The sequence below is a fragment of the Exiguobacterium sp. Leaf196 genome (genome assembly GCF_001423965.1).
Lineage (GTDB): Bacteria > Bacillota > Bacilli > Exiguobacteriales > Exiguobacteriaceae > Exiguobacterium_A.
The window spans coordinates 1-54,483 of record NZ_LMPV01000013.1; the positions used below are offsets into that span (position 1 = coordinate 1).

Here is a 54,483-nt window from a genome sequence, read left to right on the forward strand (position 1 = left end):
GAAGTGTTTGACTTGCTCGTTGTGTGACCGAAGTCACGATTGACGAAGCTTGCGCTTCATTCGTTTTTGTATTCCGTAGAATACGATTTTTGCCTCATCGTTCAGTTTTCAAAGTCCAATATGTCATTTGACGACTTTTAAATCTTACAGTAAAGTAATATGTGATGTCAATTACTTTTTTGAAGTTTTTTTCGTCTGTGACGCTCGCGTTTGGCGTGTGCCTCAGCGACATGTATTAATATATCAACTCTTGTTTTTTTCGTCAACTGTTTTTCTAAAAAAACTTTAGAAAAAAGATAGACCCGCTTGAACCGGTAAAACACTACCCGTTCGCGGGTCTTTTTCGTTACGCCTGTTTTTGAGATCGTCCTTGAGAAGCGGGCTTTTCTTGCAAGCGATGCAGCATTAGAATCTGATACGCATTACAGATTAAAAGTGTCGCAAGCGCCGCCCATAACATCCGCTTATCTTGTGTTGCCTGCAAAGCAGGTACCCATTCGATCAACGTGATGACTGTCATGAGGAACAATGTCGGAATGAACGCTGTAAAGTTCGTTTCCCGTGCTTTCGTCCGCGCGACTAAGAATGCAATTAAAAGCAAGACGACCATCTCACCAATATAAAGGCTCGTCTTATCAAAGCCGTATGCTAATCCGCGTAGATAGACACCATCAAATAGTGCAAATGCGATCAAGACGATTTGGACACGGTTCCAAAGCTTTGCGCCGCGGAATAAATCGAGTCCGACGCGATGTAAGATCAAGTACGAGAAGAATCCCATCAAACTGATGGCAGTCCACGTACTACTGTAGGAGAGAGCCGTCACATATCCGCTAATCGATTGATTTCGGATATATCCAGGTTCCGCTACCAAGTTAAACACGAAGCCGGCGAGCGTTCCGATTAGGAGCGTCATCCAAAACAGCTTCAAAAATCCTTTAATCTTCATTCTTATCCCTCTACTTTTTCGATGACACGCGTGGCGAGTTCATTATAGTACGTCTCAAATGGATGTTCATCGCGATAGATCGATGGGGCGAAGTCCGCATCATTCGCATATGGTTGTCCAAGTGGAATCTTAGCTAGAATATCGGTTTTTAACGCTTCTGACAACCTCTCTCCGCCACCACTACCGAAGACATACTCTTTTTCGCCTGTCACTTTGCTTTCAAAGTACGCCATGTTCTCGACGATACCGAGTAGACGGTGGTTCGTTTTGATTGCCATTGCCCCTGCTCGTGCTGCAACGAAAGCGGCTGTTGCGTGAGGTGTCGTGACGATGACTTCTTGACAACTCGGGAGCATCGAATGAATATCGAGTGCAACATCTCCTGTACCCGGTGGAAGATCAAGCAACAAGTAATCGAGATCGCCCCATTCGACGTCTGCGAAGAAGTTGTTGAGCATCTTCCCGAGCATTGGTCCCCGCCAGATGACTGGTGCATTATCTTCGACGAAGAAGCCCATTGAGATGACTTTGACGCCAAAGCGTTCTGGTGGAACGATTCGGTCGTTCACGACAGTCGGACGTGTTTCGATTCCCATCATGTCTGGAACACTAAAGCCGTAGATATCGGCATCAATCAAACCGACCTTCTTCCCTGCTCGTGCGAGGGCGACTGCTAAGTTAACGGAAACCGTCGATTTCCCGACGCCCCCTTTACCGGAGGCGATCGCGATGAACGTCGTACCGGATTCTGGTTTAAGGATCGACGGTGTCGTCGCTGCTTGGATCCCGTGATCACCGAGTGCCTCAAAACGGAGTCCCACCGTCTTGAATCCTTTTTCTTTCAGTTCCTTGACGATTTGCTGTTGGAGCACGAGTTGCTCCCCAGAACCGGATTGTGCTAAAGCGATTTTCAGACTGACATAATCACCTTTAATCCGGACGTCACGAATGCCGTTCGTATCTGCAAGCGGGCGGTCAATCGTCGGATCGACGAGCGTTCCGACTACCTCGCGAATTTCTTGTTCATTCAACATAGTGCCTTCCCCCTGAAAACGTTCGATTTAATCCTTATTAGTATAACAAAAATAAGAGAGCGCTTGCACATTTCGACACCGGAAAGGATGACTTTTCCATGTCCAGTGTCAGTTTTCATCATTTTACTCGATCATTCGCTCGTTTTAGAACATTCGGTTCCATGTACGAGGACCCACGACACCATCAACGTCAAGTCCTTGACGTGTTTGATAGGCACGCACCTTCTGAGCCGTCTCTGCATCAAAGCGCCGAGTCACGGTTGCTTTGACTGCACGCTGAATTCGTTCGATATCCCGTGGATTCATATTGGCTGCCCCTTGATACAACGGACGACCTGGATACGGAACGATCGCACGAGAGCGATTCGGCGTTTCTTCAGACATTCCTAGTAATTCAAAGTGTGGATAATCCTTAAAGCTCGTCCAGTCCCCACCCCAAGAAAAGCCACGTCGTTTCATCGCAGCAACAATCTTTTGAAAGCTTTGGTCATTTCGAAATAGCGCTTGTGTACCGTCTTGGGAATATTGAAAGAGGTCGACGGCAATTCCACGGTTATGATTCGATTGTCCCCCGCGTGCATTCGTTACGATTGGTCCCGGTAGTGTCCGTCCCTGTGCGTACAACCGATTCTGTTCTGCGATCGATCGGTACCCTTGGGCGACACCGACATAAATCCCTTGTGCATGCATCTCCCGGATGACCTCTTGCGTCCGTTTGGCGACTTCTCGTGACAGTCCCGAAGCATTCAACTTCCGATTCGCTCGCTCGAGTAACCAGCTGATTGATAATGCCATCTATGCTCACTCCCTTTGTCTCCTGTTCCCGAAAACAAAATCCGCTATACTTATGGAATGCAGAATGATTTTAACTCATATCAAAAGGAGCATCATATGAAAAAACGCATCATTTGGACACTTGGCGTCACCTGTCTCTTACATCTTAGCTTCGTCCTGTATCTGACGCTGCAACCGACCGTAGCTACCAAGACGGAGTTACCGGACAATGCAACCGTCTTGAGTGAAGAAACCTCTTTTACGGGACATGTCGGTCAAGCGACGACACATACACCTATCGCATTCATACAATCTGTCTTTGTTTGGAGCATCCCGCTGACGATCGTCATCCTCTATATTCTTCTGACGATATTGCACCGATTACGCTCCACTCCGTCGTCTTGACTTTAATCGCTGTTCTGACACTTCGTCAGGAGAGCGGTTTTTTAGTGCACAAAAAAACCTCCCACCACAAGGGTGAGAGGGATTCGAAAAGAATTAACGTTTCGAGAATTGTGGTGCACGACGAGCTGCTTTAAGACCGTATTTTTTACGCTCTTTCATACGAGCATCACGAGTCAAGAAGCCTTTCGCTTTGAGTGCGCCGCGGAATTCTGGATCCGCTTGAAGAAGAGCACGTGAGATACCGTGACGGATAGCGCCTGCTTGACCAGTGAAGCCGCCGCCTTTGACCGTTACGATTACATCGTACTTGCCTTCTGTTTCTGTGATTACGAGTGGTTCTTTTGCAGTCATGATCAATGTCTCATAACCGAAGTATTCGCTGATATCGCGACCGTTAACTGTGACTTTACCGTCTCCAGCAACGAGGAAAACGCGCGCTGCCGCGTGTTTCCGGCGACCAGTGCCGTAGTAACGTACATCTGCCATCGTGTAGTTCCTCCTAAATTCGTATTAACCGCGAAGTTCGTAAACTTCTGGTTGTTGTGCTTCGTGCTTGTGTGCAGCTCCAGCGTAGACGTGGAGTTTGTTGAACATTTGACGACCGAGGCTACCTTTTGGAAGCATCCCTTTGATCGCGAGTTCAAGCATGCGCTCAGGTTTGTTAGCAAGCATATCGCGTGCAACAGTCTGCTTTAAGCCGCCTGGATGACCAGAGTGACGGTAGTAGACTTTTTTGTCGAGTTTGTTACCAGTTAAAACGATTTTCTCAACGTTGATGAGGATAACGTTATCCCCACAGTCAACGTGTGGTGTGAACGTAGGCTTGTGCTTACCACGGAGAAGTGATGAAACTTCGCTCGCAAGGCGACCGAGTGTTTTACCTTCAGCGTCGATAAGGAGCCATTTGCGTTCTACATCAGTAGCTTTCGCCATGAAAGTTGTGCGCATGTAAAATACCTCCTAAGGAATTAAAAGTTCTGTTTTTGATTTTTCATTTATTCACTAGGTGAATCTATCATAATCTTAGGTGTACGGGGCTAAGATTGTGGTTTCATAATAAATGAAATGCCAATAAACATTGTATGTTTTTTAATAGCCAATGTCAATTGCCTTTTTTCACTCCGGATAGAAAACTTCCCATAGATAGAGTCCATGAGGAGGCGCCGTCACGCCTGCAACGTTCCGGTCCTTTGCCAGCAACATTTTTTTAATGTCCTCTGGTGCAAAACGACCGCGTCCGACGTCAAGTAACGTCCCGACCATGATCCGGATTTGATTATAGAGAAAACCACTGCCCTGGAACCGAAAGACGAGTTCGTCACCGATCGTCATCAACTCTGCCTCGTAAATCGTCCGGACCCGGTTATCCGTTTCCGTCTTCGCGACACAGAACGAACTGAAGTCGTGCGTCCCGACGAGATGCGCCATCCCTTGGCGTATCCGCTCAAGATCAATCGGATACGGAACATGAACCGACAGATTCCGACGAAACGCATTTTCTTCGCGGCGGACGAAATAGCGGTATTCCTTCCCTACGACATCGTAACGTGCTTCAAAGGTCGATTCGACCTCCTCGCAGCTCCGGACACGGATATCCGCTGGTAAGAGCGTATTAAGTGCCTTAACGACGTTCTCCGGGGGAATCGCTAGTTCCGTATCAAAATGAATGACTTGTCCGTAGGCATGCACTCTCGCATCCGTCCGTCCCGACCCGATGACCTTGACGGGATGTTTGTGCATCCGCGCAAGCGTCGTTTCAATCACTTCTTGAATCGTCAATCCGTTTGGTTGCACCTGATACCCGGCGTAGCCGGTTCCATCATATTGAATCGTACATTTTAAACGACGCATTACCCGATCCCTCGCAATCCTACTAAACTGATCGTCAGGAGGACGAGCAAGATCATCAGACCCGTATCCCGCATCGTCCACTTGGACTCACGTAGACGTGTCCGTCCCTCTCCTCCACGGTACCCCCGCGCTTCCATCGCTGTCGCAAGATCCTCTGCCCGCTTAAAGGCGGAGATGAACAAGGGAATCAATAACGGAATGATCGCCCGTAAACGTTCCTTAATCGGTCCTGCTGACAAATCGACACCACGTGCTTGCTGTGCCTTCATGATTTTCTCCGTCTCCTCCGCTAAGGTTGGTAAGAACCGAAGTGAGATCGATAACATTAAGGCGATCTCATGCGTTGGAACACGAACGACCTTGAACGGCTTTAACAACAACTCAATCGCATCTGTCAATTCGATCGGTGAGGTCGTCAGCGTGACGAGTGTCGTGATCGAGACAAGATAGAAGAAACGTAATGAGACGATGATCGCAAGTCGCAGTCCTTCTTCATAGATCCGAAGCCAGCCGAACTCAAAGAGGACAGCCCCTTCACGTGTGAAGAACAGCTGGATGACGAACGTAAAGACGATCAGGAAAAGAATCGGTCGCAGTCCTTTTAGAACATACCGAAGCGGTAAGCGACTACTCATGAGTGCTAAGAACGTAAAGACAAGTAAAAAGATGTTCGTTGCTGCATTGTTTGCAAGAAAGACGAGCGGAATGAAACAGAAAGCAAAGATGATCTTCGCAAGTGCCGACGACCGATGCAAGTACGACTGACCGGGAATATGTTGTCCGACGATCATTCGCTCACCCCTTTCGTCATCAACCACTCGATCAATTCGGTTTCCGTCCGGATCTCCGGTCGTTGCAATCCACGCCGATCAGCGACTTGCCAGGCAAGCGATAGGACGTGCGGGAGATCGAGATGGAATTGCTCGAGCAATGTCTCTTCTTTAAACAGATCAAGCGGTAGCCCGTCAAACGCCACCTGGGCGTCTTCCATGACGATCACACGCTCAGCATACTCAAGCACCTGATCCATGTCGTGCGTGATCAGGAGCAACGTCATACCGGTTTCTGCATGGAGCCGGGCAAACAGACTCAGCATATGCTTGCGTCCTTGCGGATCGAGTCCTGCCGTCGGCTCATCGACGATCAACACGTCTGGTTGACTAGCGAGTACGCCGGCAATTGCAACACGCCTCATTTGCCCACCAGACAGGTCAAACGGCGAACGACTCCAAAAGACTTCATCGAGTCCGACAGTCCGTAATGCCTCTTTTGCTAATTGCTCAGCCGTCGCACCATCATGACCGAAGTTCATCGGACCGAACATGACATCTTTTAAAACCGTCTCTTCGAACAATTGATATTCCGGATATTGAAAAACAAGCCCGACGCGACGTCTTAATGGCTTGAGGTCCTGTTTTTTCTTCGGTTCGACGATGATGTCATCGACTTGTACCTTCCCCGCTGTCGGCTTGAGCAATCCATTGATGTGCTGCACGAGCGTCGATTTTCCGGATCCGGTGTGCCCTACAAACGCAACAAGCGCCCCTGACGGAATCTCAAGATTCACATCACGTAGCGCGACTCGTTCGAACGGACTATTGAGTTGATACGTATAATTTAATTCCTGGATTAAGATTGGCATAAACGGTTCACCAATTCTCTTTCATCTAGTATCGTCTCCTCGAGTGAGAGACCTTGCGCCCGTAAACGTTCTTGTACCCGAACAACGAATGGAACATCGAGTCCGATGTCTTCTAAGAACGATGCATGACGAAAGACTTCCTGAGGGGATCCTTCTAATACGATTTTCCCGGCATCCATAACGATGACACGACTAGCTCGTAATACTTCGTCTAATTCGTGTGTAATCGCGATGACCGCCATTGGGTGAGTCGCATGGAGTTCTTGAACGGTCGACATGACCTCTTGTCGTGCTAATGGATCAAGCATCGATGTAGCTTCATCGAGCACGAGAACATCAGGGCGCATCGCAAGCGCCGAAGCGATTGCGACACGCTGCTTCTGTCCGCCGGATAATTGATGGGGTTCCCGATCAACAAAATCCGTAAGGCCAACGCGCGCTAGACTGTCGTCGATACGACGAACCATTTCCTCGCGTGGCACACCCCAGTTTTCTAGAGCAAATGCCACGTCGTCGCGCACGGTCGTGCCAACGAATTGATTATCTGGATTTTGGAAGACGATGCCGATCGCTCGGCGCATCTCCCACAGTTGCTCCGGATTTGCACTTGAAAAGCGCTCAGCAACCGTAACGGTCCCTGTCTCCGGTAACAACAATCCATTAAACAATTTCGTCAGCGTTGATTTTCCAGAGCCGTTGTGACCAACGATAGCAACCCATTCACCTGAACGAATCGTCAGAGAGACCTCGTGTAAGGCTGCTTGTTCCTGTTCCGGATACCGATAGGTGACCTGTTCCAGTTCAATCAGCTTGTCCATGATCTCTCCTCCTTCATCAAATCAATACTTTCATTTTGTAACAAAAGGGCAGAAGCGGGATACGCACTGCCCTTTTATGGCGAATCATTTAATGAGGATTAAACGAGTTCGATGATGACCATTTCTGCGCCGTCACCACGACGTGGTCCCATTTTCATGATGCGTGTGTAACCACCTTGACGCTCAGCAAAACGTGGAGCCACATCAGCGAATAATTTTTGGATCGCGTCTTGTGCTTTGCCCTCTGCGTTTTGACCAGCAGCTTCACGGCGAACGAACGATGCAACTTGACGACGAGCGTGGAGATCACCGCGTTTACCTAAAGTGATGAGTTTCTCTACGACTGGACGAAGTTCCTTCGCTTTTTGTTCTGTAGTTTGGATACGCTCATTGATGATGAGATCAGTCGCAAGGTCACGCAAAAGTGCCTTACGTTGTGAGCTTGTACGGCCTAATTTCGAGTATGCCATGGATGGATTCCCTCCTTCGTGCAATTAATAGTATTAGTCTTCTTTGCGCAAGCCTAGTCCGAGTTCGTCGAGTTTCGCTTGAACTTCCTCGAGTGATTTACGTCCGAGGTTACGGACTTTCATCATCTCGTCTTCGCTCTTGTTCGCGAGTTCTTGAACCGTGTTGATACCAGCGCGTTTCAAACAGTTGTACGAACGAACTGAGAGATCGAGTTCTTCGATCGTCATTTCGAGTACTTTTTCTTTTTGATCTTCTTCCTTTTCGACCATGATTTCAGCATGGAGCGCTTCGTCTGTAAGACCAACAAAGATGTTTAAGTGTTCTGTCATGATTTTCGCACCGAGTGACACTGCTTCTTCAGGGCGGATTGAACCGTCCGTCCAAACATCAAGCGTCAATTTATCGAAGCTCGCATCTTGACCAACACGTGTTTTTTCAACTTGATAATTTACACGTTGAATTGGCGTGTAAATTGAGTCGATTGGGATGACACCAATTGGCATATCGTCCCGTTTGTTATCTTCAGCCTGAACATACCCACGACCACGGCGTGCTGTAAGACGCATATGAAGTGATGCACCTTCTGCAAGCGTTGCAATGTGAAGTTCTGGGTTGAGGATTTCGACGTCACTGTCATGCGTAATGTTCGCGGCAGTGACAACACCAGCGCCTTGAATATCGATCTCAAGCGTTTTCTCTTCTTCCGAGTACACTTTGAGGGCGAGTTTCTTAAGGTTCAAGATGATTTGGGTAACGTCTTCTACAACGCCATCAATCGTCGAGAACTCATGAAGAACGCCATCGATTTGGACTGCAGTAACTGCAGCACCCGGAAGTGAAGACAATAGGATACGACGCAATGAGTTACCAAGCGTTGTACCGAATCCACGCTCAAGCGGCTCAACTACGAATTTACCAAACGTAGCGTTCTCGCTTAACTCGATCGTTTCAATCTTCGGTTTTTCGATTTCGATCATCTGAACCCCTCCTTGAATATCGTCATGTTGGCCATCGCGTTCAATCGCCAACCGCCTTGTGTACGTTTCTACTGCCTTGCTTGGTCAAACGATCAACAAAAGTCTACTCGAATCCCCGCTCTGCAGTACAAGACGGGTTACACGCGACGACGTTTTGGAGGGCGGCAACCGTTGTGTGGTACTGGAGTAACGTCACGGATTGCAGTGACTTCGAGACCGATTGCTTGAAGAGCACGGATAGCTGCTTCACGACCTGCACCAGGACCTTTAACGTTAACTTCTACAGTACGCATACCGTTATCCATTGCTGTTTTAGCAGCTGTTTCAGATGCCATTTGTGCAGCGAAAGGAGTCGATTTACGTGAGCCTTTGAAGCCCATGTTACCTGCAGTTGCCCAAGAGATTGCATTCCCTTGCATATCAGTGATCGTAACGATCGTGTTGTTGAATGTTGAACGGATATGCACGATACCAGATTCAATATTCTTTTTGACTTTACGTTTACTACGAACGTTCTGTTTGCGTTTTGCCATCTTAGTTTACCCTCCCTTACTTCTTCTTGTTCGCTACTGTACGGCGTGGGCCTTTACGAGTACGCGAGTTGTTTTTAGTGTTTTGACCACGAACTGGAAGACCACGACGGTGACGAACACCACGGTAGCAACCGATTTCGATCAAACGTTTGATGTTGAGTGAGATTTCACGACGAAGGTCACCCTCAACTTTGATTTTGTCTAAACCATCACGAAGTTGGTTCAATTGTTCCTCAGTCAAGTCGCGAGTACGAGTATCTTCAGAGATACCAGTTTCTTTCAAGACTTTTTGAGCAGTCGTTTTACCAACACCATAGATGTAAGTGAGTGAGATGACGATGCGTTTCTCACGTGGAATATCTACACCAGCAATACGTGCCATGTGTGCACCTCCTTGTTTAATTACCCTTGTTTTTGTTTATGCTTAGGGTTTTCGCAAATAACCATTACTTTGCCTTTACGGCGGATAACTTTACATTTTTCACAGATCGGTTTAACCGAAGGTCTTACTTTCATTGTGAATACCTCCTCCTGAAAAAATCGGAGTTTTTATTTGAAACGGTATGTGATCCGTCCGCGAGTCAAGTCGTATGGTGACAACTCAACCGTTACTTTATCTCCTGGCAAGATCCGAATGAAGTGCATCCGAATTTTTCCTGAGACGTGCGCGAGGACCGTGTGGCCGTTTTCTAACTCCACCTTAAACATCGCGTTTGGAAGCGGCTCGATAACCGTACCTTCCACTTCGATTACATCTTGTTTCGCCATCAATTATACCCCTTTCTCTATAAAGTTGATTGGGAGCCCAGACGATTTGTAGCGCTAGGGGCTTTCTACAAGAGCCATTGAGAGATCATCGGTCACAAACACGAGTGGATACTGGCTTATAGAAAGGTGACACCAATAACGCGCACAGCTCACTCTGCATCGACCGTTAAGATCTCGTAGCCGTCGTCTGTGATGGCGATGGTGTGCTCAAAGTGGGCGCACATGCTACCGTCCACCGTCACTACCGTCCAATTGTCGGATAGTGTGCGAACATAGCGTTTCCCGACGTTGACCATTGGCTCAATTGCCAGTGTCATGCCGGTTTTCAGGCGCGGCCCTTTCCCCGGTGGTCCATAATGTGGAATTTGCGGATCTTCATGCAAATTTTGTCCCACGCCGTGGCCCACATATTCGCGGACTACAGAAAAATTCGCTGCTTCAACATGTGACTGAATCGCATGCGAAATATCTGTCAGGTGCACGCCAGCTTTGGCGCGCTCCAATCCTTTATACAGAGATTCTTCAGTTACGTCAAGTAACCGCTTCGTCTCTTCAGAGATTGTACCTACCGGATATGTCCAGGCTGAATCTCCGTGATACCCATTGTACTCTGCTCCGATGTCAATCGAGATGATGTCACCGTCCTGAAGTACACGATCTCCCGGAATACCATGGACAAGCTCTTCGTTCACGGAAGCACAGATGCTACCCGTGAAACCATTATACCCTTTAAACGATGGTGTTGCCCCTTGACTTCGAATATAGCGTTCAGCGATCGCGTCGAGTTGCCCCGTCGTGATACCTGGGCGAATATGAGCTTGAAGCTCCTTATGCGTCCGGGCGACGATTTGTCCTGCTTTACGCATGATGTCGATTTCACGCGGCGCTTTCGTGATGATCATTACTGATCACCAAGGAGTGCCTGAACATCGGAATATACATCGTTGATTGGACGATCACCGTCCAAATTACGAAGATACCCTTTTTCTGCGTAAAAGTCAATCAAAGGTTGCGCTTGAGCGACGTTGACTTCCAAGCGACGACGTACTGTCTCCTCTTGGTCATCTTCACGTTGTACAAGTGCTGATCCGTCGATATCACAGATTCCCTCCACTTTTGGTGGGTTGTAGAGAACATGATACGTTGCTCCGCAAGTTGGGCAAATCCGGCGACCTGTCAAACGAGGGACAAGTTTCTCCGGGTCTACACCGATGTGGATGACGTGATCAATTTGTTTGCCCAGATCTTCAAGTAATGCTTCAAGAGCATCTGCTTGTTTCACTGTGCGTGGGAAACCGTCAAGGAGAAAACCATTTGCACAGTCTTCTTTGGCGAGACGCTCACGTACGATGCCGATTGTGACTTCGTCCGGAACGAGTTCCCCTTTATCCATGTATGATTTCGCTTCTTGTCCGAGTGGCGTTGAATCTTTGATCGCCGCGCGGAACATGTCGCCTGTCGAGATGTGGGGGATCGCATAGTCTTCGATGATTTTCGCAGCCTGCGTTCCTTTACCAGCACCCGGCAAACCCATCAATACTAGATTCATGTCGGTAGCCTCCACTTCTATAGCTCTATAGACACAACAGAAAGGAAAGGGATGGTCCCCTTCCTCCCGCCTTATCGGATAAAGCCTTTGTAGTGTCGTTTAACCAATTGACTTTCAATCTGTTTCATCGTCTCTAGTCCTACACCGATGACGATCAGCAAGCTCGTACCACCAATCTGCACCGAGTTCGGTAAGCCAGCAAACTTAATGAAGAATGTCGGCGTCACCGCGATGACAGCGAGGAAGAGTGAACCGAAGAATGTCAGACGGTATAGAATCTTCGTGATGTACTGCTCCGTTTGCTTACCAGGACGAATACCAGGAATGTATCCGCCTTGTTTTTGAAGGTTCTCTGCCATTTGTTCCGGGTTAACCTGAACGAATGTGTAGAAGTACGAGAACGCGATGATCAGTGCCACATAGATCGACATACCGATTGGACTCGTATAGTCGAAGATGTCACGGATCTTCGTTGCCGTCTCCGGACTTGCAAAGAAACTCGCAATCGTTGGTGGCGTCACCATGAACGACACCGCGAAGATGACTGGAATAACACCGGCAGCGTTCAATTTGATCGGCAAGTGTGCCGATTGACCGCCAACTGGTGTCCGGTTCACCGTACGCTTAGCGTACTGAATCGGAATCTTACGTGCAGCTTGCTGGACGTAGATGACTCCGACGATGACCGCGATGATGATTAAAAGCAAGAGTACGATATAAAGCACGTTTACAAACAAAGCATCCCCTGCATTTTGGAGCTTCGTTTCGTAAATCTGGCGGAATGCATTCGGGAAGCCCGCGACGATCCCAGCGAAGATGATCATTGATATCCCGTTACCAATGCCCTTCTCCGTGATGAGTTCACCGATGAACATCAAGAATGCTGTTCCCGCTGTCAATACGAGTGCAATCATAACGTATGTCCAGGTGCCGAACTGTTCGTCGACAAGACCTGGGTAGATACGGTTAAATCCAAGCGCGATTCCAAACGCTTGGACTAAGCCGAGTACGATCGTTCCATAGCGCGTTACCGTTGCTAACTTCTTACGGCCCGCCTCTCCTTGTTTTGCCCATTCGGCAAACTTTGGAACAACGTCCATCTGTAAGAGTTGGACAACGATCGAGGCCGTGATATACGGCATGATTCCCATCGCAAAGAGTGAGAAATTCTGCAAAGCATTCCCACCGAACGAGTTCAAGAAACCAAGAATACCATTCTGGTCGATCTTGAACACTTCCGTGTTTACCATCGGCACCGGGATATGTGCTCCGATACGGAACACGATGACCAAGGCCAAGGTAAAGAGAATGCGCCGACGAATGTCAGCTACGCGCCACATATTGGAGATCGCTTGAAACATTAGATCACCTCAACCGTACCGCCGGCAGCTTCGATTGCTTGCTTCGCAGCGTCGGAGAACTTATGAGCTTTAACTGTTAGTTTCTTTTCGATCTTACCGTTAGAAAGAATTTTCACGCCGTCTTTCATGCCTTTGACTGCACGAGTCTCGACAAGAAGTTCTGGAGTGACTTCAGTTCCTTCTTCAAAACGGTTGAGTGTGTCAAGGTTAATGACCGCGAACTCTTTACGAGTTGGGTTGTTGAAGCCGCGTTTTGGTAAACGACGGTAAAGTGGGTTTTGTCCACCTTCGAAACCTGGACGAACACCACCGCCTGAACGAGCTTTTTGACCTTTGTGACCACGGCCAGAAGTCTTACCGTTACCAGAAGACATACCGCGACCTACACGGTTGCGTTCTGAACGTGAACCAGCAGCTGGTTTCAATTCATGGAGTTTCATAGTGGGGCACCTCCTCATAAAATTATATCGAACTATTACTCTTGAATTTCTTTTACTGTCACTAAGTGTGACACGTGGTTAATCATCCCACGCATAGCAGCGTTGTCAGGTACGACAACAGTCTGGTGCATCTTACGGAGACCAAGCGTACGAGTAGTAACGCGTTGGTTCTCCGGACGACCGATCATGCTGCGTGTGAGGGTAACTGCGAGTTTCGCCATCTGTTTTCCCTCCCTTTCTTAACCGCGAAGTTCTTCGACGGTTTTACCGCGGAGTTTCGCAACTTCTTCAGCACGTTTGAGTGATGTGAGACCTTCGACAGTCGCACGAACCATGTTGATTGGAGTGCTTGATCCAAGTGATTTTGAAAGAATGTCGTTGATTCCCGCTAATTCGAGAACCGCACGAACTGGACCACCAGCGATGACTCCAGTACCTTCAGAAGCAGGCTTCAAGAAGACGTGACCTGCACCGAATACACCGTTGACTTCGTGTGGAATTGTTGTGTTAACGATTGGAACGTTAACCATGTTTTTCTTAGCATCTTCGATTGCTTTACGGATCGCTTCAGGCACTTCCTGAGCTTTACCCGTACCGAAACCTACGTGACCATTCTTGTCACCAACGACGACGAGGGCAGCAAAACGGAAGCGACGGCCACCTTTTACTACTTTCGCGACGCGGTTTACGGTAACAACGCGTTCTTCGAGTTGATCCATGTTAATTTCTAACTGGCGCATGTAGAGGTTCCCTCCTTTTCTATTAGAATTTGAGACCAGCTTCACGAGCTGCTTCAGCTACAGCTTTGATACGTCCATGATAGAGATATCCTCCACGGTCGAAAACGACTGTTTCGATACCTTTTTCAAGAGCGCGCTCAGCTGCGAGCTTACCAACTGCTGCCGCAGCGTCAGTCGTGTTGCCTTTTTCAAGGTCGAGTGATGATGCAGATGCGAGTGTTGCATGTGTTGCATCGTCAATGACTTGTACGTAAATGTTCTTGTTCGAACGGAATACGTTCATACGTGGACGTGTTGCAGTCCCGATGATTGTACGACGGACACGACCATGACGTTTTTTACGCGTAGCGTTTTTATCTGCCTTTGAGATCATTTATGCCACTCCTTTCCGGTCAATTCGCATGTGCGAATTACTTACCTGTTTTACCTTCTTTACGACGAACGACTTCATCACTGTAACGAATACCTTTACCTTTGTACGGCTCAGGTTGACGGTACGAACGGATCAATGCAGCGACGTGACCAACACGTTCTTTGCTGATTCCGCGAACGATGAGTTGCGTATTCGTAGGAACTTCGACTTCGATGCCTTGTTCCGGAGTGTACTCGATTGGGTGTGAGTAACCGAGGTTGAGTACGATTTTGTTACCTTGCTTTTGTGCACGGTAACCAACACCTTGGATATCGAGTGTCTTAGCGAAACCGTTGCTTACACCTTCGACCATGTTCGCGATAAGCGCACGAGTCGTTCCGTGGATCGTACGGCTTGCTTTCTCGTCGTTCGGACGAGTGACAGTCAATTCATTACCTTCTACGTTGATCGCCATAGCTGGGCTGAACTCGCGTGAGAGTTCCCCTTTAGGACCTTTTACCGTAACCGTGTTGTTTTCAACTGTTACTGTAACGCCTGCTGGGATGACGACTGGCTTTTTACCAATACGTGACATTTAAGACACCTCCGTTCTTTTTATGCGTGTATTACCAGATGTATGCGATCACTTCGCCGCCGACTTTTTGTTGGCGAGCTTCTTTGTCAGTCATTACACCTTTAGATGTTGAAACGATAGCGATTCCGAGACCACCGAGTACTTTCGGGATTTCATCAGCTTTCGCGTAAACGCGAAGACCTGGTTTCGAGATACGTTTGAGTCCAGTGATAACGCGCTCGTTGCTTGCGCCGTATTTAAGGAATACGCGGAGCGTACCTTGTTTGCTGTCCTCGAGATATTCAACATCGCGGATGAAACCTTCACGTTTGAGGATTTCAGCGACTTCACGTTTGATTGTAGAAGCTGGCATTTCCAACTTCTCATGGCGAACCATGTTTGCATTACGAATGCGTGTAAGCATATCTGCAATCGGATCTGTCATAACCATGCGATGTACCTCCTTTCACAACTTTAATGAATTACCAGCTTGCTTTTTTAACACCAGGGATTTGACCTTTATGAGCAAGATCACGGAACTTAATACGGCTGATACCGAATTTACCAATGTAACCGTGTGGACGGCCAGTGATACTACAACGGTTGTGTAAACGAACCGCTGAAGAGTTACGTGGGAGTTTGCTCAAGCCGATGTAGTCGCCTTGTGCTTTCAATTCTGCGCGTTTTTCAGCGTAGCGCTCAACGAGTGCTTGACGTTTTACTTCACGTGCGATCATTGATTTCTTAGCCATGTTGTCGACCTCCCTTATTTTTGGAATGGCATGCCGAGTGCTGTGAGAAGCTCACGTGACTCTTCATCCGTGTTAGCAGTAGTTACGATAACGATGTCCATACCACGGACTTTCGATACGCGATCGTAGTCGATCTCTGGGAAGATCAATTGTTCCTTCACGCCTAGCGTGTAGTTACCACGGCCATCGAAAGATTTTTTCGATACGCCACGGAAGTCACGTACACGTGGAAGTGACACGTTGATCAACTTGTCGAGGAATTCGTACATGCGCTCGCCACGAAGTGTAACCTTCGCACCGATTGGCATACCTTCACGAAGTTTGAAACCAGCGATTGATTTCTTAGCTTTCGTGATGAGTGGCTTCTGACCAGTGAGGAGCTGAAGCTCTTCGACTGCCATGTCAAGTGCCTTAGAGTTCGTAACAGCGTCACCAACACCCATGTTGATTACGATTTTATCGACTTTCGGCGCTTGCATTACAGAACTGTAGTTGAATTTCTCCATCATTACTTTGACGATTTCGTCTTGGTATTTCGCTTTTAAACGGTTCATCAGAAAGTGGACCTCCTTTCTTTAAATCTTCTTATTTATCTAAAGCTTCGCCCGATTTTTTAGCGATACGTACTTTCTTGCCGTCAACCACAGTGAAACCAACGCGTGTTGGGTTACCTGTCTTAGGGTCGATGAGCATAACGTTCGATACGTGAATCGGTGCTTCTTTCTCGACAATTCCGCCTTGCGGGTTGAGTTGAGAAGGCTTTGAGTGTTTTTTGATCATGTTAACGCCTTCGACGATTACGCGATCTTTTTTAGGCATAGCTGTAAGGACAACGCCTTGTTTGCCTTTGTCTTTACCAGTCATAACCTGAACTTTATCACCTTTTTTGACATGCATCGTTAGAGCACCTCCTTGTAGGAATTCTTTGGAATTAAAGTACTTCCGGTGCCAACGAGACGATCTTCATGAAGTCTTTTTCACGAAGTTCGCGTGCGACTGGTCCGAAGATACGTGTGCCACGTGGGCTTTTGTCATCTTTGATGATGACTGCTGCGTTTTCGTCAAAACGGATGTACGAACCGTCTTTACGACGAACGCCACGTTTAGTACGAACGACTACTGCGCGTACAACTTCACCTTTTTTGACAACGCCACCTGGTGTTGCTTGTTTTACTGTACAAACAATAACGTCACCGATGTTAGCAGTTTTACGACCAGAACCACCGAGGACTTTGATCGTCAAGACTTCACGAGCTCCTGAGTTGTCTGCTACTTTTAAGCGAGATTCTTGTTGAATCATACGATTGTACCTCCCTCCGGATGTTTATTCACCCGAACTAATTAGAGTTTAGATGATTACTGCTTCTTCAATGACTTCTACGAGACGGAAACGTTTGTCCTTAGATAATGGACGTGTTTCTTGAATGCGTACAACATCACCGATTTTAGCTGTGTTGTTTTCATCATGCGCTTTGTACTTTTTAGAGTAGTTTACGCGTTTGCCGTAAAGCTTGTGCTTTACTTTTGTTTCAACTGTAACTACGATCGTTTTGTCCATTTTGTCAGAAACGACGCGTCCAGTTAACACTTTGCGGTTGTTAGTGCGTTCCATTGAGTGTTCCTCCTCTCAGAATCCGAGTGAATTATGCGTTGTTGATGCCGAGTTCGCGTTCACGAAGAACGGTTTTCGCGCGTGCAATCGACTTGCGCACTTCACGGATACGAGCAGGGTTCTCAAGCTGACCAGTCGCGAGTTGGAAACGAAGGTTGAACAACTCTTCTTTCCACGAACCGACTTTACCGTTAAGCTCTTCAGTTGTTTGCTGACGGAGATCAGTTGCTTTCATTCGTATCACCACCATTTTCTTCACGTTTTACGAACTTACATTTTACTGGAAGTTTGTGTGATGCAAGACGGAGAGCTTCGCGTGCGATCTCTTCCGATACTCCTGCGATTTCGAACATTACTTTACCCGGTTTGACGACTGCTACCCAGCCCTCCGGAGCACCTTTACCTGAACCCATTCGGACTTCAAGAGGTTTTTTAGTGTATGGCTTGTGTGGGAAGATCTTGATCCACACTTTACCACCACGTTTCATATAACGAGTCATCGCGATACGCGCTGATTCGATTTGACGGCTAGTGATCCAGCTAGCTTCTTGAGCTTGGATACCGAACTCGCCGAAGTGTACTGTAGTACCACGTTTCGCTTTACCACGCATGTTGCCGCGGTGAACACGACGATATTTTACACGTTTTGGTAACAACATGTTGTGTTGCCTCCTTCCCTAGACGGATGTGGATTATTCTTCGTTTGCTGCTGCTTTTTTCGTAGGAAGCACTTCACCGTGGTGGAGCCATACTTTTACGCCAATTTTGCCGTAAGTTGTATCAGCTTCTGCAGTACCGTAATCGATGTCTGCACGGAGTGTATGAAGTGGAACTGTTCCTTCCGAATACTTCTCAGAACGAGCGATATCAGCGCCACCAAGACGACCAGAAACTTCAGTCTTGATTCCTTTGATACCAGAACGCATTGAGCGTTGGATTGATTGCTTCATAGCACGACGGAACGATACGCGACCTTCAAGTTGGCGAGCGATGTTCTCAGCGACGAGCTTAGCAACTGCATCCGGGTTTTTCACTTCAACGACGTTAACGTGAACGCGTTTGCCTTTTGCAAGGTTAGTGATGTCTTTACGAAGTGTTTCGATTTCAGAACCGCCTTTACCGATAACCATACCAGGCTTAGCAGTGTGAAGTGAGATGTTCAAGCGGTTAGCTGCGCGCTCGATTTCTACTTTAGAGACACTAGCGTCTTTAAGACGTTTTTCGATATATTCACGAACTACGTAGTCTTCATGAAGGAGATCAGCATAGTCTTTATCTGCGAACCAACGTGATTCCCAGTCTTTGATGATACCTACGCGAAGACCAGTTGGGTTAATCTTCTGACCCACGGTAATCCCTCCTTATTTTTCAGATACCACGATGTGAACGTGGCTCGTACGTTTGTTGATGCGGCTTGCGCGACCCATTGCACGTGGGCGGAAACGTTTGAGCGTTGGACCTTCGTTTACGTAAGCCTCAGTGACTACGAGGTTTTCGATGTTCATGTCGAAGTTGTGCTCAGCGTTCGCGATTGCCGATTTCAATACTTTCTCAACGATTGGCGTTGCTGCCTTGTTCGTGTAAGCAAGAATCGAAAGTGCTTCGCCGATTTGCTTCCCGCGGATTAAGTCTACTACGAGACGTGCCTTACGAGGAGCAATGCGAACCATATTAGCCGATGCTTTTGATTGCATAATGAGTACCTCCCCTCAGATTAACGTTTCGTTTTCTTATCGTTTCCAGCATGTCCTTTGTAAGAACGTGTTGGAGCGAATTCACCAAGTTTGTGACCGACCATATCTTCTGTCACGTAAACCGGTACGTGTTTACGACCATCGTAGACAGCGATCGTGTGACCGATGAACTCTGGGAAGATTGTCGAGCGGCGTGACCAAGTTTTGATGACATGTTTGTCACCAGCTTCGTTGGCTTTATCAACCTTAGCGAGCAGATGGTGATCTGCGAATGGACCTTTTTTCAAGCTGCGACCCATAGTTGTACCTCCCTTTGGCATGATTCAGGAACGGTTCCTACGAACCGTCCAGAAATCATGTAATTATTTTTTAGAACGACGGACGATATATTTATCGCTCGCTTTGTTTTTCTTACGAGTTTTGTATCCGAGTGCCGGTTTACCCCAAGGAGTAAGTGGGCCCGAACGACCGATTGGAGCACGTCCTTCACCACCACCGTGTGGGTGATCGACTGGGTTCATGACAGAACCACGAACTGTAGGACGTTTTCCGAGCCAGCGTGAACGACCAGCTTTACCGATATTGACGAGCTCGTGCTCTTCATTACCGACAGCGCCGACTGTTGCACGGCAAGTAGCAAGGATCATACGAGTTTCGCCTGATTGAAGACGAACGATCGCGTATTTACCATCTTTACCGAGAAGCTGAGCAGAAGTACCAGCTGCGCGAACGAGCTGACCACCTTTACCTGGCTTAAGTTCGATGTTGTGGATCAACGTACCGACTGGGATGTTTGAAAGTGGAAGAGCATTACCGACTTTAATGTCAGCTTCTGGTCCAGCCATGACTTGCATGTCTACTTTCAAGCCTTTCGGTGCGAGGATGTAGCGTTTTTCACCATCGATGTAGTGGATCAATGCGATGTTAGCAGAGCGGTTTGGATCGTACTCAATTGTAGCGACACGACCAGCGATGCCATCCTTGTTCCGTTTGAAGTCGATGATACGATATTTACGTTTGTGTCCGCCACCTTGGTGACGTACTGTCAAGCGACCTTGGTTGTTACGTCCGCCCTTTTTCGAAAGCTTTTCAGTTAACGATTTTTCAGGACGTGAAGCCGTAATCTCAGCAAAGTCAAGTGCAGTCATATTACGACGACCGTTAGTGGTCGGTTTAAACTTTTTAATTCCCATCGAGAGTTCCCTCCTTTTCTACAGAGTTCCGATTAACCGAGGTAATCGAGTTCTTTGCTATCTGCAGTAAGCGTGACGACCGCTTTTTTGCGGCGTGCTGTGTAACCAGCGTGACGACCTACGCGTTTTGCTTTTGGTTTTGAGATCAATGTGTTGACTTTGTCAACTTTCACTCCGAAGATCGCTTCGACTGCATCTTTGATTTGAGTCTTAGATGCCTTCACGTCTACTTCGAATGTGTACTTTTTCTCAGCCATTTGGTTTACTGAACGTTCAGTAATGACAGGACGTTTGATAATGTCGTGTGTGTGTGCCATTATGCAAGCACCTCCTCTACTCTCGCAACAGCGTCCTTCGTAATGATGACTTTGTCATGAGCGACAAGATCAAGGACGTTTACACCTGCAGCGTCAACGACTGTGACACCCGGGATGTTGCGTGTTGAAAGAACGACTGACTCGTTGTAATCAGCAGTAACGACGAGAACTTTACGTTCGATTGAAAGAGCAGCGAATACTGCGATCATGTCCTTAGTTTTAGGAGCATCGATTGTCAATCCTTCAAGAACGATGAACTCGTTGTTAGCGACTTTCGAAGAAAGTGCTGAACGAAGTGCGAGACGACGAACCTTTTTAGGAAGTTTGTAAGCGTACGAACGTGGTGTTGGACCGAAGACTGTTCCACCGCCAACCCATTGTGGCGAACGGATCGAACCTTGGCGTGCACGACCAGTACCTTTTTGTTTCCATGGTTTACGGCCGCCACCGCGAACTTCCGAGCGACCTTTTGTATCATGTGTACCTTGGCGACGTGAAGCTTGTTGCATGACGATTGCATCGTATACGACTGCTTCATTTGGCTCGATTCCGAAAACGGCATCTGCGAGCTCGATGTCTCCAACTTGTGTACCTGTTTGGTTAAGCAAAGCTACTTTAGGCATTCGTTATTCCTCCTTTCCTTGCAAACGGATTAGTTGCCTTTAACCGCAGTTTTGATGACAACTTGGCTCTTACGTGCGCCTGGGATAGCACCCTTGACGAGGAGTAAGCCGCGTTCTGCATCAACTTTTACGATTTCAAGGTTTTGAACAGTGATTTGCTCTCCACCCATGCGTCCAGGGAGCAATTTCCCTTTGAATACACGGTTAGGAGCAACAGGACCCATTGAACCTGGGCGACGGTGGTAACGCGAACCGTGAGCCATTGGACCACGTGATTGGTTGTGACGCTTGATTGCACCAGCGAAACCTTTACCTTTCGACGTACCTGTTACATCAACCATTTCGCCTGCAGCGAAAGTATCTGCTTTAATCTCTTGACCGATTTCGAAATCTGCTACTGATGTACGGATTTCTTTAATGAAGCGCTTAGGTGTCGCGTTTGCTTTCGCAGCGTGACCTTTTTGCGGTTTGTTTTGACGACCTTCTTTGATATCACCAAAGCCGAGTTGAACTGCTTCGTAACCGTCAACTTCCGTTGTTTTCAATTGAAGAACAACGTTACCTTCGACTGAAACGACAGTAACAGGGACGACTTCGCCTGACTCGTTGAAGATTTGTGTCATACCGAGTTTAGTTCCTAAGATTCCTTTAGCCATGAGATACACCTCCTAATATTGAATGATTTTGATCTTCTGGCTAGTATCAACTATCTATAGAAGAAAAATTAAAGTTTGATTTCGATGTCAACGCCCGATGGAAGTTCGAGACGCATAAGCGCATCAACAGTTTTCGGTGTTGGGTTAACGATGTCGATCAAACGTTTGTGTGTACGCATTTCGAACTGCTCACGAGCATCTTTGTACTTGTGAACGGCACGAAGTACTGTGTAGACCGCTTTCTCCGTTGGGAGTGGGATCGGACCAGATACAGTAGCACCTGAACGTTTTGCTGTGTCGACAATCTTCTCAGCCGATTGATCAAGCACGCGGTGATCGTATGCTTTCAAACGGATCCGAATTTTTTCATTTGCCATGTTATTTCCCTCCTTTTCGCCTATTTCGTAAATAGACATTCTCCGCGGAAATTTCCACACTAGCCATGGCAATGCCGCCTGGTGTGTCATAACCTCCCGCTTCATCGCGTTGTGTTTGTGACCAACATATTCTATCATACTGAATCACCAGCAAGAATGCAAGCACTAATAAAAATAGAATATGTATTCAAGTCTCTCACCACTCGCACAAACACTTTCCTCAGTATATAAGATGTCAGACCATGTTGCAAGACTGTTTTCAAAGAAATGAAAAAAGGTCTTCCGCCACGGGAGACGGAAGACCTTTGTCTTAAAAATTACTCAACGATTTCTGTAACTGATCCAGCGCCTACTGTACGGCCACCTTCACGGATTGAGAAACGAGTTTCTTTTTCAAGAGCGATTGGTGCGATGAGTTCAACAGTCATTTCGATGTTGTCCCCAGGCATAACCATTTCAGTACCTTCTGGAAGTTGAACCATACCAGTTACGTCAGTTGTACGGAAGTAGAACTGCGGGCGGTAGTTCGCGAAGAATGGCGTGTGACGGCCACCCTCTTCTTTAGAAAGAACGTAAACTTGCGCTTTGAACTTTTTGTGTGGTGTGATTGTGTTTGGTTTCGCGAGAACTTGTCCACGCTCGATGTCGTCACGTGATACACCACGGAGAAGAGCACCGATGTTGTCGCCAGCTTCAGCATAGTCAAGAAGCTTACGGAACATCTCTACACCAGTACATACTGATTTTTTAGTTTCTTCGTGAAGACCAACGATTTCGATTTCGTCGTTGACTTTAAGAACTCCACGCTCAACGCGGCCAGTAGCAACTGTACCACGACCAGTGATTGAGAAGACATCCTCAACTGGCATCATGAAGTCTTTTTCAGTGTCACGAGTTGGTTCTGGGATGTACTCATCGACAGCTGCCATGAGTTCCATGATTTTTTCTTCCCATTTAGCTTCGCCGTTAAGCGCGCCAAGAGCAGAACCTTGGATAACTGGGAGGTCATCACCTGGGAAGTCATACTCAGAAAGAAGTTCACGGATTTCCATTTCGACGAGCTCAAGAAGCTCTTCGTCGTCAACCATGTCAACTTTGTTCATGAATACTACGATGAAAGGAACACCTACTTGACGTGAAAGCAAGATGTGCTCACGTGTTTGTGGCATTGGACCATCTGTTGCAGAAACAACGAGGATCGCGCCGTCCATTTGTGCAGCACCAGTGATCATGTTTTTAACATAGTCAGCGTGACCTGGGCAGTCAACGTGTGCATAGTGGCGTTTGTCTGTTTCGTACTCGATGTGAGCTGTTGCGATTGTGATACCGCGCTCGCGCTCTTCTGGAGCACCATCGATTTGGTCAAACTTAGTTGCAGCTTTACCTTGTGATTTTGCAAGTACAGCTGAGATAGCTGCTGTCAAAGTTGTTTTACCGTGGTCGACGTGGCCGATTGTACCAACGTTAACGTGCGGTTTAGAACGGTCGAATTTTTCCTTACCCATTCTGAATTCCTCCTCTATGTGTCTAATAATTTTTTATAACTAGGAAGGTGAGTCGTAAGATAACGTACACCTTCCTTAGCTTACACTAATCATAAAAGCGTGACAACCTGTGAAGGATTAGCCGTTTGCTTTTTTGATGATTTCTTCTGCAACTGATTTCGGTACTTCTTCGTAGTGATCGAAGTGCATCGAGTACGTTCCGCGACCTTGTGTGCGTGAACGAAGACCAGTAGCGTATCCGAACATTTCAGAAAGTGGAATCATTGAACGGACAACTTGAGCGTTACCGCGTGCTTCCATACCTTCTACGCGACCACGGCGTGATGTAACATCACCCATGATGTCTCCCATGTATTCGTCTGGGATGACGATTTCAACTTTCATCATTGGCTCAAGGATAACAGCGCCGCTCTTATCTTTAAGTTGTTTGACTGCCATTGAAGCCGCAACTTTAAATGCCATCTCGTTTGAGTCGACATCGTGGTACGATCCGAAGACGAGTGAAGCTTTTACGTCAACGACCGGGTAACCAGCAAGGATACCGTTTTGAAGTGCTTCTTCGATTCCGTTCTCAACCGCTGGGATGTATTCACGTGGAACAACACCACCGACGATTTTGTTGTTGAACTCGAAGCCAGCGCCTTCTTCGTTCGGCTCGAATTCTACGACGACGTGACCATACTGACCACGACCACCAGATTGACGAGCGAACTTCGAATCGATCTTCGCCGCTTGGCGGATCGTTTCACGGTAAGCTACTTGTGGAGCACCAACGTTTGCTTCGACTTTGAACTCGCGACGCATACGGTCAACGATGATGTCGAGGTGAAGCTCACCCATACCTGAGATGATCGTTTGACCAGTCTCTGGGTTTGTTTCAGTGCGGAACGTTGGATCCTCTTCAGCAAGCTTAGCGAGGGCTTGACCCATTTTATCTTGGTCAGCTTTCGTTTTTGGTTCGATAGCGACCGAGATAACTGGTTCTGGGAATGTCATTGATTCGAGAACGACGTTGTCTTTCTCTGCACAAAGCGTATCTCCAGTAGTCGTATCTTTCAAACCTACAGCTGCAGCGATGTCACCCGCGTATACCATCGGGATCTCTTCACGGCTGTTTGCGTGCATTTGAAGGATACGTCCAAGACGCTCACGTTTGCCTTTTGTTGAGTTTTTAACGTACGATCCTGCCGAAGCTGTACCAGAGTACACACGGAAGAATGTCAATTTACCGACGTAAGGGTCAGTCATGACTTTGAACGCGAGTGCAGAGAATGGTGCTTCGTCCGAAGACTCACGCACGATTTCTTCATCCGTATCCATGTCGATACCTGAGATCGCTTTTACGTCGATTGGTGATGGGAGGTAATCGAGAACTGCGTCAAGCATAAGCTGAACACCTTTGTTCTTGAATGCCGAACCTACGAGTACAGGATAGAAGTCAACTGTCAGAGTTGCTTTACGGATAGCCGCTTTCAACTCGTCGATTGTGATTTCTTCACCCTCGAGGTATTTCATCATCAATTCTTCTTCGTAATCCGCAACTGCTTCGATCAATGATCCACGGAGTTCTTCAGCTTGATCAGCGAGATCAGCTGGGAAACCGTCAGTCACTTCGATGTCAGTTCCAAGATCGTTACCGTACATGTATGTTTTCTGTTCGACGAGGTCGATGATTCCTTTGAATTCATCTTCCGCACCGATTGGAATTTGGATCGCGTGTGCGTTCGCTTGGAGGCGTTCGCGAAGCGTTCCGACCGAGTACAAGAAGTCTGCACCGATTTTATCCATTTTGTTAACGAAAACGATACGTGGTACGCCGTAAGTTGTAGCTTGGCGCCATACTGTCTCAGTTTGTGGCTCAACACCAGACTGAGCGTCAAGTACTGCTACCGCACCATCAAGTACGCGAAGTGAACGTTCAACCTCAACTGTGAAGTCTACGTGTCCAGGTGTATCGATGATGTTTACGCGGTTACCTTTCCATTGAGCAGTTGTTGCTGCCGATGTAATCGTGATCCCACGCTCTTGCTCTTGCTCCATCCAGTCCATTTGTGAAGCACCTTCGTGCGTTTCACCAATCTTGTGGATACGACCCGTGTAATACAGGATACGCTCAGTCGTTGTTGTTTTACCAGCATCGATGTGAGCCATGATCCCGATGTTACGAGTGTTCTTAAGGGAGAATTCTCTTGCCATCTTTAAACATTCTCCTTTCGCATTTTAGTTTAGTGGTCGTGTGTTGCCACACGTCATGACTATACCCGAAAGCCACCTCATAATTCCATTAAAAATGGCATGCATGAGGTGGTGATTTTCGGAATTACCAGCGGTAGTGAGCAAACGCTTTGTTCGCTTCCGCCATTTTGTGCATATCTTCGCGCTTCTTAACAGAAGCACCAGTGTTGTTTGCAGCGTCCATGATTTCGTTAGCAAGGCGCGCATCCATAGTTTTTTCGTTACGGAGACGTGAGTAGTTCACGAGGTAACGAAGTGCGAGTGTCGTACGACGCTCTGGGCGAACTTCGACAGGAACTTGATAGTTAGCTCCACCTACACGGCGTGCTTTAACTTCAAGAACTGGCATGATGTTGTTCATCGCTTCTTCAAAGACTTCCATTGCATCGCGACCTGAACGTTCAGCGATAGTTTCGAAAGCTTTGTATAAGATTTGTTGAGCAGTACCTTTTTTACCATCTAACATAAGACGGTTGATAAGGCGGGTAACGAGTTTAGAGTTGTAGATCGGATCAGCCATTACATCACGACGTTCTGCTTGACCTTTACGTGGCATTCCGAGTCCCTCCTTTCATATAGTGAGGTGATATCTTAAGATATCTAGATTATTTTTTAACTTTAGGACGTTTAGTACCGTATTTCGAACGACCTTGCATACGGCCGTCAACACCAGCTGTATCAAGCGCACCACGAACGATGTGGTAACGTACCCCTGGTAAGTCTTTTACGCGGCCGCCGCGGATAAGAACAACACTGTGCTCTTGAAGGTTGTGGCCGATACCTGGGATGTAAGCTGTTACTTCCATTGTGTTCGTCAAACGTACACGTGCATATTTACGAAGAGCCGAGTTCGGTTTCTTCGGAGTCATTGTACCTACACGAGTACAAACACCACGTTTTTGTGGTGAGCTGATGTCAGTACGAGCTTTAATGAAGCTGTTGTACCCTTTGTTCAGCGCTGGCGAATCTGATTTCACAACTTTTGATTGACGTCCTTTACGGACTAATTGGTTGATAGTAGGCATCTTTGAGATCCTCCCTTCCTGAATTCATGACAAATTTCAAAACCACCGAGCCGGGTGGTTCATCGAAAGTCATAATGAAACGTTTTGCGTGGCTCAGGCATTCCATCGCCACACAAAACGCATTATCAAACTTTCTTAATGGCAACAGCAGTTGCTGCGACATCGATTCCACAAGCTTTTCCAAGCTCTTGCTTAGAAGGAACATTCACGACTGGAACGTTAGCTTGTTTCGCCGCTTCGAGCAATGCTTGTTTTACGTGTTCATCTGCGTCATCCGCAATGATCACTTCCGACGCCTTGCCAGATCGCAATGCTTTGAGCGTTTGCTTTTGACCGACAAACTTCAAATCTGCGCCGACTACTTTTTTGTAAGACATGAAGATATCCTCCAAAATAACACAGCCGGTTGGCAACACTATATCATAGTAGCACCGCCATACCGGCGTGTCAAGGCGTTTTATTCTACCGGAGAATCGGCTTCTACAGGTGCTTCGCCAGCTACTTCGAGATCGATCTGACGGTAACGTGACATCCCAGTACCAGCTGGAACCAACTTACCGATGATGACGTTCTCTTTCAAGCCGCGAAGGTAGTCGCTCTTCCCTTTAATCGCTGCATCCGTAAGGACACGAGTCGTTTCTTGGAACGACGCAGCCGATAGGAATGAATCTGTTTCAAGTGACGCTTTCGTGATACCGAGAAGAACTGGTTTCGCCGAAGCGAGAGCTTTCCCGTTACGGAGCGCTTCTTTACAAGCTTCCTTGAACGTGCTGATATCGACGAGCGAACCTGGTAAGAGTGAAGTCTCACCAGACTCGATGACACGTACGCGACGGATCATTTGGCGAACCATGACCTCGACGTGTTTGTCACCGATCTCAACCCCTTGCATCCGGTATACTTTTTGAACTTCTTGAAGCAAGTAGTTCTGAACGCCGGATACACCTTTAACGTTCAAGAGTTCTTTCGGATCGATCGAACCTTCCGTGAAGACTTGACCGGCTTTGACGTCGTCCCCAAGCTGAACACGTAGACGCGAACCGAATGGGATCGTGTATGTGCGTGTTTCGCTGAGTCCTTGGACCGTCAATTCACGTTTGTCACGCGATTCCGTGAAATCGATGACTTGACCATCGATTTCCGAGATGACCGCTTGCCCTTTCGGGTTACGCGCTTCGAACAACTCTTGGATACGCGGAAGACCTTGTGTGATATCGTCCCCGGCAACCCCACCTGTGTGGAAGGTACGCATCGTAAGCTGCGTTCCTGGCTCACCGATTGATTGTGCCGCGATGATACCGACAGCTTCGCCGACTTCGACGTCGTTGCCTGTTGCCAAGTTGCGTCCGTAACATTTCTTACAGACACCATGGCTTGTGTTACAAGTGAAGGCAGTACGGATCTCAACGTTGTCGACACCTGCGTCAGTGATGACACGCGCGATGTCTTCATCGATGAGTTCGTTCGTCGAAACGAGGACTTCTCCTGTTTCAGGGTGAACGACGTTTTCGAATGCAGTACGGCCGACGAGGCGGTCGTAAAGGCTTTCGATTTCTTCCGTTCCTTCACGGAGTGCTGTGACGCGGATACCACGATCCGTTCCACAATCATCTTCACGGATGATGACGTCTTGAGCGACGTCAACGAGACGACGAGTCAGGTAACCTGAGTCAGCCGTTTTCAAGGCTGTATCGGCAAGACCTTTACGCGCACCGTGTGTCGAGATGAAGTATTCCTGTACCGTTAGACCCTCACGGAACGATGATTTGATCGGGAGCTCGATGATCCGTCCACTTGGAGCGGCCATGAGTCCACGCATACCAGCGAGCTGCGTGAAGTTCGACGCGTTACCACGGGCACCGGAGTCACTCATCATGAAGATCGGGTTGAGACGGTTGAGGGATTTCATCAGACGAGACTGAATTTCATCCTTCGCATCATTCCACGATTTAACGACGCGCTCATAGCGCTCGTCTTCTGTGATGAGACCACGACGGTACGATTTCATGACGCGGTCGACATTGTCCTGGGCTTCAACAAGAATCTCTTGTTTATCCGGAAGAACGATGATGTCCGCGATCCCTACCGTGATACCGGCACGAGTCGAGTGTTTGAATCCGAGGTTTTTCATGCGGTCGAGCATGCGGCTTGTTTCTGTCGTCTCAAACCGTTTGAAGACTTCCGCGATGACATTTCCAAGGAATCCTTTTTTGAACGGGTCGATGATCGGACGGTTCTTCAGTTCTGCCGCGACATCTGTTCCTTTTTCAAGGAAGTACTTGTCTGGCGTCGCTTCTTGAAGGTTCGTCATCGTTGGTTCGTTCAAGTAAGGGAACGTCGTTGGGAGGATCTCGTTGAAGATCAACTTACCGACTGTTGTAATCAATAATTTCTCGTTTTGCTCTTCCGTGAATGTCGGGTTCTTGAGAACGCCGGCTGGAATCGCAACACGTGTATGGAAGTGCGCATAACCGTTTTGATAAGCGATGAGCGCTTCGTTCACTGTCGAGAAGATTTTACCTTCGCCGATCGCATTTTCGCGCTCGAGCGTGAGGTAGTAGTTACCGAGGACCATATCCTGCGATGGTGTAACAACAGGTTTACCGTCTTTCGGGTTCAAGATGTTTTGTGCAGCGAGCATGAGAAGACGCGCTTCTGCTTGTGCTTCTGCCGAAAGTGGTACGTGAACCGCCATTTGGTCACCATCGAAATCGGCGTTGTATGCCGTACATACGAGTGGGTGAAGGCGAATCGCGCGTCCTTCGACGAGCGTTGGTTCGAATGCCTGGATACCGAGACGGTGAAGTGTCGGTGCACGGTTTAAGAGAACCGGATGCTCACGGATGACTTCTTCGAGGACATCCCAGATTTCAGGTTGAACGCGCTCGATTTTCCGTTTCGCACTCTTGATGTTCGGTGCGATGCCACGAGAGACGAGTTCTTTCATGACGAACGGTTTGAAGAGTTCAAGGGCCATTTCTTTTGGAAGACCACATTGATACATCTTCAGATTCGGACCAACGACGATAACCGAACGACCAGAGTAGTCGACACGTTTACCGAGCAAGTTTTGACGGAAACGTCCTTGTTTCCCTTTCAACATGTGTGAAAGTGATTTAAGTGGACGGTTACCTGGTCCAGTGACTGGACGACCACGACGACCGTTATCGATCAAAGCATCGACTGCTTCTTGAAGCATCCGTTTTTCATTCTGAACGATGATGTTCGGAGCACCAAGGTCAAGAAGACGCTTGAGACGGTTGTTACGGTTGATGACGCGGCGGTACAAGTCGTTCAAGTCAGACGTCGCGAAACGTCCGCCATCGAGTTGAACCATCGGACGAAGTTCCGGTGGGATGACTGGAAGTACTTCAAGCACCATCCATTCTGGATTGTTGCCCGAGTTACGGAAAGCATCGAGAACTTCAAGACGTTTGATCGCACGCGTACGACGTTGTCCTTGAATCATACGAAGTTCTTCACGTAATGCAGCGACTTCTTTATCAAGTTCCACGTCACGGAGCAATTTACGAACTGCTTCCGCACCCATTTCAGCAGTAAACGAACGACCGAACTTCTCACGATAGGCACGGTATTCTTTCTCTGAAAGGAGTTGTTTCTTCTCAAGTGTCGATTCGCCTGGATCTGTTACGACGTACGACGCGAAGTAGATGATCTCTTCTAACGCACGTGGTGACATGTCGAGGACGAGTCCCATACGGCTAGGAATTCCTTTGAAGTACCAGATGTGCGAAACCGGTGCTGCGAGCTCGATGTGACCCATGCGCTCCCGACGGACTTTCGACTTCGTGACTTCAACGCCACAGCGATCACAAATGATTCCTTTATAGCGGATCCGTTTGTATTTACCACAGTAACATTCCCAGTCTTTTGTTGGACCAAAAATACGTTCACAGAACAAACCATCTTTCTCCGGTTTGAGTGTACGATAGTTGATCGTCTCCGGCTTTTTCACTTCCCCGAAAGACCATGAACGGATCTTTTCGGGGGAAGCGAGGCCGATTTGCATATATTCAAATCTATTAACATCTACCAAGGGGTGGACCTCCCTTTCGCTTATTCCTCTTCAGTAACAACTGGTGCGACAGGCGCTTGAACTTCTTCGAGTGCTGGAGTCGCGTTCGGGATATTGTCCTCGTCTTCGTCACGCATTTCGATCTCTTCATCATCAGCAGACATCATCTTAACGTCCATACCGAGGGATTGAAGCTCTTTAATGAGGACTCGGAACGATTCCGGTACGCCCGGTTGTGGTACATTCTCACCTTTGACGATTGCTTCGTACGCTTTGACACGACCGATCGTATCATCCGACTTGATTGTAAGGATTTCTTGGAGCGTGTAGGCTGCGCCGTATGCTTCAAGTGCCCATACTTCCATCTCACCGAAACGCTGACCACCGAACTGGGCTTTACCACCGAGCGGTTGTTGTGTAACGAGTGAGTATGGTCCTGTCGAACGTGCGTGAAGTTTATCATCGACCATGTGAGCAAGTTTAATCATATACATGACACCGACAGAGATACGGTTATCGAACGCTTCACCCGAACGACCATCATAAAGGACAGTCTTCGCGTCGCGATCCATACCTGCTTCTTCAATCGTTGCCCAAACATCTTCCTCACGCGCACCATCGAATACTGGTGATGCGACTTTAATGCCGAGTTGACGTGCTGCCATCCCGAGGTGAAGCTCGAGCAACTGCCCGATGTTCATCCGTGATGGAACCCCAAGTGGGTTCAACATGATGTCAATTGGCGTACCGTCTGGCATGTACGGCATGTCTTCTTCTGGAAGGATACGTGAGATAACACCTTTGTTACCGTGACGACCCGCCATTTTATCACCCTCGTGAATCTTACGCTTCTGAACGATGTAAGCACGGATCAACTGGTTGACACCAGGTGAGAGCTCGTCCCCATTATCGCGGTCGAAGATTTTGACATCGAGAATGATTCCATCACCACCGTGTGGAACACGGAGAGATGTATCACGGACTTCACGTGCTTTTTCACCGAAGATTGCATGAAGAAGACGTTCTTCCGCTGTCAATTCCGTTACACCCTTCGGCGTAACTTTACCGACGAGGATATCGCCGTCCTTGACTTCCGCACCGACGCGGATGATTCCGCGATCGTCGAGGTTTTTCAAGGCATCATCACCGACGTTCGGAATATCACGTGTGATTTCTTCCGGTCCGAGTTTCGTATCACGCGACTCACATTCGTATTCTTCGATGTGGATCGATGTGTAGACGTCGTCTTTGACAAGACGTTCACTCATGATGACAGCATCCTCATAGTTGTAACCATCCCATGTCATGAAACCGACGAGTACGTTACGACCAAGCGCAAGTTCCCCACCGTCCATCGATGGACCATCTGCAAGGATCTCGCCTTTATCGACTGGGTCGCCTGCTTTGATGATTGGTTTTTGGTTATAACACGTTCCTTGGTTAGAACGGATGAATTTTTGAATCTTGTAACGGTCGAGTTCACCTTCGACGATGTTGCCATCGACTTCCGTCGTACGACGGACAAGGATTTCACGCGCCGTAACGCGCTCAGCGATCCCTGCGTGCTTCGCAACAACAGCGGCTCCTGAGTCTTTTGCAGACACGTACTCCATACCTGTACCGACAATCGGAGATTCCGGGTTCAGAAGTGGGACGGCCTGACGTTGCATGTTCGCTCCCATGAGGGCACGGTTCGAGTCATCGTTCTCAAGGAACGGGATACAAGCCGTTGCGGCAGATACAACCTGCTTCGGTGAAACGTCCATATAATCGACACGTGCTGGTTCAACAGACAAGTTTTGTCCACGGAAACGTGAAAGGACGTGTGAATCTTGGAACGTCTTCTCTTCCGTCAACAACATGTTTGCCTGTGCGACGACGTAGAGATCCTCTTCGTCTGCAGTCATGTAATGGATTTCATCTGTGACGACGCCCGTTTCCGGATCGACACGACGATATGGTGCTTCGATGAAGCCGTACTCATTGACCTTCGCGTACGAAGACAACGAGTTGATCAAACCGATGTTTGGTCCCTCTGGCGTTTCGATCGGACACATACGGGAATAGTGCGAGTAGTGTACGTCACGAACTTCGAAACCAGCGCGCTCACGTGTCAAACCACCGGGTCCGAGTGCTGAAAGACGACGTTTGTGCGTCAATTCTGCAAGCGGGTTCGTTTGGTCCATGAACTGAGACAACTGCGAGCTACCGAAGAACTCTTTAATCGATGCGATAACTGGACGAATGTTGATCAATGCCTGTGGCGTGATCGCATTCTGATCCTGAATCGACATCCGTTCTTTAACGACACGTTCCATCCGCGAGAGACCGATCCGGAATTGATTCTGGAGCAGCTCACCGACTGAACGGAGACGACGGTTACCGAGGTGATCGATATCGTCTGTCGTACCGACTTCATGCAACAAGTTGAAGAAGTAGTTGATGGCAGCAATCATGTCAGCAGGCGTGATGTGCTTGATGTCACGATCGATGTTACCGTTACCGATGATATTGATGATGCGTTCACCTTCAGCATCGTCCGGTGCGAACACCTTGATTGACTGTAAGTTGAAAGCCTCACCCTGCGTTACGCCGCCTGTTGGCGTCGCTTCGATGTAACCAACGGATCCTTCAAGGAATGGAAGGACTTTATCGAGCATACGACGATCAAGGACCGTTCCTGCTTCCGCGATGACTTCACCTGTCTCTGGGTCAACGAGCGTTTCCGCAAGTTTCTGACCGAAAAGACGGTTCTTAAGATGAAGCTTTTTATTGATTTTATAACGACCAACGTTTGCCAAATCATAACGTTTCGGGTCAAAGAAGCGCGACACGAGTAACGCTTTTGCGTTTTCGACTGTCGGCGGCTCTCCCGGACGTAGACGCTCATAAATCTCGATGAGGGCTTTTTCCGTTGATTCCGTATTATCTTTTTCAAGTGAATTCCGGAGGTACTCATCATCACCGAGAAGATCGATGATTTCCTGATCCGTACCGAAACCAAGAGCACGTAAAAGAACCGTTACTGGAATCTTACGCGTGCGATCAATGCGAACATAAACGATGTCTTTCGCGTCTGTCTCGAGCTCGAGCCATGCACCACGGTTTGGAATGACTGTCGCGGAGAACCCACGCTTACCGTTCTTATCTAACTTATTGTTGTAATAAACACTTGGCGAACGAACAAGCTGCGAAACGATTACGCGTTCCGCTCCATTGATGATGAATGTTCCCGACTCCGTCATAAGCGGGAAGTCACCCATGAAGACTTCTTGTTCTTTCAATTCACCCGTCTCTTTATTTTGAAGACGGACTTTAACGCGTAGTGGTGCCGAATAGGTCACGTCGCGCTCTTTCGATTCATCGATCGAATACTTCGGCTCTCCGAGCGAGTAGTCGATGAATTCTAATACGAGATTCCCTGTGAAATCGGAAATCGGCGAAATGTCATGAAACATTTCACGAAGACCTTCCCGCAGGAACCACTCATACGAATTCGTTTGAATCTCGATTAAGTTTGGAAGTTCCAATACTTCGCTGATACGTGCATAGCTTCTTCTCTGACGGTGACGACCGTACTGAACAAGTTGACCAGTCAACTGATTCACCTCTCAGACCCACTTCTTCTTATAGAGAAGGACGGGTGTAATATCGAACATTGAAGCCATTTTTTGATTGATAAGCGCAAAAAAGCGACGTCTTGTCTACTCAATCATCTGTAGTCGAGAACGCCAGCTGCTTTCAAACATCTTATCCAAAAATCACTCCAATGGCATTTTATAATACTATCATAGACACAACATGAGGTCAACGACAAATCCTTCGATTTGTCAAGACCGAATTGATTTAAATATCGAGTACCCTTTATCCCGGGTAACTGTCTCACACATACCGAATACTTCTTCCATCAACTTCTTCGCAGATGGTCCACCTTGTTTCTTTTGAATGACGACCCAAAGTTCGCCGCCAACGATGAGATGATCATATGCTTCTCGGAGAATACGATGAACGACCGTTTTTCCTGCCCGAATCGGTGGATTCGTCACGATCGCTGCGAATGTCGATTCGCCTACCCCATCATACCCGTCACTCACACCGGTCGTCACGGAAACACCGTTCGCGCGCGCATTGTCTGCCGCTAGTTCGAGCGCCCGTTCATTGACATCGATCAAGTGTGCCGGACGTCCTGTCGACTTCGAGAGCGCAATGCCCATCGGTCCATATCCACAGCCGACATCTAAAATGTCTCCAGCTACAGCCGGTTCCGTGAATGCCTCAATCAACAGACGTGAACCAAAATCGATTCCGTTCTTTGAAAAGACACCGTGATCCGATGTAAAGCGGAGCGTTTGACCACGCAGGACATATTCCCACGTCTTCGGATCTCGTTTCGATGAAGGGTCATTCGTATAATAATGATCCGCCATGTTTCCTTCCCCTCTCATGTAAAAGATGAAAACAAAAGAAGCTCGCAATGCGAGCTTCTCTTGTTTCTACGGAAGAAGAAAATTACTTAACTTCTACAGTAGCGCCAGCTTCTTCAAGCTTAGCTTTCATTGCTTCAGCGTCTTCTTTCGAAACGCCTTCTTTAACTGGTGCTGGAGTTCCGTCTACGAGAGCTTTCGCTTCTTTAAGACCGAGGCCTGTCAATTCGCGAACTGCTTTGATGACGTTGATTTTACCAGATCCAGCGTTAGTAAGGATAACGTCGAATTCAGTTTGCTCTTCAGCTGCTGCGCCTGCGCCAGCACCTGCAACTGCTACTGGAGCTGCTGCTGATACGCCGAATTCTTCTTCGATTGTTTTTACGAGTTCGTTAAGTTCAAGAACAGTCATGCCCTTGAGGTCTTCGATAAATTGCTCTTTGTTGAAAGCCATTATGGTTTTCCTCCTTTGATTTAGCCCACGTTGGGGTGTGAAAATTGTGTTGGTTGCCTATCCCGCTAAGCAGAAATTAAGCAGATTGTTCTTCTTTTTGCTCTGCGATTGCGTTCGTTGCCACCGCGAGTCCACGGATTGGCGCTTGAAGCACGCTGAGGAGCATCGAAAGGAGACCTTCGCGTGATGGAAGTTCCGCAAGGGCTTTGACATCTTCTACTGAAGTGACTTTGCCTTCGATGATACCACCTTTAAGTTCGAGAGCCTTGTGCGTTTTAGCGAAGTCGTTCAAGATCTTAGCTGGCGCGATAACGTCTTCATTGCTGAAGGCGATCGCACTAGGACCTGTGAAGACTTCATCAAGACCTTCGAGGTTGCTTTGAACTGCCGCGCGGCGGAGGAGACCGTTTTTGTAAACTTTGAATTCAACGCCCGCTTCGCGGAGTTGTTTACGAAGTTCAGTGACTTCTTCTACTGTGAGTCCACGGTAGTCGACGACAACTGTTCCTGCGCTCGCTTGGAGTTTCTCAGCGATCTCAGATACGAGATCCGCTTTGACAGCGATAACTTTTTCGTTTGCCATTTCTGTTGCACCTCCTGGTAGATGAAATGTACCGGTGCGAGGGGCTGCTCGATTTCAAATAAAAAGCCTCCGTCTGCAAAGCAGAGGAGGCGTAATCGTCAAAAAGGATACCTGAACAAACAGGCTCTCTGAGCAAGAACACCTCGGAAGGATTTATGCCCATGTGAGCACCTTCTGTCTACGGTATGTCGAAATATATCAACGTTTTATACTGTAACAGCGTTCTTAGAACGTTGTCAAGTTCGTTTTAGACGAAATTATTTCGCGAAGTCAGCTGAAGATACTTTTACACCAGGACCCATTGTAGAAGCGATCGCGATGTTCTTAAGGTATACACCTTTAGCAGTAGCAGGCTTAACTTTTACGAGAGTTTCGATAACTGTGTTGATGTTCTCAACGAGTTTCTCGTTATCGAATGATTTTTTACCGACAGGAACGTGGATGTTACCTGATTTGTCGACACGGTACTCAACTTTACCAGCTTTGATATCGTTGATTGCTTTTGTGACGTCAAATGTAACTGTACCTGTTTTCGGGTTTGGCATGAGGCCTTTTGGTCCGAGAACGCGACCAAGTTTACCAACTTCACCCATCATGTCTGGTGTCGCAACGATAACATCGAAGTCGAACCATCCTTGTTGGATTTTGTTGATGTACTCAGCATCACCAGCGTAATCTGCTCCAGCAGCTTCCGCTTCTTTTAATTTCTCACCTTTCGCGAAGACGAGAACTTTTTGTGTTTTACCAGTACCGTGTGGCAATACGACTGCTCCACGGATTTGTTGGTCTGCTTTCTTCGGATCTACTCCGAGACGAACAGCCAATTCGATAGTCTCATCGAATTTCGCAGTTGCAGATTTTTTAGTCAAATCTACAGCTTCTGCGAGTTCGTATGAAACCGTACGATCGATAAGCTTAGCAGCTTCTTTGTACTTCTTACCCATTTTAGGTTCCTCCTTTGTGGTTGTGCGGAAAATCCTCCCACATAATGAAAGGGTAGCAGGCTTCAAGAAACTATCCGCCTGCGACCCTCATCGTTGTTCATGGTAATCAAAAAGACATTAGTCTTCGATTACGATACCCATAGAACGTGCAGTACCTTCAACCATCAACATTGCTGTTTCAACAGATGATGCGTTAAGGTCTGGCATTTTTGTTTCAGCGATTTCACGAACTTTGTCACGTTTGACTGTCGCTACTTTCTTACGGTTCGGTTCACCTGAACCACTCTCAATTCCAGCTGCTTTCTTCAAGAGAACTGCTGCTGGAGGAGTTTTAGTGATGAATGTGAATGAACGATCTTCAAAAACCGTGATGACTACAGGGATAATCAAGCCGGCTTGGTCTTGTGTACGAGCGTTGAACTCTTTACAGAAGCCCATGATGTTCACACCTGCTTGACCGAGTGCCGGTCCAACTGGTGGAGCTGGGTTTGCTTTGCCCGCAGGAATTTGAAGTTTTACGAGTTTCATAACCTTCTTCGCCACGAGACACACCTCCTTAATTCTTTAATGTGGTTTAATTGGACGTTGCGCGTCCTCCCACTCATTCTATTCGACGAGTTATTTATCGAAATAAGCACAACATCAAACACGAAAAATTGTATCATTAAAACAAAACATTCGCAATAGGAAACTTAATCGATTTTATCGACCTGTGCGAAATCAAGCTCGACCTTCGTTTCGCGACCGAACATATCAACAGAGACTTTCATTTTCTCAGCATCTGTATCAAGCTCCTCGATCGTACCTTCGAGATTTTCGAAAGCTCCTTCTTTGATTCGGACGATTTGTCCGAGTGAGAAGTCGTAACGGCTCTTCAGATCGACAAGACCCATTGATCCAAGGATATTTTCTGCTTCTTCCGGAAGAAGTGGGGTTGGTTTTGAACCGCCGCCGACTGATCCGAGGAAGCCTGTGACGTTCGGAGTATTCCGGACGACATACCAGGAATCATCCGTCATGACCATCTCAACGAGGACATACCCCGGGAAGATCTTGACTTCACGTTCCTTGATTTTCGTTTCTCCCTTTTTGTTCGTTACTTCTTCTTGTACCGTTTCAATCGGAACGAGTACACGGAAGATTTTTTCGTCCATGTTCATGGATTCAATTCGACGTTCAAGGTTCGCCTTGACGTTATTTTCGAATCCGGAATACGTTTGGACGACAAACCATTGTTTCTCCATGGTAGGCCACCTCTTCTTTTTACTTAATCAACCAGCTCATCAATGCGCTAAGCCCTGAATCGACGCCGAAGATGAAGACACCCATGAAGATCACCATACCGATGACCGTCAATGTGTATTTCGTCAGCTCTTTCCGTTTTGGCCAGCTCGTCTTTTTCAATTCATTCCATACGTCACGCAAAAATTTCATCGTACTTTCCCTCCAGGATGTAATAAATCGGGACAGATGAAGCTTTATTTCGCTTCTTTATGAATCGTATGCGCGTTACAACGACGGCAGAATTTCTTCAATTCCAAGCGGACAGTGACGTCCTCTTTTTTCATCGTCGTATAGTCGCGGGCACCGCAATTATCACAAGCAAGGCCTACTTTCTTCGCCATCTCAAAGTCCTCCTTCTTTGCCACTCTTCTCTTCTGTTGAGGTACTTTCCTTCCGAAAAAGAGCGTAAAAAAAAACGCCTATGAGCGGCGTCTCGCTAGTAAGGCGCTAGTTATACAGTAGCATAGGAAGGGATTACGGTCAATCTACCTCTCTGTTAGACCGTCATCTTTCGTGCTTCGAGATAACGCTCAAGCTTGCGCTTGACGCGTTGCAAGGCATTGTCGATCGATTTGACATGACGATCGAGGTCGTCAGAGATTTCCTGATACGTCCGTCCGTCAAGATAGAGCGCGAGGACTTTGCGTTCAAGGTCGCTTAAAATTTCATCCATCTTCGATTCAATGTCTGCATATTCTTCCCGGTTGACGATCAAGATTTGTGGGTCAGAAGGTGCTGTCGACGTAATGATATCGAGTAACGTCCGCTCCGATTCATCGTCATAGATCGGTTTATCGAGTGAGATGTAAGAGTTCAACGGGATATGTTTCTGACGTGTCGCCGTCTTGATCGCAGTGATCATCTGTCTCGTAATGCATAATTCGGCAAATCCTTTAAACGAGGCAAGCTTATCCGTTCGGTAATCTCGTACTGCTTTATAGAGACCAATCATTCCTTCTTGAATGATATCTTCTCGGTCTGCCCCGATCAAAAAATAAGAACGGGCTTTGGCGCGCACGAAATTTCGATACCGCTCGATCAAAAATTCGAGCGCATCGCTGTTGTCGAACTCTTTCGCTTGTTCTACAAGCGCTTCATCGGTCATGCACCCAAACTGGTCGAACGAAACCAAACTCATCTTGTATCCCTCCAAGCATCATTGACGAATAGTTCAATTGTTTTTAATTATACAATAATTACCTGTCGCACGACAATGAAAATTGGCATGACCTCTTTTGTTGTATCCAAAATGTATCTTTTCATAAAAAACACCGTTCTTCCAAAGTAGGAAAAACGGTGATCTGCTCATGCGAATGGTTTATATCATGTATCTGAATTCTTTCGACGACGGATCGCTTCTAAACGTGCGACGACGTCTTCTGGTAAATCAATCTTCGAGCGCGGTTGAGCCGTCGTCTTCGCAGACGTCGTCTGTTGTTTGATGACAGCGACTGCCGCTTTCCACTCTCGCCGGAGCTCTTGCGCCGATATGCGGAGTGCTCCGAGCGTGAAGATGACCCACTGCTCCGTATAATCATTCGTCGCTACCGTTAACTTGACTCGGATATCTTGTAGCCAATCAGCAGCTGTCTTTTCAATCCATTCATCTGCCGTTTCGTTCTCCCGTGTGTAGACGATATCAATCCCGCTTTTTTGCATCCGGGATTCACGTCCCGGTTGAAGATAGGCATCGAAGACGATCGTAACGCTGAGACCTGTGACAGCTTGGTATTCCGCCATCGCATGAATCAGCCGTTCCCGTGCCAATTCAAAATCTTGCTCCCGCAACGTCCGAAATTCTGGCCATGCGCCAATGATATTATAGCCATCTACGATGAGACGATCATATTTCATCGCGCATACGGCTTTCTAGTCCGGTAGACTTCATATAGTAATAACGAAGCAGCAACCGATGCGTTGAGCGATGTGACATGTCCCGCCATCGGGAGGTGGACGAGGAAATCACATTTCTCACGGACGAGCCGGCTCATTCCTTTTCCTTCACTTCCAATGACGATTCCGAGTGGCATCGTCCCATCAAGTGTCCGGTAGTCATCACTTTCGCGCGCATCCGTTCCGACGAACCAGATGCCTTGTTTCTTTAGATCCTCCATCGTCCGCGCAAGGTTCGTCACGCGAACGACAGGAATATGTTCGATCGCGCCTGTTGATGCCTTTGCGACGACTTGCGTCAATCCGACTGATCGACGCTTCGGAATGATGATCCCGTGTGCCCCGACAGCATCTGCTGTCCGCAAGATTGATCCGAGATTATGTGGATCCTCCAGTTCATCGAGTAGAATCAAGAGCGGTGTTTCGTCCTTTTGACGCGCGAGCTCAAAGATGTCTTCCATCTCAGCGTACTCATACGCTGCTACCGCTGCGACGACACCTTGGTGATTTTCCGTTCCGGCTAAACCCGTTAACCGTGAGCGAGGTACGAGCTGGATTTGAATCCCTGCTTCCTGCGCCATCGCGTGGATGACGGCAAGTGGTCCTTTTTGTTGTCCTTCCTGCAGAAACAGCTTGTTCATCTCTCGTCCGCTCCGTAATGCTTCTAGAACCGGATTTCGACCCGACAAGAAATCTTGTCCTTCTTCGAGCGGTTCGATCGCGACTGGCTGTTCCTTGACCGGAGCGGCTTTTCGTTTCTCTTGTGCTGGACGCTGTGCCTTCGTTTTTGGCTTCGCGCTTGTAGCCTTAGGATTCGTCTGTTTTTTCGGCTTCGAGTAATTCGAACGCTTGTCCGATGAGTTCTTCAAGGCGATCCCCTCCTTCTGAAAGATAAATATAACCGAGCAATGCTTCAAATGCTGTCGCGTAGCGATACGTGTGGACGTCCGTACTCTTCGGGACAGAACCGGATTTTGCGTTCTTCCCGCGCCGGACGACCGCTGCCTCTTCTTCCGTCAACGCATCCGTGTTCAACCAGTGCGTCACGACCGTCGCTTGTGCTTGTGCCCGAACGTACCGGACAGCTGCTTTGTGCAACTCGCCCGGCTTCACATAACCTTGTTCGAGCAATCGCTCGCGCACACGAATCTCATAGACGACGTCGCCCATGTACGCTAACGCGAGTGCATTCAGTTGTTTGTAGTTCTTCATCCGCGCTTCCACCGCATCCCTTGCGCTGTGTCTTCCAGCAAGATACCTTGATCACGTAGCTGATCGCGGATTGCGTCCGCTCGTGCGAAGTCACGATTTTGACGGGCTGTGTTCCGCTCTTCGATCAACTGTTCGACTTCTTCATCGAGTAAGCCTTTATCGACTGTCAACGTCACACCAAGGACGCCTGATAATTCCGAGAAGAGTGCGAGGAACTGTTCGAGCACCTGTTTCGACACATGTGCTTCTCCGAGGTATAGATTGGCTTCTTTCGAGAGATCAAATAAATCCGTCACAGCGTTCGCTGTATTAAAATCATCATCCATCGATGTGATGAAGTGTTCCTTGATCGCCGCTAGACGATTCAACCACTTCTCGTCACCTGTTCCGAGATCAGCCGTCATGTCAAGACGATGTTCGATGTTTGCGACCGACTCCCGAATCCGTGCGAGACCATTCGCTGCTTGGTCGATCAGTTCACGACTGTAGTTGATCGGATGACGATATTGAACCGACAACATGAAGAACCGTAAGACCATCGGATCGACCGCTTGAATGGCTTCATGGACCGTCAGGAAGTTACCGAGCGACTTCGACATCTTCTCGTTTTCGATGTTTAAGAACCCGTTATGCATCCAGTAGTTTGCGAACTTCTGTGAGTTGCATGCTTCTGACTGGGCGATCTCATTCTCATGGTGTGGGAATTTCAAGTCTTGTCCACCGGCATGGATATCGATCGTCTCTCCAAGGTATTTCTTTGCCATCGCCGAGCACTCGATGTGCCAGCCTGGTCGTCCTTCGCCCCATGGACTCGTCCATGCCGGCTCACCTGGTTTTGCTGCTTTCCAGAGCACGAAATCAAGCGGATCTTCTTTTTTCTCTCCGACTTCGATTCGTGCGCCTGCGCGCAATTCATCGATCGACTGTTGGCTCAATTGACCATAATCCTTGAAACTACGCGTCCGGAAGTAGACATCCCCACTCGATGCGTAGGCATTGCCTTTTGCAACGAGTACTTCGATGAAGGCGATGATATCGTCCATCGTTTCCGTGACGAGTGGATGGATATCCGCTTTTTGGACATTCAAAGCACCCGTATCCGCGTGATACGCTTCAATGAAACGTTTCGTCAACGCATGATAATCTTCTCCCAGTTCGTTTGCTGTCCGGATGATCTTATCGTCGACGTCCGTGAAGTTCGAGACGTATTTGACCTCATATCCGCGGTATGTGAAGTAGCGACGGACTGTATCGAAGACGATCGCTGGACGTGCATTGCCGATATGAATGTAGTTGTACACAGTTGGACCACAGACATACATCTTGACCTTTCCTTCTTCTAATGGTTTAAATGGTTCCTTTTTTCCGGTCATGCTGTTGTACAGTTGAATCATGACGTCGCCCTCCTTTAATCCGTTCAATTTCTTGTTTTAATACTTCTAGTTCCATTTCAATCCGCTCTTGGCATTCGCTGACCGGATCCGGGAAACGATGATCAAGTGGTGCTTCGACCTTCATGCCGTCTTGAATGACGACACGTCCCGGAATGCCGACGACGGTCGCATTTGGAGGAACATGTTTTAAGACGACGGAACTGGCACCGATTTTTGAGTATGCCCCGATCGTGATATCACCTAGGACACGAGCACCGGCAGAGACAAGTACGCCGTCTTCAATCGTCGGATGACGCTTTCCTGTTTCTTTCCCCGTTCCGCCGAGTGTCACGCCTTGAAACAACGTGACGTCATCGCCAATGATCGTCGTCTCACCAATGACGACACCCATCCCATGGTCAATAAAGAATCGGCGTCCAATCGTCGCTCCTGGATGAATCTCGATGCCTGTCAAAAAGCGACTGAATTGCGAAATCAATCGACCGAGCAAGCGAAACTTCGCGTTCCAGAGCCGATGGGCCAGGCGATGCATCCAAATCGCATGTAAGCCCGGGTATGTCAAAATGACTTCTAACGTGCTGCGGGCAGCTGGATCTTGCTCAAACACATTGCGGATATCTTCTCGCATCCGTGTCATATACGTTCTCCTTTCCATAAGAAAAAGCGCCTCTATGCATTGCTGCACAGAGACGCTAACGAAGCGCGGTCCCACTCTGTTTGGACGATTGACTCGTCCCTCTCGACGTCCGTTAACGCCGGAGATACGTCTGCGCCTACTTTCACGGATTTCGGGCAGCACTCAGAGGGGCATTTCATGATTCGCTTCTTCAAGCCCTCGCACCATTCGAGCTTGTCTCTGGAGAAGAAGACGCATCGTTACTTTCCTCGTCTACGCTTTCGTTATTCTGCTTCAAGCCGTGCAAGCACACGGTCTTTTCCTAGTAATTGAATCGTGTTCGGGAGTTCTGGACCATGCGTCTGTCCTGTCGTCGCGACACGAATTGGCATGAACAAGTTTTTTCCTTTTTGACCAGTCGCTTTTTGCGTCGCTTTGATCGATGCTTTGATTGCTTCTGGTGTCCACTCTTCGAGAGCGCGTAACTGGTTCGCGAATTCTGCAAGTACAGTCGGAACCGTCTCGCCACTCAAGACAGTGTTTGCCTCTTCATCATACACCACTTCATCCTCAAAGAACATCTCTGAAAGCTTGACGATTTCCGCGCCATGCGTCATCTGTTCGCGGTATAGCGCGACAAGATCACGTGCCCAAGCGAGCTCTTCTTCTGAAGGTGACGCTTCGACGCGACCTGCTTCTTGTAGGAACGGAAGACTTGCTTCGAATACTTCTTCGAACGATTGATGTTTCATATACTGACTGTTGATCCAAGCCAATTTGTTTTGGTCAAAGACAGCCGGACTCTTCGAGAGACGATCCGCGTCAAAGATCTTGATTAACTCTTCTTTTGTGAAGATTTCCTCTTCGCCGACAGGTGACCAGCCGAGAAGCGTGATGAAGTTGAGTAATGCTTCCGGGAGATAACCGAGCTCTTTATACTGCTCGATGTACTGAATGATCGAGTGATCACGCTTCGAGAGTTTCTTGTGTGCTTCATTGACAATCAATGTCATGTGACCAAACGTCGGGTATTCCCAACCGAACGCATCATAGATCATCATCTGTTTCGGTGTGTTCGAAATATGATCATCTCCACGAAGAACGTGACTGATCGCCATCAAGTGATCGTCGATGACGACAGCAAAGTTATATGTCGGAATGCCGTCTTTTTTAACGATGACCCAGTCACCGAAGTCTTTTGATTCGAACGAGACGTCGTCTTTGACGATATCATTCCATGTATACGTGACATCTTCCGGTACACGAATCCGAATCGATGGCGTGCGACCTTCTGCGCGGAACGCTTCTTCTTGTTCTGCTGTCAGGTTACGGTGTGCCCCTGAATAGCGTGGTGCTTCTCCGCGTGCGATTTGCGCTTCGCGTTCTGCTTCGAGCTCTTCCGATGTCATGTAGCAACGGTAAGCGAGTCCCTTTTCAAGTAACTCATCCGTATACTTTTGATAGATATCAAGACGCTCCATTTGTGAATAAGGACCGTACTCACCACCGCGACCTGGACCTTCGTCCCAATCGACACCGAGCCACTCGAGATTCTTCATTTGACTCTCGACACCACCTGCGATGTTCCGCTTTTGGTCCGTATCCTCGATTCGTAATACCATCTTGCCGCCTAAATGGCGTGCAAACAGATAATTAAATAATGCAGTCCGGGCATTCCCGATATGCAAGTGTCCTGTTGGACTTGGGGCATAACGTACTCGTACTTCTGCCATTGCCAATCACTCCTTCGACTAAAATTCGCTTATCTAGTATACCTTATTCTTCGATTCGTTTCAGTAGAATCACTGCTTGACAAGCGATTCCCTCTTCTCGTCCCGTAAAACCTAACCATTCCGTTGTCGTTGCCTTGACATTGATCTGTTCAATGTCCGCTTCGAGTAATTCTGCGATCCGAGCGCGCATCGTGTCGATGTACGGACGAAGCTTTGGTGCCTGTGCGATGACTGTCGCATCTAGGTTGCCAAGCTCATACCCTTGTTGTTTAACGAGCGCGTAGACATGCTGCAGTAATTTTGCTGAATCCGCATCCTTGAATTCCGGATCCGTATCCGGAAAATGTTTTCCGATATCCCCCGCTGCAATCGCACCAAGTGCTGCGTCGGCAATCGTATGTAACAAGACGTCTGCATCCGAATGACCGAGCAATCCTTTCGTATGCGGAATCTCAATGCCGCCTAAAATCAATTTCCGATCCTCTGCAAAGGCATGTACATCAAAACCTTGTCCAATTCGAATCATCGTCATTTCCCTCGTTTCATTAGAATTGCTTCACCGAACCATAGATCGTCCGGTGTCGTCATCTTGATATTTTCGTAGTGACCGTGGACGATCGTTACTTTTCCTCCGTCCCATTCTATCAAACTTGCATCATCGGTTCCTAGGTATTTTGTTGCCGCTTTTTCATGAACCGTGCGAATCGTTGCAAGATCAAATGCTTGTGGTGTCTGGGCTGCCATCAAGTGTTCTCGCGGAACGGTCTCACTGATGTGATTCGCTTCGATCCGTTTGACGGTGTCTTTGATCGGTACGGCGAGAATCGCTGCTTGATCCAACACTGCCGCCTGGACGACCGCATGAATCGCTTCTTGTGAAATGAACGGTCGAGCCCCATCATGAATCAGGACGATCCCTTCGCCTTCTAATGCCTCAAGACCACGGAGAACACTTTCTTGACGTTCGGCACCACCCGCAACCAGTTTGATGGCTGTCGCATAGGACGAAGTGACGTGCGTAAACCAGTCTTTCTCCATTGGATTGATCGCAAGAACGATTTCCGCACATGCCGGGTCCGCCTCGAAGACATCTAGTGTCCAAGCGATGATTGGACGTTCTCTTAGTTCAAGCATCAATTTATTACGATCTGCGCCCATCCGCTTACCGGCACCGGCAGCGGGGATGACGACGCGATATGTGGCTGTAGACATTTCATTCCCTCTTTTCTCTCTCACTGATCATCGTGATCCATTCCATCACACCGAAAACGGACTCGATCATGAAATCGAATCCGTTGCGGGGTCTATCCGAATGCCTCTCGATGTCTCTCTAGGCATAGTGTCTCATTTTTCCTGTGGTTTCGCAAAAATCATTCGTCCAGCTGACGTCTGTAAGACACTCGTGACGACGACGCCAATCGTTTTCGAGATCAGGTGTTTTCCTCCTTCGACGACGACCATCGTTCCATCTTCGAGATAGGCGATTCCTTGCTTTTGTTCTTTCCCTTCCTTGATGACAAGGACGGTCATTTCTTCTCCTGGAATGACGACTTGTTTGACCGCATTCGCCAGGTCATTGATGTTAAGGACAGGAACATGTCGGACTTCACAGACTTTGTTTAAGTTATAGTCGTTCGTGACGACGATCCCTTTGACGAGTTCCGCGAGTTTAATCAGTTTAATATCGACTTCCGGTACATCCTCGAAATCGCCATCATAAATTTCGACTTCGACTCCAGGAATCTCTTGTAACTCTTTTAAGACATCGAGTCCACGACGTCCACGGTTTCGTTTCAACGTATCGGAAGAATCGGCGATGTATTGCAACTCACCGATGACGAATTGCGGGACGATCAGTTTTCCTTCGACGAAGCCGGTTTTTGTGATATCCGTAATTCGTCCGTCGATGATGACGCTCGTATCAAGTACCTTGCTGTTTGATTTAACTGGAACGACGACTTCAGGTGCCGTCTTTTTTTCACTTTGGTTGCTACGTAAGAAGATTTTCGTCAATTCATGACGTTTTCGATACCCGACCGTAAAGCCGAGATATCCGAATAACGCGGTCACGAAGATCGTTAAGACATTACTGAGGACAGGAATCCCAACTAAGTCGATTAACGTACTGACGAGAAATGCTAATACTAATCCGATCAACAAACCAAACGTACCAAAAAAGAGATCTGCTACTGGGGCTTTGACGAGTCGTTCTTCTAAAAATCGGAGAAGTCGAATTACCGAATCCGTAATGAATAATCCAATTAATAAGAATATGAGTGCACCAATCGTTCCAGTTACGTATTCGCTCATCAACCATGCCGGGAAAGTCGTACTTGTCGCTGTTTCAATCAATTGGAAAAACTGAGGAAGCAACAAGATCCCAAGGGCAAGTCCGAGTAATGCAAAAAATACCCGTATGACGATTTTCAATCTTCTCACCTCCTTTGCCTATTTTAAGTTCATTGTAACATGTACTGAATTGAACTACCTACGCCGGAAGGAGGGGAAACTGTTTACATATCCATTACAGTTCCCCCATTTTTTACGTCATTCCAGCTTAAAACGGAATTGTTTCGCGTAATGCTTCGTCCACGCTCTCGACACCGACGACCGTAATCCCGTCCGGATACGTCCAGCCTCCTAAGTTATTTTTCGGAATGATCGCTCGTGTAAAACCGAGTTTGGCTGCTTCTGCTACACGTTGCTCAATGCGCGATACACGACGAACTTCTCCCGTCAACCCGACCTCACCAATCACGACATCCGTCGGACGCGTCGGTTTGTCACGGAAACTAGAGGCAATCGCAACACAGACGGCTAAGTCGATCGCTGGTTCATCGAGCTTCACACCACCCGCTGCCTTGAGATAGGCATCTTGTGTTTGTAAGAGAAGACCCGATCGTTTCTCAAGAACGGCCATCAATAACGCTACTTTATTTTGATCGATTCCGGTCGCCATCCGTCTAGGATTCCCGAATGACGTCGGTGAAATCAGTGCTTGCAGTTCGACAAGGACCGTCCGTGTCCCTTCCATCGAAGCGACGATCGTTGAACCGGATACGCCGGATGTCCGCTCTTCGAGGAAAATTTCTGACGGATTTAAGACCTCTTCAAGGCCAGACTCCCGCATCTCAAAAATTCCGATCTCATTCGTTGAACCAAATCTGTTTTTAACAGCACGCAGAATCCGAAACGTATGGTGACGTTCGCCTTCGAAATACAAGACAGCATCCACCATGTGCTCAAGTAAACGTGGTCCAGCAATCGAACCCTGTTTTGTAACGTGACCAACGATGAAGATCGCAATACCGCGACTCTTCGCAATTTTCATCAGCATCGCCGTACATTCACGTACCTGTGTCACGCTCCCGGGTGCGGACTGAATTTCATCAATGTAGACGGTTTGAATCGAGTCGATGATTAAAAACCGTGGCTGTTCTTCATCAACGACACGTTCAATCATGTTCATGTCCGTTTCACTGAGGACGAACAAATCCTGTGTCGGCAATCCAAGCCGTTCCGCGCGCAATTTGGTTTGTTTAAGCGATTCTTCCCCTGAGATGTAGAGCACTTTTTCACCACGTTGGGCAAGCCGTGCACTCGTCTGCAGTAAGATCGTCGACTTCCCGATCCCCGGGTCTCCTCCAACAAGCACCATCGAACCTGGAACGATGCCACCTCCGAGGACACGGTCGAATTCACCACTTCCGGTAAAGACACGACTCTCTTCTTGCGAGACGATATTCGCGAGGCGCTCTGGCTTTAATTGTTTTGTCGTCGTATGAACAAAAGCGGCACCGCGCCGTCCTTTTTTTTCTTCGACGACTTCTTCGACCATCGTGTTCCATTCCCCGCATCCAGAACAACGTCCCATCCATTTCGGTGATTCAGTTCCACAGCTTTGGCAAACGAATTTTGTTTTTAACTTAGCCAATCGATTCATCCTTTCTGTTTCAAAAAAAGACCAGCTTCGCTCAGAAAGTGCGAAAGCTGGCCCTGTGCTCAGTGCTTATTCCGTTGCGGCAGAACTCACGTGATTCCGGCGAACGATGAATTCGTTCTCTTCGACATCAAGCGCAACATGCTCTCCTTTTTGGATATCACCTGCGAGCAATGCTTCTGACAACCGGTCTTCCGCTTCCCGTTGAAGGGCACGACGGATTGGACGCGCACCGTACTCTGGATCGTATCCGATATCGGCGATCTTCGAGAGGGCAGCTGGTGTCAATTCGAAATGAATTTCCTGTTCAGCCAAACGTTTTTCAAGGGTTTTCGCCATCAACTTCACGATCTCTTCGATATGTTGTTTCTCGAGTGAATGGAAGACGATCGTTTCATCAATCCGGTTCAAGAACTCTGGACGGAAGGCCCGTTTGAGTTCTTCCATGACTTTATCTTTCATGTCTTTGTATTCGCGATCCGTATCTTCAGAAACAGCGAATCCAACATATTTATTACGTTTAAGGGCACTTGCACCGACGTTCGACGTCATGACGATAATCGTGTTACGGAAATCAACCGTGCGACCTTTCGAGTCTGTTAGGCGCCCATCATCGAGTACCTGCAAGAGAATGTTGAAGACTTCTGGGTGCGCCTTCTCGATTTCATCAAGTAAGATGACCGAGTACGGTTTCCGGCGAACTTTTTCAGTCAATTGACCGCCCTCTTCGTAACCGACATATCCTGGAGGTGAACCAACGAGACGACTCGTTGCATGTTTCTCCATGTACTCTGACATGTCGATCCGGATGATTGCATCCTCATCACCGAACATTGCTTCGGCAACCGCACGTGCGAGTTCTGTCTTACCAACCCCAGTAGGACCGAGGAAAATGAACGAACCGATCGGACGTTTTGGATCTTTCAGTCCAGCACGTGCCCGACGAATGGCTTTTGAAATCGATTTAACGGCTTCGTTTTGACCGATGACACGATCGTGAAGGATTTCTTCGAGACGAAGAAGACGATCCGTCTCTTCTTCCGCGATCTTCGTGACCGGTACACCTGTCCAGTTGGCAACAACTTGTGCGATATCATCTTTTGTGACTTCAAGTTTTTCGTTGCCTTGTTTATTCTGCCATTCCTCTTTCAAACGCTCAAGTTCATCACGTAGTTTTTGTTCCGTATCGCGGAGGCTTGCTGCTTTTTCAAACTCTTGACTTTGGACAGCTTCATCTTTGTCCTTACGGATGCCTTCGAGTTTCGCTTCAACTTCTTTTAAGTTCGGTGGTGCTGTATACGAACGCAACCGAACTTTTGATGCCGCTTCATCGATCAAGTCAATCGCTTTATCCGGAAGGAACCGATCCGAAATGTATCGATCCGACAAGGTGACGGCTTCTTGAATCGCTTCATCTGTGATCGTCACACGGTGGTGTGCTTCATAACGATCGCGAAGACCAAATAGGATTTGTGTTGCTTCATCCGTTGTTGGCTCTGCGACTTGAATCGGTTGGAAACGACGTTCGAGTGCCGCATCTTTTTCGATGTATTTCCGGTACTCATCAAGAGTCGTTGCTCCGATACACTGGAGTTCACCTCGTGCGAGCGATGGTTTAAGGATGTTCGATGCATCGATCGCACCTTCTGCTCCACCCGCTCCAATCAATGTATGCAACTCATCGATGAAGAGAATGATGTTCCCCGCTTGACGAATCTCATCCATGACCTTTTTCAAACGATCTTCGAATTCACCACGGTATTTCGTACCGGCAACGAGTGTTCCCATGTCGAGTACCATAACGCGTTTATTGCGTAACGTCTCCGGTACTTCATTGTTGATGATTTGTTGAGCGAGACCTTCGACGACAGCCGTTTTACCGACCCCTGGTTCCCCGATCAAGACTGGGTTATTCTTCGTCCGGCGGCTCAAGACTTCGATGACGCGTTGAATCTCTTTCGCACGACCGATAACTGGATCAAGACGTGTTTCACGCGCTTGTTGTGTCAAATCACGAGCAAGACCATCAAGTGTTGGTGTTGCGACACCTGAACCTGCTTGCGACGCGTTTGCTGTTGTTTCACTGTTCCCGAGCAACTGGAGTACTTGCTGCCGGGCTTTTGAAAGACTGATGCCTAAGTTATTTAAGACACGAGCAGCAACGCCCTCTCCTTCTCGGATCAATCCGAGCAAGAGGTGTTCTGTCCCAACGTAAGAATGACCAAGTTTACGTGCCTCATCCATTGATAACTCAATGACCTTTTTCGCACGTGGTGTATAGTGAATCGTCGTTGCACCATCTTGTCCGCGACCGATCAATGCTTCGACTTCCATCTGAATTTTATCTGAACTGAGACCGAGTGCTGTTAATGCTTTCGCAGCAATTCCGTCTCCTTCACGTACAAGTCCGAGTAAAATGTGTTCTGTTCCGATATTGTGGTGCCCCAACCGTACTGCCTCTTCTTGAGCAAGTGCCAATACACGTTGTGCACGTTCTGTGAATCGTCCAAACATCATTATGCAAAACCTCCTTGTGTGTGATCCCTGTTTGTCTGTTCGGTTAACATCGCCCGGATTCGTTTCGCCCGTTCGATGTCCCGTTCTCTAGATGTTAATTGTTTCCCGAAATGCTTTTGTAGAAAACCTGTTTGTAGCGAGACGAGCAGTTGGTGAAAAAGATTTGGAGGTAGATTGACCTCTAGTCCCAGACTGTCCGCTAAGCGAACATCCGATAACCGTTCCGTTGCTTCCCGCGCTGTAATCAGTCGAGCTGATGTCAGGATGCCATAGGAACGATATAGTCTGTCCTCTAGTTCTTCTTGATACATCTCCAATAATCCTTTTCGTGCTGCCTGTTCTGCTTCAATTAATGCTTCGACCGCAAATTGATAGTCCGTGATCAGCATATCCTCGCTTGCCCCAAGCGTCCGTTGGTTCGAAAGTTGGAACATGCGACCAGAAGCATCGCTTCCCTCACCGTAACGCCCACGAATCGCGAATCCTAACTGTCGTAAGTGTTTGATATAGCCTTGAATCTGATTCGTCAGGACTAGTCCCGGTAAGTGCAACATCACGGAAGCACGAAGACCTGTTCCGACGTTACTCGGACAAGTCGTTAAATAACCAAGCGTGTCATCAAAAGCAATCTTAAATCGTTCACTGATCAAGCGATCGACTTGTTTTGCGATCCGAAACGCTTCTTCAAGCTGTAGCCCAGGTAATAACGTCTGAATTCGAAAATGATCCTCTTCGTTTACCATGACACTGATCTGCTCATCTTCACTAATGAAGAGTCCTGTCCGTGGATGACTCGCTAACGCCGGACTAATTAGATGCTTTTCTACTAAAGCGGTTCGGGTCAGGACATCCGCCTGATCGACACGACCAAATCGGAACCCTTTCATCCCATTTAGTTGGCGTTCCGTCTCTTCAATGAGTGCATTGGCTTGTGCTTCTGACAACATCGTTGAGAACGGATAACGTGTCGTATTGCGCGCCAAACGGACTCGTGTCGAAACGACGATGTCGTCAAAGGGAGAAGATTGATTCATCGATTCGCTTAAAGGGTGTTGAAGCAACTCTTCAAACATGACGCAAATCCTCCTCGACACTCTCAATCTGTTGTTTTATGACTTCTGCTTCTTCATAATCTTCTGCTAAGATTTTGCGGTTGAGTTGTTCTTTGAGACGACTAAGCTGCTGGTTTAATCGTTTTTCCACGGATTCCTCATCAGGGCGTGAACCATAATGTTGCGTATGACCGTGTTGGAACTGACGAACCATGCCGTCGACTTCGTCTTTGAAAAATGAATAACAAGTCGGGCAACCGACTTTACGAAGATGAAGCAATTGTTGACGGGTCATACCACAAGACGGACATGCCGTCCCTTGATATTCACGTGCTAACTCCCGTACACAAACCGAGCATAAGAACTTCTCATCGGTTTCTGACTCTTGTGGGAGTTTGACACGGACGATTGCTTCTCGTTCGCCACATCGTTGACAACGCATCGTGCATTCCTCCAATGTCCGACGACTAGAGTCGCTTCATGGTTTGAAGAAGCGTCCGCATCAAGTGGGCACGCATCCGGTGTTGATCTTCGACCGCCATTGGCAAACTCTCTTTTTGCAACAGCGATTGAATCAAAATAGCTTCCCGCCGCGTCAGTAATTGTTCGTTCATCAAACGAATCAAATAATCTTCTGCAGCTTGTTCCGTCAAATGATCACCGATCCATGAACTGACTTCGTCTAATAGATCGTGACTATCGAGCACAACGATTTTTTGAATCCGAATGTATCCACCGCCGCCCCGCTTACTTTCAACAAAATAACCCTTTTCGACCGTAAAACGAGTATTAATGACGTAATTGATTTGTGATGGAACACAGTCAAAACGTTGTGCAATTTCTTGACGTTTGATTTCAATCGTCTTTTCGTCGTGTAAAATTTGCTTTAAATAGGCTTCGATGATATCTGTGATGTTTTGCATTGGCACCACCTCTCTGACCATCTTTGACTATTGTTTGATTTAATAGTAATCATCTAAAAAAAGAAATGCAACTGATAAGGCTTTTTAGAAAACACAAAAAGACCGACCTGCAATCTGCAGATCGGTCAAGTGCCTGGCAACGTCCTATCCTCGCAGGGGGAAGCCCCCAACTACTTTCGGCGTTCAAGTGCTTAACTTCCGTGTTCGGCATGGGAACGGGTGTGACCACTTGGCTATCGTCACCAGACGAC

General features: G+C 47.8%; 70 protein-coding genes, 1 rRNA gene and 2 other annotated features. Of the genes, 1 reads left to right on the forward strand and 70 read right to left on the reverse strand.

Annotated features, from left to right (window positions below):
• Positions 1 to 346: 346 nt before the first annotated feature.
• From ASG02_RS15035 to ASG02_RS15045, 3 genes are all read right to left on the reverse strand, one after another.
• Positions 347 to 949 carry a KinB-signaling pathway activation protein gene (locus ASG02_RS15035; RefSeq protein WP_056064876.1) on the reverse strand — a complete coding sequence of 201 codons (603 nt, stop codon included), beginning with the start codon at positions 947 to 949 and terminating at the stop codon, positions 347 to 349.
• Between the two features lie 2 nt (positions 950 to 951).
• Positions 952 to 1,983: an Mrp/NBP35 family ATP-binding protein gene (locus ASG02_RS15040; protein WP_023466657.1), complete on the reverse strand. Its 1,032-nt coding sequence runs from the start codon at positions 1,981 to 1,983 to the stop codon at positions 952 to 954.
• Between the two features lie 144 nt (positions 1,984 to 2,127).
• Positions 2,128 to 2,778 (reverse strand): M15 family metallopeptidase, encoded by a 651-nt coding sequence (locus ASG02_RS15045; protein ID WP_056064881.1) that lies wholly within the window; start codon positions 2,776 to 2,778, stop codon positions 2,128 to 2,130.
• A gap of 96 nt (positions 2,779 to 2,874) precedes the next feature.
• On the opposite strand from ASG02_RS15045, the gene ASG02_RS15050 reads away from it, so the two are divergent.
• Positions 2,875 to 3,162, forward strand: coding sequence for a hypothetical protein (locus ASG02_RS15050; protein ID WP_056064884.1), 288 nt, complete (start codon positions 2,875 to 2,877; stop codon positions 3,160 to 3,162).
• Between the two features lie 93 nt (positions 3,163 to 3,255).
• Here ASG02_RS15050 and rpsI read toward each other — a convergent pair whose 3' ends face one another.
• From rpsI to rrf, 67 genes are all read right to left on the reverse strand, one after another.
• A complete protein-coding gene (gene rpsI / locus ASG02_RS15055) occupies positions 3,256 to 3,648 on the reverse strand; it encodes a 30S ribosomal protein S9 (RefSeq protein WP_023466655.1) in 393 nt (130 codons plus the stop codon).
• Positions 3,649 to 3,672: 24 nt separating this feature from the next.
• The gene (rplM, locus tag ASG02_RS15060) at positions 3,673 to 4,110 is read right to left on the reverse strand and encodes a 50S ribosomal protein L13 (RefSeq protein ID WP_023466654.1); all 438 of its coding nucleotides are present in this window, start codon (positions 4,108 to 4,110) and stop codon (positions 3,673 to 3,675) included.
• Positions 4,111 to 4,278: 168 nt separating this feature from the next.
• On the reverse strand, positions 4,279 to 5,013 hold the full coding sequence (truA, locus tag ASG02_RS15065) for a tRNA pseudouridine(38-40) synthase TruA (RefSeq protein WP_056064887.1): 735 nt from the start codon (positions 5,011 to 5,013) through the stop codon (positions 4,279 to 4,281).
• Positions 5,013 to 5,804: an energy-coupling factor transporter transmembrane protein EcfT gene (locus tag ASG02_RS15070; protein WP_035399348.1), complete on the reverse strand. Its 792-nt coding sequence runs from the start codon at positions 5,802 to 5,804 to the stop codon at positions 5,013 to 5,015. Before ASG02_RS15070 ends, truA begins: the two co-directional genes overlap by 1 nt.
• Positions 5,801 to 6,655 (reverse strand): energy-coupling factor transporter ATPase, encoded by an 855-nt coding sequence (locus ASG02_RS15075; RefSeq protein WP_056064890.1) that lies wholly within the window; start codon positions 6,653 to 6,655, stop codon positions 5,801 to 5,803. Before ASG02_RS15075 ends, ASG02_RS15070 begins: the two co-directional genes overlap by 4 nt.
• On the reverse strand, positions 6,643 to 7,473 hold the full coding sequence (locus tag ASG02_RS15080; RefSeq protein ID WP_029343095.1) for an energy-coupling factor ABC transporter ATP-binding protein: 831 nt from the start codon (positions 7,471 to 7,473) through the stop codon (positions 6,643 to 6,645). The genes ASG02_RS15075 and ASG02_RS15080 overlap by 13 nt, the downstream gene beginning before the upstream one ends.
• A gap of 98 nt (positions 7,474 to 7,571) precedes the next feature.
• A complete protein-coding gene (rplQ, locus tag ASG02_RS15085; protein WP_023466649.1) occupies positions 7,572 to 7,943 on the reverse strand; it encodes a 50S ribosomal protein L17 in 372 nt (123 codons plus the stop codon).
• Positions 7,944 to 7,976: 33 nt separating this feature from the next.
• On the reverse strand, positions 7,977 to 8,921 hold the full coding sequence (locus ASG02_RS15090) for a DNA-directed RNA polymerase subunit alpha (RefSeq protein WP_023466648.1): 945 nt from the start codon (positions 8,919 to 8,921) through the stop codon (positions 7,977 to 7,979).
• A 137-nt stretch (positions 8,922 to 9,058) separates the two neighbouring features.
• Positions 9,059 to 9,454, reverse strand: a complete 396-nt coding sequence (gene rpsK / locus ASG02_RS15095; RefSeq protein ID WP_023466647.1) for a 30S ribosomal protein S11 — start codon at positions 9,452 to 9,454, stop codon at positions 9,059 to 9,061.
• A 16-nt stretch (positions 9,455 to 9,470) separates the two neighbouring features.
• Positions 9,471 to 9,836, reverse strand: coding sequence for a 30S ribosomal protein S13 (gene rpsM, locus ASG02_RS15100; protein ID WP_023466646.1), 366 nt, complete (start codon positions 9,834 to 9,836; stop codon positions 9,471 to 9,473).
• Between the two features lie 20 nt (positions 9,837 to 9,856).
• Positions 9,857 to 9,970: a 50S ribosomal protein L36 gene (gene rpmJ / locus ASG02_RS15105; protein ID WP_003156543.1), complete on the reverse strand. Its 114-nt coding sequence runs from the start codon at positions 9,968 to 9,970 to the stop codon at positions 9,857 to 9,859.
• Positions 9,971 to 10,003: 33 nt separating this feature from the next.
• A complete protein-coding gene (infA, locus tag ASG02_RS15110; protein ID WP_012369032.1) occupies positions 10,004 to 10,222 on the reverse strand; it encodes a translation initiation factor IF-1 in 219 nt (72 codons plus the stop codon).
• Positions 10,223 to 10,371: 149 nt separating this feature from the next.
• Positions 10,372 to 11,124: a type I methionyl aminopeptidase gene (gene map / locus ASG02_RS15115; protein WP_023466644.1), complete on the reverse strand. Its 753-nt coding sequence runs from the start codon at positions 11,122 to 11,124 to the stop codon at positions 10,372 to 10,374.
• The gene (locus ASG02_RS15120; RefSeq protein WP_023466643.1) at positions 11,124 to 11,771 is read right to left on the reverse strand and encodes an adenylate kinase; all 648 of its coding nucleotides are present in this window, start codon (positions 11,769 to 11,771) and stop codon (positions 11,124 to 11,126) included. Before ASG02_RS15120 ends, map begins: the two co-directional genes overlap by 1 nt.
• A gap of 71 nt (positions 11,772 to 11,842) precedes the next feature.
• The gene (gene secY / locus ASG02_RS15125; protein ID WP_023466642.1) at positions 11,843 to 13,132 is read right to left on the reverse strand and encodes a preprotein translocase subunit SecY; all 1,290 of its coding nucleotides are present in this window, start codon (positions 13,130 to 13,132) and stop codon (positions 11,843 to 11,845) included.
• Positions 13,132 to 13,572, reverse strand: a complete 441-nt coding sequence (rplO, locus tag ASG02_RS15130) for a 50S ribosomal protein L15 (RefSeq protein WP_035399353.1) — start codon at positions 13,570 to 13,572, stop codon at positions 13,132 to 13,134. The genes secY and rplO overlap by 1 nt, the downstream gene beginning before the upstream one ends.
• Positions 13,573 to 13,607: 35 nt before the next feature.
• Positions 13,608 to 13,793, reverse strand: a complete 186-nt coding sequence (rpmD, locus tag ASG02_RS15135; RefSeq protein WP_023466640.1) for a 50S ribosomal protein L30 — start codon at positions 13,791 to 13,793, stop codon at positions 13,608 to 13,610.
• A gap of 18 nt (positions 13,794 to 13,811) precedes the next feature.
• The gene (rpsE, locus tag ASG02_RS15140; protein ID WP_023466639.1) at positions 13,812 to 14,312 is read right to left on the reverse strand and encodes a 30S ribosomal protein S5; all 501 of its coding nucleotides are present in this window, start codon (positions 14,310 to 14,312) and stop codon (positions 13,812 to 13,814) included.
• A gap of 22 nt (positions 14,313 to 14,334) precedes the next feature.
• Positions 14,335 to 14,685, reverse strand: coding sequence for a 50S ribosomal protein L18 (gene rplR, locus ASG02_RS15145; protein ID WP_023466638.1), 351 nt, complete (start codon positions 14,683 to 14,685; stop codon positions 14,335 to 14,337).
• Positions 14,686 to 14,722: 37 nt separating this feature from the next.
• A complete protein-coding gene (rplF, locus tag ASG02_RS15150) occupies positions 14,723 to 15,259 on the reverse strand; it encodes a 50S ribosomal protein L6 (protein ID WP_023466637.1) in 537 nt (178 codons plus the stop codon).
• Between the two features lie 31 nt (positions 15,260 to 15,290).
• Positions 15,291 to 15,689 carry a 30S ribosomal protein S8 gene (gene rpsH / locus ASG02_RS15155; RefSeq protein ID WP_012369023.1) on the reverse strand — a complete coding sequence of 133 codons (399 nt, stop codon included), beginning with the start codon at positions 15,687 to 15,689 and terminating at the stop codon, positions 15,291 to 15,293.
• Between the two features lie 31 nt (positions 15,690 to 15,720).
• Complete coding sequence (gene rpsN / locus ASG02_RS15160; protein ID WP_023466636.1) at positions 15,721 to 15,990, reverse strand: 30S ribosomal protein S14; 270 nt, start codon at positions 15,988 to 15,990, stop codon at positions 15,721 to 15,723.
• A 14-nt stretch (positions 15,991 to 16,004) separates the two neighbouring features.
• Positions 16,005 to 16,544: a 50S ribosomal protein L5 gene (gene rplE, locus ASG02_RS15165; RefSeq protein ID WP_023466635.1), complete on the reverse strand. Its 540-nt coding sequence runs from the start codon at positions 16,542 to 16,544 to the stop codon at positions 16,005 to 16,007.
• Between the two features lie 31 nt (positions 16,545 to 16,575).
• A complete protein-coding gene (gene rplX / locus ASG02_RS15170; protein WP_012369020.1) occupies positions 16,576 to 16,887 on the reverse strand; it encodes a 50S ribosomal protein L24 in 312 nt (103 codons plus the stop codon).
• A gap of 34 nt (positions 16,888 to 16,921) precedes the next feature.
• A complete protein-coding gene (gene rplN / locus ASG02_RS15175; protein WP_012369019.1) occupies positions 16,922 to 17,290 on the reverse strand; it encodes a 50S ribosomal protein L14 in 369 nt (122 codons plus the stop codon).
• A gap of 48 nt (positions 17,291 to 17,338) precedes the next feature.
• Positions 17,339 to 17,602 (reverse strand): 30S ribosomal protein S17, encoded by a 264-nt coding sequence (gene rpsQ / locus ASG02_RS15180; RefSeq protein ID WP_023466634.1) that lies wholly within the window; start codon positions 17,600 to 17,602, stop codon positions 17,339 to 17,341.
• 31 nt (positions 17,603 to 17,633) lie between these two features.
• A complete protein-coding gene (gene rpmC, locus ASG02_RS15185; protein ID WP_012369017.1) occupies positions 17,634 to 17,837 on the reverse strand; it encodes a 50S ribosomal protein L29 in 204 nt (67 codons plus the stop codon).
• Complete coding sequence (rplP, locus tag ASG02_RS15190) at positions 17,824 to 18,261, reverse strand: 50S ribosomal protein L16 (RefSeq protein WP_012369016.1); 438 nt, start codon at positions 18,259 to 18,261, stop codon at positions 17,824 to 17,826. Before rplP ends, rpmC begins: the two co-directional genes overlap by 14 nt.
• A gap of 33 nt (positions 18,262 to 18,294) precedes the next feature.
• Entirely contained in the window at positions 18,295 to 18,951 is a 657-nt protein-coding gene (gene rpsC / locus ASG02_RS15195) for a 30S ribosomal protein S3 (protein ID WP_023466633.1), read from the reverse strand.
• 12 nt (positions 18,952 to 18,963) lie between these two features.
• Positions 18,964 to 19,296 (reverse strand): 50S ribosomal protein L22, encoded by a 333-nt coding sequence (gene rplV, locus ASG02_RS15200; protein WP_012369014.1) that lies wholly within the window; start codon positions 19,294 to 19,296, stop codon positions 18,964 to 18,966.
• Between the two features lie 20 nt (positions 19,297 to 19,316).
• Positions 19,317 to 19,595, reverse strand: coding sequence for a 30S ribosomal protein S19 (rpsS, locus tag ASG02_RS15205; protein ID WP_012369013.1), 279 nt, complete (start codon positions 19,593 to 19,595; stop codon positions 19,317 to 19,319).
• A gap of 63 nt (positions 19,596 to 19,658) precedes the next feature.
• Positions 19,659 to 20,489, reverse strand: coding sequence for a 50S ribosomal protein L2 (rplB, locus tag ASG02_RS15210; RefSeq protein ID WP_023466632.1), 831 nt, complete (start codon positions 20,487 to 20,489; stop codon positions 19,659 to 19,661).
• 32 nt (positions 20,490 to 20,521) lie between these two features.
• Positions 20,522 to 20,806 carry a 50S ribosomal protein L23 gene (gene rplW / locus ASG02_RS15215; RefSeq protein ID WP_023466631.1) on the reverse strand — a complete coding sequence of 95 codons (285 nt, stop codon included), beginning with the start codon at positions 20,804 to 20,806 and terminating at the stop codon, positions 20,522 to 20,524.
• On the reverse strand, positions 20,806 to 21,429 hold the full coding sequence (gene rplD / locus ASG02_RS15220) for a 50S ribosomal protein L4 (RefSeq protein WP_023466630.1): 624 nt from the start codon (positions 21,427 to 21,429) through the stop codon (positions 20,806 to 20,808). Before rplD ends, rplW begins: the two co-directional genes overlap by 1 nt.
• A 29-nt stretch (positions 21,430 to 21,458) precedes the next feature.
• On the reverse strand, positions 21,459 to 22,085 hold the full coding sequence (gene rplC, locus ASG02_RS15225; RefSeq protein ID WP_023466629.1) for a 50S ribosomal protein L3: 627 nt from the start codon (positions 22,083 to 22,085) through the stop codon (positions 21,459 to 21,461).
• Between the two features lie 68 nt (positions 22,086 to 22,153).
• The gene (gene rpsJ, locus ASG02_RS15230; RefSeq protein ID WP_029343090.1) at positions 22,154 to 22,462 is read right to left on the reverse strand and encodes a 30S ribosomal protein S10; all 309 of its coding nucleotides are present in this window, start codon (positions 22,460 to 22,462) and stop codon (positions 22,154 to 22,156) included.
• Between the two features lie 317 nt (positions 22,463 to 22,779).
• A complete protein-coding gene (gene tuf / locus ASG02_RS15235) occupies positions 22,780 to 23,967 on the reverse strand; it encodes an elongation factor Tu (RefSeq protein WP_056064893.1) in 1,188 nt (395 codons plus the stop codon).
• Positions 23,968 to 24,084: 117 nt separating this feature from the next.
• Positions 24,085 to 26,163 (reverse strand): elongation factor G, encoded by a 2,079-nt coding sequence (fusA, locus tag ASG02_RS15240; protein WP_035413156.1) that lies wholly within the window; start codon positions 26,161 to 26,163, stop codon positions 24,085 to 24,087.
• Positions 26,164 to 26,287: 124 nt separating this feature from the next.
• Positions 26,288 to 26,758 carry a 30S ribosomal protein S7 gene (gene rpsG / locus ASG02_RS15245; protein WP_023466623.1) on the reverse strand — a complete coding sequence of 157 codons (471 nt, stop codon included), beginning with the start codon at positions 26,756 to 26,758 and terminating at the stop codon, positions 26,288 to 26,290.
• A gap of 49 nt (positions 26,759 to 26,807) precedes the next feature.
• A complete protein-coding gene (rpsL, locus tag ASG02_RS15250) occupies positions 26,808 to 27,227 on the reverse strand; it encodes a 30S ribosomal protein S12 (protein WP_023466621.1) in 420 nt (139 codons plus the stop codon).
• A 125-nt stretch (positions 27,228 to 27,352) separates the two neighbouring features.
• Complete coding sequence (locus ASG02_RS15255; protein ID WP_056064895.1) at positions 27,353 to 27,604, reverse strand: ribosomal L7Ae/L30e/S12e/Gadd45 family protein; 252 nt, start codon at positions 27,602 to 27,604, stop codon at positions 27,353 to 27,355.
• 80 nt (positions 27,605 to 27,684) lie between these two features.
• Positions 27,685 to 31,284, reverse strand: coding sequence for a DNA-directed RNA polymerase subunit beta' (gene rpoC / locus ASG02_RS15260; RefSeq protein ID WP_056064898.1), 3,600 nt, complete (start codon positions 31,282 to 31,284; stop codon positions 27,685 to 27,687).
• 20 nt (positions 31,285 to 31,304) lie between these two features.
• Positions 31,305 to 34,862 (reverse strand): DNA-directed RNA polymerase subunit beta, encoded by a 3,558-nt coding sequence (rpoB, locus tag ASG02_RS15265; protein ID WP_035399374.1) that lies wholly within the window; start codon positions 34,860 to 34,862, stop codon positions 31,305 to 31,307.
• Positions 34,863 to 35,093: 231 nt separating this feature from the next.
• Positions 35,094 to 35,690: a class I SAM-dependent methyltransferase gene (locus ASG02_RS15270; protein ID WP_035413150.1), complete on the reverse strand. Its 597-nt coding sequence runs from the start codon at positions 35,688 to 35,690 to the stop codon at positions 35,094 to 35,096.
• 82 nt (positions 35,691 to 35,772) lie between these two features.
• Positions 35,773 to 36,141, reverse strand: a complete 369-nt coding sequence (rplL, locus tag ASG02_RS15275) for a 50S ribosomal protein L7/L12 (RefSeq protein WP_023466613.1) — start codon at positions 36,139 to 36,141, stop codon at positions 35,773 to 35,775.
• A gap of 76 nt (positions 36,142 to 36,217) precedes the next feature.
• The gene (rplJ, locus tag ASG02_RS15280) at positions 36,218 to 36,724 is read right to left on the reverse strand and encodes a 50S ribosomal protein L10 (RefSeq protein WP_023466611.1); all 507 of its coding nucleotides are present in this window, start codon (positions 36,722 to 36,724) and stop codon (positions 36,218 to 36,220) included.
• A 50-nt stretch (positions 36,725 to 36,774) separates the two neighbouring features.
• Positions 36,775 to 36,926 (reverse strand) — a sequence feature (ribosomal protein L10 leader region).
• A 55-nt stretch (positions 36,927 to 36,981) separates the two neighbouring features.
• A complete protein-coding gene (gene rplA, locus ASG02_RS15285; protein WP_023466610.1) occupies positions 36,982 to 37,668 on the reverse strand; it encodes a 50S ribosomal protein L1 in 687 nt (228 codons plus the stop codon).
• A gap of 117 nt (positions 37,669 to 37,785) precedes the next feature.
• A complete protein-coding gene (gene rplK, locus ASG02_RS15290) occupies positions 37,786 to 38,211 on the reverse strand; it encodes a 50S ribosomal protein L11 (protein ID WP_023466609.1) in 426 nt (141 codons plus the stop codon).
• A gap of 149 nt (positions 38,212 to 38,360) precedes the next feature.
• Positions 38,361 to 38,912 carry a transcription termination/antitermination protein NusG gene (gene nusG / locus ASG02_RS15295; RefSeq protein WP_023466607.1) on the reverse strand — a complete coding sequence of 184 codons (552 nt, stop codon included), beginning with the start codon at positions 38,910 to 38,912 and terminating at the stop codon, positions 38,361 to 38,363.
• 19 nt (positions 38,913 to 38,931) lie between these two features.
• Positions 38,932 to 39,102, reverse strand: coding sequence for a preprotein translocase subunit SecE (gene secE / locus ASG02_RS15300; RefSeq protein WP_023466605.1), 171 nt, complete (start codon positions 39,100 to 39,102; stop codon positions 38,932 to 38,934).
• A 44-nt stretch (positions 39,103 to 39,146) separates the two neighbouring features.
• On the reverse strand, positions 39,147 to 39,293 hold the full coding sequence (rpmG, locus tag ASG02_RS15305) for a 50S ribosomal protein L33 (RefSeq protein ID WP_023466603.1): 147 nt from the start codon (positions 39,291 to 39,293) through the stop codon (positions 39,147 to 39,149).
• Between the two features lie 155 nt (positions 39,294 to 39,448).
• Positions 39,449 to 40,090: an RNA polymerase sporulation sigma factor SigH gene (gene sigH / locus ASG02_RS15310; RefSeq protein ID WP_035413147.1), complete on the reverse strand. Its 642-nt coding sequence runs from the start codon at positions 40,088 to 40,090 to the stop codon at positions 39,449 to 39,451.
• 185 nt (positions 40,091 to 40,275) lie between these two features.
• Positions 40,276 to 40,806: an NYN domain-containing protein gene (locus ASG02_RS15315; protein ID WP_035413144.1), complete on the reverse strand. Its 531-nt coding sequence runs from the start codon at positions 40,804 to 40,806 to the stop codon at positions 40,276 to 40,278.
• Positions 40,803 to 41,486, reverse strand: a complete 684-nt coding sequence (gene rlmB / locus ASG02_RS15320; protein ID WP_369792041.1) for a 23S rRNA (guanosine(2251)-2'-O)-methyltransferase RlmB — start codon at positions 41,484 to 41,486, stop codon at positions 40,803 to 40,805. Before rlmB ends, ASG02_RS15315 begins: the two co-directional genes overlap by 4 nt.
• Positions 41,487 to 41,652: 166 nt before the next feature.
• A complete protein-coding gene (locus tag ASG02_RS15325) occupies positions 41,653 to 42,057 on the reverse strand; it encodes a Mini-ribonuclease 3 (protein ID WP_023466600.1) in 405 nt (134 codons plus the stop codon).
• A complete protein-coding gene (cysS, locus tag ASG02_RS15330) occupies positions 42,054 to 43,451 on the reverse strand; it encodes a cysteine--tRNA ligase (RefSeq protein ID WP_056064901.1) in 1,398 nt (465 codons plus the stop codon). Before cysS ends, ASG02_RS15325 begins: the two co-directional genes overlap by 4 nt.
• Positions 43,405 to 44,124: a serine O-acetyltransferase EpsC gene (gene epsC / locus ASG02_RS15335; RefSeq protein ID WP_255344377.1), complete on the reverse strand. Its 720-nt coding sequence runs from the start codon at positions 44,122 to 44,124 to the stop codon at positions 43,405 to 43,407. The genes cysS and epsC overlap by 47 nt, the downstream gene beginning before the upstream one ends.
• 9 nt (positions 44,125 to 44,133) lie before the next feature.
• Positions 44,134 to 44,352, reverse strand: a binding site (T-box leader).
• Positions 44,352 to 45,800 carry a glutamate--tRNA ligase gene (gltX, locus tag ASG02_RS15340; protein WP_056064904.1) on the reverse strand — a complete coding sequence of 483 codons (1,449 nt, stop codon included), beginning with the start codon at positions 45,798 to 45,800 and terminating at the stop codon, positions 44,352 to 44,354. It overlaps the preceding feature by 1 nt.
• A 43-nt stretch (positions 45,801 to 45,843) precedes the next feature.
• On the reverse strand, positions 45,844 to 46,326 hold the full coding sequence (ispF, locus tag ASG02_RS15345) for a 2-C-methyl-D-erythritol 2,4-cyclodiphosphate synthase (RefSeq protein WP_029343079.1): 483 nt from the start codon (positions 46,324 to 46,326) through the stop codon (positions 45,844 to 45,846).
• Positions 46,327 to 46,328: 2 nt separating this feature from the next.
• Positions 46,329 to 47,012: a 2-C-methyl-D-erythritol 4-phosphate cytidylyltransferase gene (gene ispD, locus ASG02_RS15350; protein ID WP_056064907.1), complete on the reverse strand. Its 684-nt coding sequence runs from the start codon at positions 47,010 to 47,012 to the stop codon at positions 46,329 to 46,331.
• A 132-nt stretch (positions 47,013 to 47,144) separates the two neighbouring features.
• The gene (locus ASG02_RS15355; protein ID WP_056064909.1) at positions 47,145 to 48,230 is read right to left on the reverse strand and encodes a PIN/TRAM domain-containing protein; all 1,086 of its coding nucleotides are present in this window, start codon (positions 48,228 to 48,230) and stop codon (positions 47,145 to 47,147) included.
• A gap of 127 nt (positions 48,231 to 48,357) precedes the next feature.
• Complete coding sequence (gene radA / locus ASG02_RS15360) at positions 48,358 to 49,734, reverse strand: DNA repair protein RadA (RefSeq protein ID WP_029343076.1); 1,377 nt, start codon at positions 49,732 to 49,734, stop codon at positions 48,358 to 48,360.
• 75 nt (positions 49,735 to 49,809) lie between these two features.
• Positions 49,810 to 52,257 (reverse strand): ATP-dependent protease ATP-binding subunit ClpC, encoded by a 2,448-nt coding sequence (clpC, locus tag ASG02_RS15365; protein ID WP_035413120.1) that lies wholly within the window; start codon positions 52,255 to 52,257, stop codon positions 49,810 to 49,812.
• Positions 52,257 to 53,330: a protein arginine kinase gene (locus ASG02_RS15370; protein WP_056064911.1), complete on the reverse strand. Its 1,074-nt coding sequence runs from the start codon at positions 53,328 to 53,330 to the stop codon at positions 52,257 to 52,259. The genes clpC and ASG02_RS15370 overlap by 1 nt, the downstream gene beginning before the upstream one ends.
• Entirely contained in the window at positions 53,323 to 53,751 is a 429-nt protein-coding gene (locus ASG02_RS15375) for a hypothetical protein (RefSeq protein ID WP_023466580.1), read from the reverse strand. Before ASG02_RS15375 ends, ASG02_RS15370 begins: the two co-directional genes overlap by 8 nt.
• Before the next feature lie 25 nt (positions 53,752 to 53,776).
• On the reverse strand, positions 53,777 to 54,232 hold the full coding sequence (locus ASG02_RS15380) for a CtsR family transcriptional regulator (RefSeq protein WP_023466578.1): 456 nt from the start codon (positions 54,230 to 54,232) through the stop codon (positions 53,777 to 53,779).
• A gap of 131 nt (positions 54,233 to 54,363) precedes the next feature.
• Positions 54,364 to 54,479 (reverse strand): 5S ribosomal RNA (gene rrf / locus ASG02_RS15385).
• Positions 54,480 to 54,483 lie beyond the last annotated feature (4 nt).

Coding starts and splice junctions, on each gene's coding strand:
- ASG02_RS15035 (WP_056064876.1), bottom strand. CDS start 949: ATGAAGATTAAAGGATTTTTGAAGCTGTTTTGGATGACGCTCCTAATC.
- ASG02_RS15040 (WP_023466657.1), bottom strand. CDS start 1,983: ATGTTGAATGAACAAGAAATTCGCGAGGTAGTCGGAACGCTCGTCGAT.
- ASG02_RS15045 (WP_056064881.1), bottom strand. CDS start 2,778: ATGGCATTATCAATCAGCTGGTTACTCGAGCGAGCGAATCGGAAGTTG.
- ASG02_RS15050 (WP_056064884.1), top strand. CDS start 2,875: ATGAAAAAACGCATCATTTGGACACTTGGCGTCACCTGTCTCTTACAT.
- rpsI (WP_023466655.1), bottom strand. CDS start 3,648: ATGGCAGATGTACGTTACTACGGCACTGGTCGCCGGAAACACGCGGCA.
- rplM (WP_023466654.1), bottom strand. CDS start 4,110: ATGCGCACAACTTTCATGGCGAAAGCTACTGATGTAGAACGCAAATGG.
- truA (WP_056064887.1), bottom strand. CDS start 5,013: ATGCGTCGTTTAAAATGTACGATTCAATATGATGGAACCGGCTACGCC.
- ASG02_RS15070 (WP_035399348.1), bottom strand. CDS start 5,804: ATGATCGTCGGACAACATATTCCCGGTCAGTCGTACTTGCATCGGTCG.
- ASG02_RS15075 (WP_056064890.1), bottom strand. CDS start 6,655: ATGCCAATCTTAATCCAGGAATTAAATTATACGTATCAACTCAATAGT.
- ASG02_RS15080 (WP_029343095.1), bottom strand. CDS start 7,473: ATGGACAAGCTGATTGAACTGGAACAGGTCACCTATCGGTATCCGGAA.
- rplQ (WP_023466649.1), bottom strand. CDS start 7,943: ATGGCATACTCGAAATTAGGCCGTACAAGCTCACAACGTAAGGCACTT.
- ASG02_RS15090 (WP_023466648.1), bottom strand. CDS start 8,921: ATGATCGAAATCGAAAAACCGAAGATTGAAACGATCGAGTTAAGCGAG.
- rpsK (WP_023466647.1), bottom strand. CDS start 9,454: ATGGCAAAACGCAAACAGAACGTTCGTAGTAAACGTAAAGTCAAAAAG.
- rpsM (WP_023466646.1), bottom strand. CDS start 9,836: ATGGCACGTATTGCTGGTGTAGATATTCCACGTGAGAAACGCATCGTC.
- rpmJ (WP_003156543.1), bottom strand. CDS start 9,970: ATGAAAGTAAGACCTTCGGTTAAACCGATCTGTGAAAAATGTAAAGTT.
- infA (WP_012369032.1), bottom strand. CDS start 10,222: ATGGCGAAACAAGATGTAATCGAAGTGGAAGGTACGGTTATCGAGCCG.
- map (WP_023466644.1), bottom strand. CDS start 11,124: ATGATCATCACGAAAGCGCCGCGTGAAATCGACATCATGCGTAAAGCA.
- ASG02_RS15120 (WP_023466643.1), bottom strand. CDS start 11,771: ATGAATCTAGTATTGATGGGTTTGCCGGGTGCTGGTAAAGGAACGCAG.
- secY (WP_023466642.1), bottom strand. CDS start 13,132: ATGTTTCAAGCGATCTCCAATATGTGGCGCGTAGCTGACATTCGTCGG.
- rplO (WP_035399353.1), bottom strand. CDS start 13,572: ATGAAACTCCATGAATTGAAACCAGCTGCTGGTTCACGTTCAGAACGC.
- rpmD (WP_023466640.1), bottom strand. CDS start 13,793: ATGGCGAAACTCGCAGTTACCCTCACACGCAGCATGATCGGTCGTCCG.
- rpsE (WP_023466639.1), bottom strand. CDS start 14,312: ATGCGCCAGTTAGAAATTAACATGGATCAACTCGAAGAACGCGTTGTT.
- rplR (WP_023466638.1), bottom strand. CDS start 14,685: ATGATCTCAAAGGCAGATAAAAACGCTACGCGTAAAAAACGTCATGGT.
- rplF (WP_023466637.1), bottom strand. CDS start 15,259: ATGTCACGTATTGGTAAAAAGCCAGTCGTCATCCCAGCAGGCGTTACA.
- rpsH (WP_012369023.1), bottom strand. CDS start 15,689: ATGGTTATGACAGATCCGATTGCAGATATGCTTACACGCATTCGTAAT.
- rpsN (WP_023466636.1), bottom strand. CDS start 15,990: ATGGCTAAGAAATCAATGATCGCACGTGAAGTAAAACGTCAAGCACTC.
- rplE (WP_023466635.1), bottom strand. CDS start 16,544: ATGAACCGTTTAAAAGCGAAATACCAAGACGAAATCGTCAAAGTAATG.
- rplX (WP_012369020.1), bottom strand. CDS start 16,887: ATGCATGTCAAAAAAGGTGATAAAGTTCAGGTTATGACTGGTAAAGAC.
- rplN (WP_012369019.1), bottom strand. CDS start 17,290: ATGATTCAACAAGAATCTCGCTTAAAAGTAGCAGACAACTCAGGAGCT.
- rpsQ (WP_023466634.1), bottom strand. CDS start 17,602: ATGGAACGCACTAACAACCGCAAAGTGTTAACTGGACGCGTCGTTTCT.
- rpmC (WP_012369017.1), bottom strand. CDS start 17,837: ATGAAAGCAACTGATCTCCGTCAGCAAACAACTGAAGAGCTTAACGGT.
- rplP (WP_012369016.1), bottom strand. CDS start 18,261: ATGTTGTTACCAAAACGTGTAAAATATCGTCGTGTTCACCGCGGCAAC.
- rplV (WP_012369014.1), bottom strand. CDS start 19,296: ATGCAATCAAAAGCATCGGCTAATATGGTTCGCATTGCTCCTCGTAAG.
- rpsS (WP_012369013.1), bottom strand. CDS start 19,595: ATGGGTCGCAGCTTGAAAAAAGGTCCATTCGCAGATCACCATCTGCTC.
- rplB (WP_023466632.1), bottom strand. CDS start 20,489: ATGGGAATTAAAAAGTTTAAACCGACCACTAACGGTCGTCGTAATATG.
- rplW (WP_023466631.1), bottom strand. CDS start 20,806: ATGGCACACACACACGACATTATCAAACGTCCTGTCATTACTGAACGT.
- rplD (WP_023466630.1), bottom strand. CDS start 21,429: ATGCCTAAAGTAGCTTTGCTTAACCAAACAGGTACACAAGTTGGAGAC.
- rplC (WP_023466629.1), bottom strand. CDS start 22,085: ATGGCTAAAGGAATCTTAGGAACTAAACTCGGTATGACACAAATCTTC.
- rpsJ (WP_029343090.1), bottom strand. CDS start 22,462: ATGGCAAATGAAAAAATTCGGATCCGTTTGAAAGCATACGATCACCGC.
- tuf (WP_056064893.1), bottom strand. CDS start 23,967: ATGGGTAAGGAAAAATTCGACCGTTCTAAACCGCACGTTAACGTTGGT.
- fusA (WP_035413156.1), bottom strand. CDS start 26,163: ATGGCAAGAGAATTCTCCCTTAAGAACACTCGTAACATCGGGATCATG.
- rpsG (WP_023466623.1), bottom strand. CDS start 26,758: ATGCCACGTAAAGGTCAAGCAGAACGTCGTGATGTAATGGCTGATCCG.
- rpsL (WP_023466621.1), bottom strand. CDS start 27,227: ATGCCTACTATCAACCAATTAGTCCGTAAAGGACGTCAATCAAAAGTT.
- ASG02_RS15255 (WP_056064895.1), bottom strand. CDS start 27,604: ATGTCTTACAAAAAAGTAGTCGGCGCAGATTTGAAGTTTGTCGGTCAA.
- ASG02_RS15270 (WP_035413150.1), bottom strand. CDS start 35,690: ATGGCGGATCATTATTATACGAATGACCCTTCATCGAAACGAGATCCG.
- rplL (WP_023466613.1), bottom strand. CDS start 36,141: ATGGCTTTCAACAAAGAGCAATTTATCGAAGACCTCAAGGGCATGACT.
- rplJ (WP_023466611.1), bottom strand. CDS start 36,724: ATGGCAAACGAAAAAGTTATCGCTGTCAAAGCGGATCTCGTATCTGAG.
- rplA (WP_023466610.1), bottom strand. CDS start 37,668: ATGGGTAAGAAGTACAAAGAAGCTGCTAAGCTTATCGATCGTACGGTT.
- nusG (WP_023466607.1), bottom strand. CDS start 38,912: ATGGAGAAACAATGGTTTGTCGTCCAAACGTATTCCGGATTCGAAAAT.
- secE (WP_023466605.1), bottom strand. CDS start 39,102: ATGAAATTTTTGCGTGACGTATGGAATGAATTGAAAAAGACGAGCTGG.
- rpmG (WP_023466603.1), bottom strand. CDS start 39,293: ATGGCGAAGAAAGTAGGCCTTGCTTGTGATAATTGCGGTGCCCGCGAC.
- sigH (WP_035413147.1), bottom strand. CDS start 40,090: ATGAGTTTGGTTTCGTTCGACCAGTTTGGGTGCATGACCGATGAAGCG.
- ASG02_RS15315 (WP_035413144.1), bottom strand. CDS start 40,806: ATGAAATATGATCGTCTCATCGTAGATGGCTATAATATCATTGGCGCA.
- rlmB (WP_369792041.1), bottom strand. CDS start 41,486: ATGAACAAGCTGTTTCTGCAGGAAGGACAACAAAAAGGACCACTTGCC.
- ASG02_RS15325 (WP_023466600.1), bottom strand. CDS start 42,057: ATGAAGAACTACAAACAACTGAATGCACTCGCGTTAGCGTACATGGGC.
- cysS (WP_056064901.1), bottom strand. CDS start 43,451: ATGATTCAACTGTACAACAGCATGACCGGAAAAAAGGAACCATTTAAA.
- gltX (WP_056064904.1), bottom strand. CDS start 45,800: ATGGCAGAAGTACGAGTACGTTATGCCCCAAGTCCAACAGGACACTTG.
- ispF (WP_029343079.1), bottom strand. CDS start 46,326: ATGATTCGAATTGGACAAGGTTTTGATGTACATGCCTTTGCAGAGGAT.
- ispD (WP_056064907.1), bottom strand. CDS start 47,012: ATGTCTACAGCCACATATCGCGTCGTCATCCCCGCTGCCGGTGCCGGT.
- clpC (WP_035413120.1), bottom strand. CDS start 52,257: ATGATGTTTGGACGATTCACAGAACGTGCACAACGTGTATTGGCACTT.
- ASG02_RS15370 (WP_056064911.1), bottom strand. CDS start 53,330: ATGTTTGAAGAGTTGCTTCAACACCCTTTAAGCGAATCGATGAATCAA.
- ASG02_RS15375 (WP_023466580.1), bottom strand. CDS start 53,751: ATGCGTTGTCAACGATGTGGCGAACGAGAAGCAATCGTCCGTGTCAAA.
- ASG02_RS15380 (WP_023466578.1), bottom strand. CDS start 54,232: ATGCAAAACATCACAGATATCATCGAAGCCTATTTAAAGCAAATTTTA.